This is a genomic window from bacterium, from assembly GCA_021372615.1.
Taxonomy (GTDB): Bacteria; Armatimonadota; Zipacnadia; order Zipacnadales; family UBA11051; genus JAJFUB01.
Genome location: JAJFUB010000121.1, coordinates 1 through 57,671 on the forward strand (window position 1 = coordinate 1; position 57,671 = coordinate 57,671).

A 57,671-nucleotide genomic window follows, 5' to 3' on the forward strand; every position below is an offset into this window, starting at 1 on the left:
GTTGGGACAACCTGTGCGGCTCTGGAGAGCCGCGCTCCAACGACCTACTTCACGGCGCCGGCCGTCAGGCCCTTGATGATGTGCTTTTGGAAGACGAAGTACAGCACCAGGATGGGCACGACGGCGATCATCACGCCCGCCAGCACCACCGACCAGTCGGTCGCGTGCTCGCCCTGGAAGTTCAGCAGCCCCACCGGCAGGATCTGCCACAGCTTGTCCTTCACGAGCACCAGCGCCAGCGGCAGCTCGTTCCACACCCACGAGGCCTGGAAGATGCACACCGTGGCCACCGCCGGCCGCGCTACGGGCAGCAGCACGTGCCACAGCGTCCGCAGGTGGCCGCAGCCATCCACCTCCGCCGCATCAATCAGCTCCTGCGGCAGCCCCGCAAAGTACGCCCGCAGCATCAGCACCATCAGCGGCAGCCCGAAGGCCACGTACGGGCCGATGAGGGCCGGCCAGTTGACCAGGTGCAGGCGGTTGCTCTGGATGAACAGCGGGATGAGCGAGGCATGGACGGGCAGCAGGATGCCGCCGACGATCAGGCCGAACAGGACCATCCCGCCGCGCACGCGCAGCCGGGCGAAGACGTACGCCGCCGGGGCGCTGCACGCCAGCGCCAGCCCGACCGACAGGATCGTCACCACCACGCTGTTGAGCAGGTAGCGGCCAATCCCCCCGTGCCACGCAGCCGCGTAGTTGGCCCACAGCCACTGCCTGGGCAGCGCCCAGGGCTGCAGCATCAGGTCGTTGAGGCTCTTGAACGACCCCAGCGCCGCCCAGACGACCGGCAGGAGGGTCAGCACGGCCAGCAGGGCGAAGCCGATGTCGCCGAGCGTCCGTCCGAGGCGGCGCGGCAGGCGCTCCCACAGGTGGCCGACCAGCAGCGCCAGCGCCACCAGCCCCGCGACGCCCAGCAACACCCCGAGGGCGCGCGGGAGTGGCAGCCGCCAGAAGAGCACGCCCACGGCCAATGCGCCCAGGACGCGCCAGAGCCACCGTGTCACCCGCTCCGGCAGCGACACTTCCTCCAGGGCCGTCAGCTTCAGGTACACGACCGTGAAGGCCAGCGTGATCAGCAGCATGATGACGGCGATGGCCGCGCTGTAGCCCATGCGGTCCTCGGTGAAGGCCGTGCGGTACATGAAGGTGGCGAGCACGTCACTGCTGGTCCCCGGCCCGCCGTTGGTCATCACCTTGACCAGGTCGAAGATCTTCACCGAGCCCACGGTGATGAGCAGGGCGTCCACGAGCAGCACCCGCCGCAGGTTCGGCAGCGTCACATGCCAGAAGGCCTGCCAGCCCGTCGCCCCGTCCAGCCGCGCCGCCTCGTACAGGTCGTCCCCGATGGCCTGCACCCCTGCCAGCACGATCATCATGTGGAAGCCCACATAGCGCCAGCACGAGACGGCGATGACCGCGAAGATGGCCGTCTCGCTCTCGCCCAGCCAGCCGTGAGCGAGGCTCTCCAGGTGCGCCGCGGTCAGCAGCGTGTTGAGCGGCCCGAGGCTGGGCTCGTAGATGAGCTGCCAGACCAGGCCGACAGCCACGATGGGCAGGACGAAGGGGGCGAAGAAGAGCGTGCGCAGGAGTTGATGGCGGCGCAGCGCCGACCCGACCCCGACCGCCAGCAGCAGCGCCAGCGGCAGCTGCACGGCCAGCGACAGGACGATGAACAGGCCGTTGTTGCGCAGGGCCATGGTGAAGTTGGGGTCGGCCAGCAGGTCGGCGTAGTTCCTCCACCCGACCGCCAGCCGCGTCTGGTCCACGGCGCTCCAGCTGGAGAACCCTAGCAGAAACGTATGGGCAATCGGATATAGTATGTAGCCGGCGAAGAACAGCAGGGCCGGCAGCAGCAACAGGTAGGCCAGGGCGGGGCTGCGACGCATGGCGCAGTATTCGCCGGCCCGCCCCTGCAAGCCTGCCGCCCTCCCGGAGGCCACCGACATGCGCACCGTCCCCACCCAGCTCCTCTGCGTCCTGCTCATCGCGCTCGCCGTGGGCTACGCCCTGTGGCTGTACCCGCACTTGCCCGAGCGCGTGCCGACCCACTGGAACGCGGCCGGCAAGGTGGACGGCTGGGGGCCGCGCGGGACGGCCGCCTTCATGACCCCGGCGATGATGGGCGGCTTCTGGCTACTGCTGCTCGTGCTCCCGCTCATCTCCCCCCGGCGCTTCAAGGTAGAGGGCTTCCGCGACACGTGGAACCTGGTCATCATGCTGGCCATGGCGATGTTCGCCTTCATCCAGGTGATCATGTTGCAGGCGGCGCTGCACCCGGGGGTGGACGTGGGGAGGCTGCTGATCGCGGGGCTCTGTCTCTTCCTGGCGGCCCTGGGCCTGTTGATGCCGCGCGTGGGGCCCAACTTCTGGATGGGGATCCGTACGCCGTGGACGCTCGCGAGCGAGACGGTGTGGACGGCGACGCACCGCGTGGCCGCGTGGACGATGGGCGTGGGCGGGGTACTGGGCGCCCTGCTGGCCCTGGTCGGCGTGCCGCCTCTGTTTGCCTTCACACTGGTCATCGTCTCGGCGATCTACCCGGCCTTCTACTCGCTGTGGCTGTACAAGTGGCTGGAGCGGGAGGGGAAGCTGGCGGAATGAGACGTGGAATTGGGGCTAAGGGGAGCCGCGCAACTTGCGCTATTTGGGGGCAAAAAGGGCGGAGAACGGCGCTACGGGCCCTTCTCGGTCCGTGGGGCGCGATCTGACTTGCGTTATTCGGGGGCCTGAGGTTGCGCTAACAGCGCCTTCAAGAGGCTCCCGTAGGACTCCGCCAGCTCCCAGGAACGGACGCGCACGGCGCCGGCGCAGGGACGGATGAAGCCCTCCTCGTGCCATTCGCGCAGCCACGTGCGCGCCGTCGTGGCCGAGACCATGAACCAGTCGGCGACCTCAGCGGGACTGAAGGGCCGTGCGCCGGTCTCATCGGCCGAATGCGCCAGTCGCACGAGGAGTTGCTGTTGTCGGCGGGAGAGGTGTTCCCACGGCGTATCCTCGGCCTGCTGTGCCTTGTGCAGCGACAGGGCCCGGGACCCGAGGCGGTTCGCAGCCAGTGCCAGCGTGTGCGTGAAGTACTCCAACCACGGCGTTAGGTCGGGGTCGTTCCGGCCCTCGTAGTAGTTCATCGGCAGCCCCATCTGCAGGTTGTCGTAGTACAGCTTCAAGTCCCTGAAGTACTCCTCTTCGACCGAAAGGAACCCTCGCATGCGGTAGCCGCCTAACCACAGATCAGCGGTGGCCAAGGCTCGGGCAGTGCGGCCGTTCCCGTCGTCAAAGGGATGGATGGTCACAAGCTGATACGCTAGTATTCCGGCACGGATGGGAACCGGGAGCAACTGCGTCAGCAGCGATATGCGCCACCCGCAGAGCGCCTCCATGAGTTCGGGAACGTCCTCTGGGGCGGGTGGCCCATACTCAATCGTGGCCGTCGCCCTGTCTACGACGGGGCACTCGGATGAGCGGTAGCTGCTCATCCGCGGGCGCCGCCCTCGACCGCGAGGGATGATCATGCTGTGAAGCATGCAGATGAATGGCTCGGAGATGAGGACACGTCCCGGCTCTCTCAGTTCGTACTCGGTCGGGTGCTGTGTCTCGGGGATGAGACGCTGGACAAGGGGATCGGGCAGCCTACGCTCCAGCCACTCCAGGGCATTCCAGTAGTTCCGAACCTCCTGCTGCTGGCGCGAGCCCGTACGGTCCGAGTGCGACAGCGCTTCCCTGATCTCCTCGAGTGAGAGGGTGTTCCCCTCGATCGCCGTGGAGTAGCGCGTGGATTGCCTCTGCGCCTCATACCTTAGCAGGAACGCCGCATCCGGCGGCAGTGGCAGCACCTCGATCAGCTGGCGTGCGCCCTCGATGGTCATCAGATCCCTGACCATCGAGTCTGTGTAGCAGAAGCGCGGCTCATAGGTCATCATCTTGTGCTCACTGCCCCTTCGCCTGCAGCTCCCGCTTCACGTCCCGCTGCCTCTGCCGCACCGCCGTCATCACATCCGACGGCGTCTTCTTGCCCTCCAGCAGGTTCTGGATCCCGCCCATGTACGCCTGGGCCACCGACTCCTCCATCAGCGTGTCCGTCCACGCCGATAGGCACGGGGCGGCCTTAACGATGTCGGCGTACTTGCGCAGGCGCGGGCCGGCGTTCTCGGCGGTCACGGCGCCCTGGACCTGCACCAGCTCCTGGCACTTGCTCACGAACTGCTGGGCCTGCTGCACCTCCGTCATGAACTGGAGGAACTTCACCGCCGCCGCGCGGTTGGGGGTCTTGGACGAGATCACGTAGCCATCTGCCGAGCCGGCCAGGCAGTTCTGCTCGCCCTTGCCGCCGGCCACCGGCGGGAAGTTGAAGAAGTCCCAGGAGTTCCAGAAGCTCTCGGGGGCCTCGCCGCCCTTGGACAGCCGGGCGAAGTCCCATGTGCCCGTGTAGAACATCGCGGCCTTGCCCGAGTAGAACCCCGTGCGGGCCATGGCCCGGTCCACGCCGTTGGGGGCCTTGCTGAAGCATCCCTTGTCCGCCATGTCCTTCAGGGTGTCGAGCGACTTGGTCCAGGCCGGGTCGTCGTAGCTGCCGGGCCCGAGCGGGTCATACTGCCGCTCGGCCGCCGCTTTGCCGATCAGCCGCTGGGTCAGCACGCACGGGAAGTGGCTGGCCGGCCACTTCTGCATGTTGCCCAGCGCCAGCGGCGTGAGGCCCTTGGCCTTGATGTTGTCGCACAGGGCCAGCAGCTCGTCCCAGCTCTGCGGCACCTTCCACCCGTTCTTGGCGAACAGGTCCTTGTTGTACAGGAAGAAGGTGCACTGCAGCAGGTAGGGGACACCATAGGTCTTGCCGTCGTAGGTGTAGCTATCCAGCGAGGAGGCGACCAGGCGGCTGCGCCAGGCCTTGTTGCTCGCGTCCAGGTCGGCGGTGAGGTCCGCGACGTTGCCCCCCCGCACGAAGTTGTGCAGCATCTTCTCGCCGCTCCAGACGAAGAAGATGTCCGGCGGCTGAGCACCGCCCAGAGCCACGCGGATGTTGGTCTTGTACGCATCGGGCTCCTGAGCGTTGGTCTGGATGGCGATGTCGGGGTTGGCCGCCTGGAAAGCCGTGATGATGTCGGCCAGAGCGTCCTGGCGCGGGCTGGTGTTCCAGATGGTCCAGAGCTGCAGCGTGACCTTGCCGCCGGCCTGCTGCGGCGTGGCCCCGGGCACGAGCGGCCCGGCGCCGGTCGTGGGAGCCTGGTTCTGCGCGCCGGGCTGACAGCCCACACACAGCGCGATGAAGAGCACAACGACAGCGAGTGCGATGGTGCGAGACACGTGTTCAACCTCCGGACCCACCCCCGCTGCTTCGCAGCGACCCCTCCCCAAGAGACGCCGCGCGTCTCAGGGGAGGGGTTACTCGTGATGAGGGTTGGCGGGTTCTCCTGAACGATACCGGCCAGCCGGTCCCTTCGTCAAGAACAACAAACCGGCCGAGCTGGTATCCTCCGGCATCTCGCCATGCGCCCGTGCGGCGCCCGGTGCGCCAGGGGGGCAGCGTTCGCCGCCCCCCTGGCGGTGCGGGCTCACGGGGTGTAGGTCCCCCAACGGGTCGCCCAGGGGTCCTCGAACTTGACGTGCCCGTCGGCGAACGTCTCCCAGTTCACATGCGCTCCATAGCCCGTGGTGTGTCGCCCTGGCACCGGTATCACGAGGCCATCCCCCGGGTTGTCGCACGCGTTGGGGCGCAGGCGGGCCGAGTCGTAGAGGGCGATCACCCTCGACGGCTCATGGATGTCCCGCAGGTACCGCCGGCTCAGGTTGCCGTTCATGGCGTACCCGAACTGGGCGTCCACCGCCGGACACTGGTAGAGCGCGCGCGACATATGGTAGGGCAACATTCCCGTGCACCAGCGGTTGGCCAGGGGCATGCGCTCGTCCCAGTCCTGGCAGTACTGCAGCAGCGCGGACCCCAACTGCCTCATGTTGCTGAAGCACTGGTCCCGCGCCTCAGGCGTGTCTCTGTTGCCGGCCCAGAGCGCCGGCCCCACCACCATGGCCAGTAGAACGGCCATCGCGGCCAACACCAGCATGTCCGGCACCCGGCCCATTCGTTCGCGCATGAAACCTCTCTCCTTGTTCGCTTCGCGATGCCGTCTCTGCTCCGTCCGGTCAACTCCCGTTTCGTGGCTGGGCTACCCGACGGCTGCTCCGTCGCCGCTTCCCAGGGCGACCCAGATCTCCGCCGGGTTGAGCGTCAGGTCCACCTTGACCACCTCGGCCTTGCGCGACGGCCCCTGCGACGCCAACCTGGCGGCCAGCTCAACCGCCGCCTCGTCAAGCGACGCAGCGGCTCACGAGGGCGCCACGCCTTGCGAGGGGGGCACGCCGGTTATGCTCTCGGTCGCATACGGTTTCCCTAGCTTGTTGTTCTGAGCCAACACCAGGGCGCACTGCAGCGACACTGCCAGATAGACGCCGACCATCACCTGCGAACGTATGACGAACGCACCTCCATGGGGATGCACGACAAGTGGAATGCCCGACACCCGCAAGGTCGCGGGCGTCGAGGGCAGACACTGGCATGAGACGCCGATGAGCGGGAGTTTGGGGCTGATGGCGGGACGATCGGGGCTTCCCCCAGACGACACGGGCATGGCGATACCGGAGAAGATACTACGCACTATAGTAATCACGTCTCAGACTGTCAAGCAGTTCCTGCTTGTTGTCTGCCATCGTCGCGAGACGCCCGTGACCGGCTCAGTAGAGCGGCAGACGGCCTGCCCCGGGAGGGCCCGGCGGCAGGCCGCCTGTCGTCTCGTCTGACGTTTGCTTGCAGCGACGACCGGTGTCCCGGATCGCCCGCTACTTTCCTTCCTTGCTCTCTTTGTCCTGCAGCGCCGCGGCGGTCTTCGGGCTGCCGATGTACAGGCCGTCGTAGGCCTCCTGTGAGGACTCGAAACCTCGGCCCAGACCCTTGCCGTGCCAGTTCAGGTTGGTCTTGATCGGCGCCGGGCGGCCGGTCTCGGCCTCGCGCCTGGCTACGTGGTCGTTGAGCTTCTGCTCCAGCGCCGCCAGGATGAGCGGCTCGCTGTCGGCCACATTGTGGTTCTCGCCCGGGTCGTCCAGCAGGTTGTACAGCTCCACCTCGGGCTTGAAGTGGAAGTCCGGCTCCAGTGCGTGCATGAGCTTCCACTCGCTCGTGCGCCAGCCGTGCTTGCGCATCCACGTGCACTCGGTGATGTAGAAGCCGTTGTAATTGTTCGCCACCTCGCCGGTGATCATCGGAATCTGGCTCTTGCCGTCGAGCTTCACGCCCGGCTCGATGTCCAGCAGGTCCATGAGGGTGGGCACGAGGTCCTGGTGCAGCGTGATCCCCGGCACCCGCAGGCCCTCGGGCAGCAGGCCCGGCAGGCGCAGGATGAGCGGCACATGCAGCGTGCAGTCGTACATGCCGTGGTGGTCGAAGTAGCACTCATGCTCGTCGAGCGTCTCGCCGTGGTCGGCGTTGAGGATGACGAGGGTGTTCTCGGACAGGTCGAGGTCGTCCAGCGCCTGCAGGATCGCCTGGATCGAGGCGTCCATGTAGGCGACGGCGCCGTCATACTGGGCGATGACGTAGTCGGCGTCGGTGATGCCCGGCGGCATCCAGGACAGCAGGTAGTCGCGGAAGGGCTTGAACTCCTTCATCGCGTCGAGCGAGTGGTTGCTCGGGTCGCACTCGTCGCCGGAGTAGAACATGCGGTCGAAGGGAGCGGGCGGGAGGTAGGGGCTGTGCGGGTCCATGTGGCGCAGGAACAGGCAGAAGGGCTTGTCCCCGGCCGCCAGCCGCTTGAGTTCGGGAATGGCGACCTCGTTGAGGTTGTCGGCCTTGGTCAGCGGGCGCTCGTCCCAGCCGCCCCAGCCCTTGAAGTCAATGTAGTTGTCGAAGCCCCGCGCCGCCGCGTTGCCCCGGAAGCCCACACAGGTGCTCTCGTAGCCGTGCTCGCGCAGGATCTCGGGCAGCGACTTCACGTCCTCGGGCATGGTGCCCTCATGCCGCAGCGCCACGAGCGTGTTGGAGAAGCAGTCCAGGCCGGTGAGCATCGTGCCATAGCCGGACGTGGTGGGGACGTGCGGGCAGAAGTTCTGCTCAAACAGCACGCCCTCCTCGGCCAGGCGGTCCAGGTGCGGCGTCGTGTGGAAGGGATAACCGTAGCAGCTCATGTGGCGCGCCGACAGGCTATCCACGGCGATGAACAGGATATTCAGCTTTTCAGACATGGGGTGGCTCCTGTGAGTGATGCGGGGGGATTCGCCGCCGGTCGGGCACGCACCTGCCCCCTGCTGACATGTAGGCAGGTTACCGGCGGAACGATCCGCCGCGCGGCGTGTTCTCACACAACAGGAAGACGCGGGAGAGTGAGGACGATGCGAACAGTGGTGCTGGCGATGCTGGCCATGCTGTCGGCCGTGACGGTGGCATCGGCGCAGGAGGTCAACCGGCGCGACCCGGCGGCCGTGGCGAAGGCGTATCTGGAAGCGTGCGACCGCTGGGACCTGGAGGCGGCGGCACAGCTCATGCGCCTGCCGGGTGAGGTGGAGTCCTTGCGCACGTTGCTCGAACGGCAGGGGCAGCCGATGGTGGAGCAGATCATCGGCGAAGCGCTGTGCGCGCCGCTGACCCGGCACGTGAGTCATGTGACCGGCCAGGCTGCCGTCACCGGGGATGAATGCCGGGTGCAGGCCATCGCGACCTACAGTCTGCCGACGACGCTGGTACTGCGCAGACAGGAGGATGGCACCTGGGATGTGCTCCTGGCCGAGAGCATGAGCGCGACCACCGGGGCGGAGGAGCCAATCGTGTTGCGCAACGTCGAGTTGGGGGGCAGCGTCCAGACCGACGACCAGACCGCCTGCCAGTCCAACCTCAAGCAGCTCATGCTGGCGATCCTGATGTACGCGCAGGACCATGACGAGGTGCTGCCGCCGGCGGAGACGTGGCGCGATGATCTCATGCCCTACTGCCGCAACGCGCGGATCTTCGTCTGCCCGGTGAACCCCTGGGGTTACACCTACAACACGACACTGTCGAAGAAGCCGCTGGCGCAGTTTGCCGACCCGGCGGAGACCATCGCGCTGTTTGAGGTGGGGCACGTTGAGCCCAGCATGGCGGCCGACCTGACGAAGGTCAAGTTGGCGCATCGGCACAACGGCGGGGACAACTTCGCCTACGTGGACGGGCACGTGAAGTGGTTGGCGGGGCAGTAGTCAGTGCTTCGCCAGGAACCCCCGCACCCACTCGGCCTGCTCGGGGGCCTGGTCTATGTAGAACGCCCCCAGGATATTGAAGCCCTCGATCGCACCCTGTTCCCATAGTCGCAGCATCGTCTCGTACTGCTGGGCCAGCAGGTCCAGCGGCATGTTGGTGCGGCTCGGGAAGTCGTGCAGGTAGCTGCCGACGATGACCCGCTGCCGGGGGAACTGGGCCCGGCAGTGGGCGACATGGTCGGCCAGGTGCGGGATCTCCTGGCAGTTCCACAGCCACAGGTTCACGACGTCCATGTGCGGCTTGAGCAGGGCCCATTCGGGCTGGTCGAGCTGGTTGGCATACACCACGACCCAGAGCGCCAGGTCGGTCCCGAGGGCCTCGCGCACCGCCGCCGCCCCACCGGCGCCGTAGGCGTCATGCGCGAACATGTTGCTGGCGTCGTCAATGATGCCCCCGGCGAGGTTGGGGAACTGCGCGGCCAGGCGGCGGAGGTTCGCCGCCTCGTCGCGGATGCGCTCGGGGCGCGGGTCGTGCACCCCCACGAAGCCGATCTCGTAGCCGCCCTCATTCCGGGCGTACTGGAAGTCCCACTTGGAGATGTCGGCCACCACGCGCGGGGCGTCCTGGAGCTTGCGGAACGCGATCTCGTTGTTGGGGTGGAACATGAAGTTGACGCCGGGCACGCCGAACCAGCGCCAGCCCTCGCCGACGCCGTAGAGGGTCGGCTTGACCCCGGCGTGTGTGGCAAAGCCCTCCCAGACCCAGCCGGCTTCGCGGAAAGAGGACATGGCAGCACCTCCGGTACGCCCGACACTCCTGTCGGGCACATGCCTTGGTACGCCTGACACTCTTGTCGGGCCCGTGCCCTGGTACGCCCGACACTCTTGTCGGGCACCTCCATCCGACGCCCGACAGGAGTGTCGGGCGTACCGCGCCACTATAGCCCGAACCCCACCATCCGCCCGTCCGCCATCGCCACCACCACTCGCTCGCCACACGCAGCCAGCAGCCGCGGCGCTGCCTCCGTCCGCCACTCCTTCGTCACCTTGCCCGCCCCGTTGGCGACCCGCACCAGGCCGCCCTCATCGGCGTAGACGACCCGGCCGCCGGGCAGCACCAGCACATCATTGACCCCCACACCGATGCGGTCCCGCCACAGCACCTTCCCCGCCCCGTCGAGGACATACAGATAGCCGGTGCCCGAGGCGAGTAGCACCTCTGGCTTGCCGTCGCCATTCACATCCGCGACCCTCACCCGGTTGGTCGGGTAGCCGAAGTTGTCGAAGCGCCATAGCTCCTGGCGGGTGGCGAAGTCGCTGGCGGCCGTGTCGCCGGTCGAGGAGGCGTTGATGACCTCCGTCTTGCCGTCGCCGTTGATGTCGCCGACGCCGTAGAACACATCGCCGATGGACGTATAGGACTGGAAGACGCGCTTGCCGTCGCCGTTGATGCCGACGACCGAGCCGTACTTGTCGCCCACGAAGATCGTGTCGGGCTTGGCGCCCGTGGCGGCCTCGAAGGAGAGCTGCATGGAGCCGTGCAGCGCCCAGTCGCTCTTGAACAGCAGCTTCCAGTCGCGGTCGAGCACCTGCAGGTCGAAGTTCTTCATGGTGACGACGATCTCGGGCTGCCCGTCGCCGTTCACGTCCCAGGCGCCCACGTTGTAGAGCGGGTAGGCGTTGTCGCCGAAGCTGCGGGCCCACGGGGTGCCGCGCATCTGGTGCTTGTCGAGCACCTGTCCGACGGCGGAGATGATGTAGGCATAGGTGTCGGCCGAGCCCACCAGCACCTCCAGGCCCGGCTCCGGCCGCAAGTCGGCAACGGCGAGGTCCTTGACCCTCCCGCCCACTTGCGCTTGCCAGAGCTGCTTGCCCTGCGCGTCCAGACAATGCACCAGCGGCCCGCGACCGACGAGCAGCCGGGGGCCGCCGCCATCCTGCAGATCCGCGGTCTTCACCACGCCGACCTCGGCATCGGTGCCAAAGGCGACCCAGGCGGGCTTGTCGGCGGCCGCAGCCTGCGCCGCTGTGGCGCCCGCCGCCGGCTTCGTCTGGAGCAGCGCCGCCAGCGCCTGCCGGGCCTGCGTCAGCGGCGGCAGCTTCACGGTGACGGTCTGCTTGCCCGCGGGGCAGTCGTAGCTCTGGCTACCGACCGTCAGCTTCGCGGCGCCCGCGCTCTCCACCACTGCGCTCCCGGTCTTCAGGTCAAGCTGCACGTTGAGGGCCGGCGCGGCCTGCAGGTGCAGCTCGCCCAGTTGCAGTTGCGTCATGCCGGACAGAGCGATGGCTTCGGCGGCGATCAGCCCGGCCTGGGCCTCGGCCTTCAGGCCTCCCGTGTCCACCGGCCCCAGCAGCGCCAGCGCCGGGCGTGTGCCCTGCAGGGCCACGAGGTTCGGCGCCGCCTCCACCGGCTGCAGGTCGCGACGGTGGGCGGGGAGGCTGGTGTACATCAGGGAGCAGAAACGGAGGCTCTGCCCGGCGGCAAGCTGCCCGGCCTGCCGCTGGTGGTAGAGGCTGACCGGCACCGAGATGCCCGCGCGCTCGTGGTTGGTCACGAAAGCACGCACCGGCGACGTGGTCTTGATGTGCAGGTAGCGGCTCAGGTCGGTGCTGGGCTGCGGAGCCGGCGGGAGCGCCTCGGCCTCGTAGGTCGTCTCCTTGCCGGCGGCATCCACGAGCACGAAGCGGTCCACGCGCACCGCCGGGTTCTCGCGCAAGGTCACGATCAGCAGGTGTGGTCCCTGGCCCTGGAGCGTCACGAGCGGTGACTCCGCCGTATTGGCGGCATCGCCGGTGGAGCTGCCATACTTGAGCTTAGGCATGTGGAAGGCGAGGTTCGGGCCAAGGTTCACCGATACCCACAGCGAGTCGCTGCTGCTGTCGGCGCCATAGCCGATGATCTTCAGCCGGTACTCGCCCTCCGGCAGGGCCGCGCCGAAGGCGATGCGGGATGCGCCCTGCTCCATCAGGAGAGCCTTGCCCCCGGAGGCCTCGGGGTCGTCCACGACCAGGCAGCTCTGCGTCCTGGCCGACCCCGCGCCGCGTTCGGCGACCAGGTTGCGGCCGCCCACGACCCGCTGCTCGCCGGCGCTGTCTATGGTCTTCCAGGTCAGTTCGAAGTCATAGTCCCCGGCCTCGCGCGCCGTGACCGTGTCGGCGACCAGGAAGCTCTCGCCCCGCTGCCAGAGGATCTGCCGGCGCCAGTCGCAGCCGTTGAAGTTGCGGACCTGGCTGTCGGTATAGCCCAGGCCGGGCAGGTCGGCGTGGGCCGCCAGCGCCGCCAGGCTGGGCACAAGCTGGTCCCCGCGCCCGTCGCGCAGCACCGTCAGCATGTTGTGCTCGGTGGTGTTGCGGATCAGGTAGTCATGGTCCAGCAGCCACCGCTCCCCGCCCTCGACGAACTCCACGATCTGGTTGGTGTCGAAGTGCAGGTGGTGGCCCCGGCCCACGCCATCGAGCAGCAGGTACTGGGCGTTGACGTCCCAGCTTTCGCGGAAGCTCACCTTGTCGAAGGCCTCTTCCGGGGCGACCTCAGAGCGCGTGAACGGCTCGTTGTACGTCGGCCGCGTCTGGATGCGCTGGTAGAGGGTCGGGTCGAGCATGAAGGCGTTGAGCCCGGTGAAGCGGTCGGGGCGCTCGGGCTGCAGGCCGCGGTCAAACGGGTTCTGCCAGCCGCCGCTGGTGTACTGCTGCAGCAGCCACTGGGTGCCGGGGTCCTGCGTCCACCACAGCGCCGGGGGCAAGGCGGTCAGGGCCTGGCCGGGGGTGCTCGAGAAGCCGGAGTCCCCGAAGCCACTGCCCAGCCCCCGATTGTCCAGCACGCCGACGACGTAGTCGGCATACCGTTTCAGGTTGCCGTTCTCCAGATAGGTGCGGTCGTTCTCGGCCAGCGCGTAGCTAAGCATGTGGTCGGGAACGAGTGGGAGGTAGGCATCGGAGTCCTCCGGCGCCTTCCACGAACGCGCCTGGGCCCGAAAGGCCGTGTGCGCCCGTTGCAGCTTGTCGGGCATGTCGGACAGTTGGTAGTAGCGCTGGAAGTACCGAGCGCCGCCGTAGACGCCGAGCAGGGGAAAGGTCGTGTGGTTGTACTCCGGGGCGACGCCCTCGACGCCGAGCGTGCCCCAGCCCGACACGTTGCGCACCAGATCGCGGGTGAACTGCAAGAAGGCGTTGGTCGCCGCCAGGCGCAGGTCCTCGCCGATCAGCGGGTTCTCCTCAAAGGCGTCCCACGCGCAGTTGATGGCGAAGGACTGAGTCTCCTCATTCCACGGCAGGACGGTATGGCGGTCGGTCTTCGGGCTGCGCCGCTGGCCGTCGTCGGCATACAGCCCGGCCACGGTCTGCAGAGCCTCCACTGCCTTGCGCGCATAGGCCTCGCAGCCGGTCTTCAGGTAGTCGGTGGAGTGCTTCAGGAACTCCTCGAAGGTCGGGTTGACCTTCTGCCCCGCGATCTTCGCGGCGGCCTCGGGCGACACCAACGGCTTGGGGCCGCCCTGCACCGCATAGGGCACCTTGCCGTCGTGGATGAGGCCCGCGAAAGCCTGCACGGCCGGCAGCGCCCCGGTGGGGTCGCTGCAGCCGATGATGAGCACGTTCTGGCCGCCGTTCCAGGGATAGGGGTCGTAGACGGTGTGCAGCAGGTAGTTGCCGCGCCCGGGCACGAGGCTGTCCACGAACGTGTAGCGGCTCCAGTACAGCCGCTCGATGAGCGGGTTGTTGAGCATGTTCCCCAGGCAGATGACGGTGCGCTGCGCCGGCGCGGCGGCGTCCACAGTCGCCACCACCTCCGGGTGGTAGGGTGCCAGGGCCTGCAGCAGCGCCTGCCGGGCCGCGTCATAGGCCTTGTCCTCGGGGGCCAGCACCGCCGGGGCCCGGCCAGCGACCAGCAGCGACGTCTCGCGCGCCAGAGGCCGCACCGCATCCACCGCGGCCACGGCCAGGCCCAACTCCGATGCCCTCTTCATGTCGCCCGCCTCCGCTTGACCGATGATCTGCAGCTCCGCGAGACAGGGGTGGGCCCGCAGGCCCTTGGACACGCCCGCCGTGGACCGGAAGCGCAGCGCCGCGAGCTTGACCGGATCGAAGCGGTGCTCGGCCCACTGCTTCTGCGCCGCGGCCTTCGTCTCGGCCAGAACGCGCTCGAACGTGCCGTCGCCGTCCGCGTCCGCCTCGAGGGCATAGGCCGTCGCATAGTACACATCGTTGTCCTGGTAGAGCCGCACCCCCGACACCAGGCGCGGGTGGTCGAAGGTGAAGGTGATGGTTCCCTCGCCCGAGGTCTTGACGGCGAAAGTGAGCTGGGTCTCCAGGCGGCCATCGAGCAGCGCCAGGACAGCGCCCGGCTCCGTCTCGGGAGTGACCGTGACCTTCGCCGCCACGGCGATGTTGCGGTCGGCGGCACAGGCGGGGGAGAGGCTCAGGAGTACGGCGACGACGAGCAGCAGGCGCATGGCAGGACCTCGCAATACGGGACTGCGAAGTCAGTTCGCAGTCGGTGGCGAAAAGCCCTGCTGTAGCCGCCAGAACATGAGACGGGCGACGACGCATCAAGCGCCGCCGCCCGTCCATGTCTCAGTGGGCTACACAGCCAGTCTACAGCAACTCGCCGGGGAACTGGTTCCAGCGGGCCGTCCGGTTGACCCACTTGGCGTGGCCGTCGCAGAAGGCCACGTTCGAGCCCTCATTGTGCCAGTGGGTGTAGTTCGACCACCAGGGCGGGAACATGTAGTCCCAGGCGGACACATTGTCGCACAGGAGCATGCACTCGGCTGGCTTGTCAATCTTGCCGAGAGCGGTCATCGGCCCACCGTAGCCTGAGTAGTAGATGTTGTGGTTGCATGTGTAGTCGTTGATGTAGTTGATGTCTGCTCCGGTGGGCACTGCGTTGACATGTGGGCTCTTGCTGGGGCACATGAAGATCTGGTCGTTCTTGATATACGGCCCGATCCGCGTATACCACCAGCCGCCCCCAGCAGCGGTGCGGGAGTTGTACGGCAACTGCTCGTCGTAGTCCTGCGCGTACTGCAGCATCGCCAGACTCATCTGTTTGGTGTTGGACAGACAGGCCGACTGTCGGGCCTTTTCGCGGGCCTTGGCGAAGACAGGGAACAAGATCGCGGCGAGAATGGCGATGATAGAGATGACGACCAGCAGCTCGATGAGGGTGAAGCCGCGGCGTGGCATGGTGACGGTCTCCTGCTATCGGGATAAGTACCTCCTATGATCCATTCGCCACGCGCCGCAGTCTGTCCTGCCTACGGGCCCAGAAATGCTGCCGTTGTGGAGGCTTCCGCCCGGACTGCGACGAACCCCCACCCAGCCAAGCCCGGGAGGCCACCATGAACGACCACGTACAGAAATGCTGGAATACCGCCCTGGCCCTGCTGCGGCCCACTGAGGCCCAACTGCAGCACGGCCTGGAGCTCCACCGCGACGCCCTCGTCTTCGAGACCTACGGCTTCGCACCGAATGCCTGCTTTGACGGCGCGGCCCTCGCCGCCGCGGCCGAGGAGGGGGCCTCGGCGGTCGAGCTGCAGGACCTGCGCGAGGACATGAGCATGACGCGCTGGGCCACCGTGCCCGCCGAGCGCGAGGAGTTCAAGCAGGCCTTCGACTTCGCCGGCGTCAACTGCATCTTCCAGAACGCCGGGGAAGAGGGGCAGACGGCCATGCGGCTGGCGCGGCGCCTGGCGCGTTTCACCTTCTCGACCGACGTGATGCGCGACTTCGTCTGCCGCGCGGCCTTCCCCGATGACATCAGCGCCGCCCACGCGCGCGGCGGGCACTGCCTGTACTTCACCGGCAACGGCGTGCCGCTGGTCGAGGACTGGATCACGCCCCACGATGAGTTGCGCTTCATCCGCATCTTCTTCCAGCTCGGCATCCGCATGATGCACCTGACCTACAACCGCCGGAACATGATCGGCGAGGGGTGCGCCGAGTCGTCCAACGCGGGCCTGAGCGACTTCGGGCGCATGGTGATCGCCGAGATGAACAAACAGGGCGTGATCGTGGACTGCGCGCACTCGGGCTGGCAGACGAGTCTGGAGGCCGCGCAGGCTTCGAGCAAGCCGATGGTCGCCAGCCACTCGGCCTGCGCCGCGCTGCAGCCCCACCACCGCTGCAAGCCCGATGAGGTCATCCGCGCCATCTGCGACACCGACGGCATGATCGGCATCTGCTGGGTGCCGGGCTTCCTGGGCGGCAGCGGCACCATCGTCGAGGTGCTCAACCACGTGGACTACGTGGTGCGCAACTACGGCGCCCAGTATGTCGGGCTGGGCAGCGACACCTCGTACACGCCGCAGCGGCAGGCGGAGGAGTGGTCGAAGTACCCGCGCGTCAAGGAGCGCAAGCGCTGGAACAACTTCTGGTGGCCGAACGACCCGCTGTATGACCCCAAGTTCCAGAAGCCCGAGCAGCGCGAGAGCCTGGCCTGGACGAACTGGCCGCTGATGACCGTGGGCATGGTGCAGCGCGGCTACAGCGACGACGACATTCGCCAGATCCTCGGCGGCAACATGATGCGCGTGGCGCAGGCGGCCGTCGCAGGACTGGGGCTGGAGGCCTGATATGTGGTCACCTATCGAGGCCATCCGCCTATGGCGGATACGCCGGACTGTGCGCGACCGCGACGCAGGCGTGAAGGAGGCCGAGGAGTTGCGATGCATCGGCGGAAGTGCCGCCGAGGGGCTGCGCCTTCAGGTGCTCATCGCGATGCTGTACAGGCAGCCGGACGAACAGCAATACGCCGAGACCGCCCTGCTCAAGCTTGGTCCGGCCGCGGTAGAGGCCCTGTTGGACGAACTCTCATCAAGCTGCTCGACTTGGGCCTCATTCCAGTTCACCAGGGGTCTGGGATTGAGCGTGGCGTCGGGCGCCAGAAGCCGCGCTGTAGCTGTCGCCCGCCTGCTGGGCGAGATCGGCGATGCCCGAGCAGCGGGGGCATTGCGCGGTGTGCTCAGTAGGTACGACGATGAGGGGATACGTGCCGGCTGCGTTCGAGCCCTGGCAGCACTGAGGGACGCCGATGCGGCAGACCTCTTCCTAGAGCACATCCGCCGACCCTTCCACAGCGAAGAGCTCTTTGTCGCCGCGTGCTATGCCGCCGCGGCTGTGGGCGATGTGCGAGCTGTGGACGAGATCCGCCGCAGCGTGAAGTCATACTGCAATGATGCCGCTCGGACGACGGCGGACCTACGCCCTCGCTACGCGCATCACGTGTGGAGTGCGGGCACTGGGGCGCTGCGAGTGCTGGGGGTTGATGAGGACACCATCGGAAAGCTCCGCGAGCCGACGACGAAGGCATGAGGTGGCTCAGTCCGTCGGCGGTGGCGCTGAACGTCGGACCGGGCACGCGGGGCCAGCTGGGCCGGAAGGCTCTGCGGACCGGGTGAGGCTCCCACATGGAAGCAGGCGCAACATGATCCCACGCTTTGACGATGGCCGCGATTGGTTCTTCGAGCGACGCTTCGGGCTGTTCGTCCACTGGGGGCTGTATGCTCTGGGGGAATGGCATGAGCAGGAGCAGTTCCGCCGGCCGGTGCCGCGCGCGGAGTACGCCCGCCAGATCGAGCGCTTCAACCCCGTCAAGTACGACCCCGACGAGTGGCTCGACCTGGCCCAGAGCGTGGGGATGCGCTATGTGACCTTCACCTCCAAGCACATAGACGGGTTCTGCATGTTCGACAGCGCCCACACGGACTACAAGGTCACGAACACCCCGTACGGGCGCGATGTACTGGCGATGCTGGCCGAGGCCTGCCACCGGCGCGACATGGCCCTGTGCATCTACTACTCCGTCGCCGACATGCACCACCCCAACTACCCCAACGCCGGGCGGAGCTACGAGCTGCCCGCCCCCGACCCCGGCGACGAGCCCGACCTGGACAGGTACCTGGCCTACGTCGAGGCGCAGGTGCGCGAGCTGTGCACCAACTACGGCCACCTGCACGGCTTCTGGTGGGACGCCAATGTGATCCAGCACTTCGATCCGCGCTTCCGGGCGCTGATCCGCTCCCTGCAGCCGGACGCGATCATCAACGGGCGCGGCTTCGATGCCCCCTGGCCTGCCGAGGAGGCCGGCGACTGCAGCACCCCCGAGCGCGACTATGACCCCACGGGCGAGCACTTACTCGCCTTCGAGCGCCCCACCGAGGCCTGCCAGGCCGTGGGCGTCGAGAGCTGGGGCTACCGCGCCGAGGAGGACTACTACACCGACGCCCACCTGATTCGCAGCATTGACCGGATGATGGCCCGCGGCGCCAACTATCTGCTCAACGTCGGGCCGAAGCCGGACGGCACCCTCCCCGAGCGGGCGGTGCGCATGTTGCGCACCATCGGCGACTGGTACCACCGCGTCGAGGAGGCGCTGGTGGCTGTCGAGCCCTGCTCGGACCTGATCGTCAACCGCGAGGTGCTGCTGACCCGGCGGGGCAACACGCTCTATGTCCACCTGGTGACTCCACCGCGCACCAACGCCGTCATCCTGGCGCCGCTGGCGAAGCTGCCTCGGACGGCCACGCTGCTGAACACCGGCGAGCCGGTGCAGACGCGCCTGGACCGCCTGCCGGAGCGCTTCCGCGATCCCGGCCCGTCGTTGCGGCTGTATGACCTGCCGGTCAACGAGCACGCGGGCACGGCGCTGGTGGTGAAGCTGGAGTTCGACGAGGATCCAGCGGGAGGCATTGGGTAACGTCTCCCACCCCGTCAGCACTGCGCGCCCGCACCTCAGACACTCTACCCAGGAGCCACGCATGTCCGCTCGACTCGCTGCCACCGTCTGCCTCGCCCTCTACCTCACGGCCTCCTTCGCCGCCCAGCCCACCCCCGTCTTCAAGGACCGCACTGCCGACCTGTGCCCCGGGCTGGGGAATGGCCAGGCGTGTTGGGCGGACCTGAACAACGACGGCTGGAGCGACCTCGTCGCCGGTGGCGTCGTGTGGCACAACAACGCCGGGCAGGGCTTCGCGAAGCTGACCGAAGGCGTGGGCGCGGCGGTGGCGGCTGACTATGACAACGACGGCTGGGTAGACCTGTTCTCGTGGTCGAACCTGAAGCTGTACCACAACGAGGCGGGGAAGGGGTTCAGCCCGGCGGCGCTGCCGGAGCTGCCCCCGTGCGTGTCGCGCGGCGCGTGCTGGGGCGACTTCAACGGCGATGGCTTCGTGGACCTGTACGTCGGCGGCTATGAAGACTGGAACAAGAACATCACCTACCCGAGCATGATCCTGATGAACGAGGGCGGGAAGGCGTTCCGGCTGGCCGGGACCGACGACCGCTACCGCGCGCGGGGCGTGACGGCCTGCGACTTCGACCAGGATGGCGACCTGGACACCTACGTGTCCGACTACCGCCTGCAGCCCAACCGGCTGTGGGTGAACGACGGGACGGGCCGCTTCACCGACCGGGCTGAGGCGCACAACGTGATCGCCACCTCGCCGGGCTTCGAGGGTGGGCACTCCATCGGGGCGGCGTGGGGCGACTTCGACGATGACGGCGACTTTGACCTGTTCGCCGGGAACTTCGCCCACGTGGACGACCGCGGCGACCAGCCCAAGTCGCGCTTCCTGCGCAACCGCGGGGCGGCCGGCAAGCATGTCTTCGACGACCTAGGGATCTGCGGCGTGTACTACCAGGAGTCCTATGCCAGCCCCGCCGCCGGCGACTACGACAACGACGGCGACCTCGACCTGCTGTTCACCACCGTCTACGCCACCGCGTCCTTCGGGCGCAAGAACTACCCCGTGCTGTACCGCAACGATGGCCGCTACCGCTTCGCCGACGCCACGGCGGCGGCCGGACTGGGCGAGCTGGCCGCGACCTACCAGGCGGCGTGGGGCGACTACGACAATGACGGCGACCTCGACCTCGTCAGCGCCGGGCGCCTGTTCGAGAACCAGGGGACGCCGGACATGCACTGGCTGGCCGTGCGGCTGCAGGGCGATGGCAAGGCCGTGAGCCGCTCGGCCATCGGGGCACAGGTGCGGGTGCTGCTGCGCAACCGGACCCTCACCCGACAGGTGGAAGCAGGAACGGGCGAAGGCAACCAGAATGACCTGACGCTACACTTCGGCCTCAACAACCTGACGGGACCGTTCACAGTGGAGATCACCTGGCCGGGCGGGAGGCAGCAGACAGTGGAGCGTGTGCCCGCCGACGGGATCACCACCATCCGCTACGGGGAGAAGGGATAGCGCATGACGGCTCTGCGACCTGTGATCCTGGCCCTGCTCGGCCTCACGATGGCTCTCGGTCTCGCCGCGGCCGATGATGACCCGGCGGTCTACATTACCGCCGCGGACACCGCGTGCTTCTCCCCGGCGTCGGCGCTCTCTGGTGCGGCGGCGGCCGGCCTGTGGTTCCAGCGTAAGGTCGGCTTCGCGGCGCGGGGCGACACGATCCTCACGGCGCAGGCCGGCGGCCTGTATCCTGACCTGACCGTGAAGCCGAACCTGCGCGGGCGCTACCACCTGTTCATCAACCTGCGCGAAGTCAACGCCGTCACAGGTCTGCAAGTGAAGCTCAGCGGGCGCGAGCTGGCCTACACGGTCAGCCCGGCGCTAGGCACGGCGACCGTCCACACCAACCGCGACATCCTGGTAGCGACGGATGTGGACATGACCGGCCAGACGGTGCTCCTGCGTCACATCGGGCGGTTGGTGTACTTCAGCTACCTCAAGTTCGTGCCGGTCGCCGCGGGGCCAGCGGATCTGAAGGTGGACCCCGAGCGCGTGCGCGAGGAGCCGCCGATCAGTCCGGCCACCGAGTGGGTCAAGACGCGCGATCTCGTGCACGAGGGGATGGTGGAGGTCAAGCACCAGCCCGGTGTTCCGGCCACCCCGGCGGCCATGGGCCCCGGCGGCTACGTCCTCTTCGCGCGCCCCACCCTCGACCTGATCTTCCCGGACACCGTGCCCGGGGCCGAGGACGTCGTCTCGGAGCTGCGCGTGTCCGCCGCGCGCGGGGAGGATGAGCCTGTCACCTTCGCCGTGCGCGCCGCGGCCGACCTGGGCGCGTGCCGGGTCAGCGTGGACGACTTGGTCAGCGGGACGAAGCGTATCCCCAAGGGCAGCATCCGCGTCGCGTCGGTGGCCTGCCGGAACCTGCGCGTCTCCTTCAGCGGCAAGACCTTCATGCACGCCCCGGTGATGCTGGACGCGACCTCGCCAGTCAGCCTTGCGGCGCAGCAGACGAAGCAGTTCTGGCTGACAGTGCAGGTGCCGGCAAGCGCCACGCCAGGTGACTATGCCGGGGCTGTCACCTTCATCCCGGCCCGGGGCACGCCGACGCGGCTGAAGCTGACCTTGCACGTGTATCCCTTCGTCCTGGCGGAGCCCAAGAACGTGTCGCTGGGGATGTATGACCAGCTCTGGGCGCTACGCGGAGGCGCTGACTGGCTACGCGACCACTGTGCCGACATGCGCGCCCACGGCATGACCTCGGTGGGCTATTGCGGGGGCCTCAACGGCCAAATCGTGCTCAAGAACGGCGTGGCGGGCGTGCAGTTCGACGGCAGTTGCGGCTTCGAGCAGTTCATGGAGGCCTATCGCGACGCCGGGTTCTCGCAGCCGGTGCTGTGGCTGATGAGCGGGGACATCTGGCAGTGGTGCGGCTCGCAGGCCAAGCCCGGCAGCGCGGAGTTCGCCGCCCTGCACAAACAAGTGATCCAGTCCATCCTGCGGCAGAGCCAGGCACGACGCTGGCCGGGGATCGTCTTCCAGCCCATAGACGAGCCGGGGTCGTATGAGCAGCGCCCGAACGCGGGGTACCTCGCGCAGTGGGCTGCCGAGAGCGAACTCATCAAAGCGGCCGGGGGCACCGTGGAGGTGGACCATATCCCCTTCTCGACCGACGATGAGCGCCTCAAGGGCGCCCTGGCGCGCGCTCTGCCCGTCACCGACATCTTCACTGAGCGGTTCTCGACGAAGCCCATCTGGTTCGAAAAGGATGGCTGGTGGTGGGGGAGCCTCAAAGAACAGGCGGAGCAGTGGGGCAAGCGGCTGTGGTCGTACAACATCAATGACGCCGCGTTCTTCCCCGAGTTGCCGACCATGCGCCTGGCGTACGGCTACTTCCTGTGGCTGCAGGGCGTCTCGGGGCAGTTCACATGGTCGTATCAGGGGGTGTCCGGCAGCCCCCTCAACGCCCTGGATGGGGCCTACACGGACATGATGTATACCTACCCGGCCATCCCGGAAGCCGGTGCGCCCGGCGGGCCGTCGCTCATGTGGGAGTGCATCCGCGAAGGCGTGGACGACCTGCGCTATGTGCAGATGCTCGGAGGCCTGATCGCCCGGGCAGAGGCGCGAGGTCAGGGCCAGCAGGCTGCGGCGGCGCGGGCGGTGCTGGAGCGGATGCGGGCCAGCTTCGACTGGGAGCGAGTGCGCTCGCGCAACCGGTACATCGAGTGTCAGTGGGAGCGAACGGCGACCGCGCCCAACGGGCAGCGGAGCGTCGGGGGGCGGTTCAACGTGCCGAACGGGTGGGGGCTGGAGGACTATGACCGGTGGCGCACGGCGGTGGCGCGGGAGATCGTGCGGCTGGGGGCGCTGTAGCCGTGGGAGCGCGGGCTTTCCAGCCCGCGTAGCCGTGCGGCGGGGTCGAAGTCCGCACTACGGATGAAGGGCGCGGGCTGGAAAGCCCGCGCTCCAGCTACTGACGCGTCAGCCAGACAGTGAAGGTCCACGACGGGTGGCGGCGGTCGCGGAGGAACTCCAGGGGTTGGCCGTCCTTGAGGTAGGCGGTGCGCTGGACCAGTAGCAGGGGGCTACCGGTGTAGACGTGGAGCAGGGCGGCGGTCTCCTCGTCGGCCGCCGCGGCTATGATGCGCTGCTGGGCGGCGGCGATCTCCAGGCCGTACTCCTGGGCCAGGACTTCCGTGAGCGACTCGCCCGGCTGCAGGCCGCGCTGGGCCAGGCCCGGCACACGCTGCTCCGCGAAGTACGAGGTCTGGATCGACATGGGCTCCTCGTCGCCCAGGCGCAGGCGCTTGAGGCACACGATGTTGTCGGCGCGGGACAACTGCAATTGCTGCTGGGCCTCGGGGTCCTCATCGGCGCGAAAGACGTAGAGCGCGAGGATCTGCGAGGAGGGCGTGATCTCGCGCTCCTTCATCTCGCGGGTGAACCAGGGGATGCGGGTGTAGAGGATGCGCTCTTCGCGCAAGGGGGTGGTGTCGCGGACGAAGGTGCCCAGGCCCTGGCGGCGCGTGATGATGCCGCGCTCCTCCAGCTCGCTGAGGGCCTGCTTGACCGGGGCGAGGCTGACGCCGAAGTGTCGGGTCAGTTCCTCCTGGGTGGGCAGACGGTCCTCAGGCTTGAGCTTCCCCTCGCGAATGGCTTCGAGCAGGACCTCAATGATCTGACTATAGAGCGGGACGCTATTGTCGCGCGACGGCTTGCGCAGGGCGCCAAGGTCCATAGAGGAGGGCGAGATTCCTTATATCAATATCTTGAATCTAACGGAGACATGGGGCCACTGTCAAGCGAACGGGAGGGCCTGGAGGCGGGCGGCCAGGTGCTCGATCCCGAGGCACTCCACCTCGAGTTGCCCTACCCGCAGCCGGTACGGCTCCCCCACGTCAGTGGCCACGACCCAGTTTTCCCCCTCAGGGTAGCGGCGTCTGAAGGCTACGAGGTTGCGGTCCTCGAAGGCTGACACGGAGCGCTTGGCCTCAATCGCGATCGGGGGCTGTGCCCGGAACTGGATGACGAAGTCCACCTCGTGCCCATGGGTGTCACGCCAGTAGTTGACTGGCCTGCCCGGCCGTCCCGCCTGCAACTCGTTGAGCACATAGTGTTCCCACAGGTTGCCCTCGTCATCCGGTCGCAGCGTTTCCCAGCCACGTTGGTGGCACACGAAACCGGTGTCGAAGCCGTAGACTTTGGGAGCCGCGGTGAGTTCCGTTGGCTTGTGGGTCGAGAACGGCCTGACCACCTGGGCTACTCGCGTCGCTTCCAGGACGCGGAGGTAGTTGTGCACGGTCGTACGGCTGATCTCACACGGCCCGGCGTACTTTGTCGCCTCGAAGATCCCGCCGCTCTGTACCAACAGGAGTTCGACGCAGCGCTGGAAGCCCCAGCGGCGCTCCAGGCGGAAGAGCTCCTGCACATCGCGGGCCCAGTAGGAGTCAAACCACTCCTGGTACTCAAGCTGCGGCAAGTCCGGCGCCATGAAGAACGGCGGGAGCCCGCCGCGAAGTAGGCGGTGGGTCACGTCGGTGTTGCCAAAAGTCGTCGCGTCGGCGTAGGTCATGGGCGTGAGCCACACCTCAAGCTTCCGCCCGGCCAGACTGTCCCTGAACTTCCCAGAGGCCTGCAGCGTCGAGGAGCCAGTGGCGACAACACGGACCGTCGGAAAGTGGTCAGCCGCGACCTTCAGCACCTCGGAGGGGTTGGGCAGACGCTGCACCTCGTCAAGCACCACCCGCTTGCCCTCCAGGCCTCGCCAGAAGACCTCGGGGTCCTCGAGCCGCCGACGCACTGTCGGGAGTTCGCAGTCCAGGTACTCCACGTCCGCCAGGCTCTGGCACAACATGGTCTTGCCCACACGCCGGACGCCTGACAGCCAGACGATCCGGCCACGCCGAAGCACGTCCTCAACCCGCTCGATCCAGGCCTCTCGGTAGAACATGCAGTTAGTATTGCATATTTCAGAAGAATCTGCAATACTGATCGCATATGTTACCGATCCGGGACGGGCAAGCAGACATTCAGGTCGGCGAATGTCGTCACAGGGGGTAACGGATGGGGTTACGGGGAGCCGGGGCGGTGGACGGCGGCGGGACGGCCTTCTGGAGCGGGTCCATGCCTGAGGCCTCCGTCGCCAGGACACCGATGCCCAGCAGGCGGTCGGCATCCTTGCCGATGGCGCGGCGGACCTCGTCGCCGCGCGACTGCTCGTAGGCAGTCAGGTTCGTCTGGATCCGCGTGAGCGTCTGGATGATCTCGGGGGTGGCCTGGGCCCGGCGCGCCGCGTCCAGGAAGTACGCGCAGTATCGGCTGTCCTTGTGGTTGTCAGGGTCGAGCACCCCCAGGCTGAGTTCGGTCAGCCAGGAGCCCAGATCGTAGTTGAGGCGCTCCCGTTCCGCGACCTCGCGGGTCCACTCGTCGCAGGCTTCCTCGAGCACCGCCGACTTCTCCCGGGCCGTGGCCGGCAGCGTCTGCGTCTCGGCCAACAGGCGCGACAGCTCTCGGGCGCGCTGCAGCAACTCAGCCGGGGCGCGCACGCGCTGCAGATTGGCCAGGGCCTGGTCGGCGTTGGTCTTGGAGGTCTGGCGGAGGTCCGGAGTGTACTCGGCCTTCTCCAGAACGAGGATGCCCGGGACCAGGGAGTTCAGGCGCAGGGCCGAGCCGATGGCGAAGAAGGCACGCGGGGCGTCCTCGTCGAGAGTGGCGAGCGGGCGGGGGGCCGGCTCCGTCGTCGGCGCCAGAGAGGCCACCGCGGTCTGCTGCTTCGGCTCCAGCGTCTTGCCGTCGGGCAGCGTCACCGTCAAGCCGTGGGTACTGCAGAAGTCCAGCAGCACCGGCGAGCTTACGGCGATGGCCGCGAAACCCTTGTTGAAGTCCGAGCCGGCCATCGCGCGCACGACGCCCCGCACGACGCCCTCACTGTCCACGAGCGGCCCGCCGCTGATGCCTTTGTCAATGTTGAGGTCGGCCTCGATGTTCTTGCCGTCGTTGATCAGACGGGAGACATAGCCGCGCCGCAGGCAGACGTTGGGCCCGTTGACGCTCTGGTCGAGCATTGTGCCCAGGGGGAAGCCGAAGGCGAACACCTCGGTCTGCTTGCCCATCAGGTCGGGACTGATGCGGACCGGCTCGAGGGGGGGGAGGTCTCCCTTGACGGTCAGCAGAGCGAGATCCGCCGCCCTGTCGGTCGCGACGATCTCGGCGGGAAGCTGGCGCGACTCACGGGTCCCGCTGAGGATGCGGACCGTGATCGCGGCCGAGGCGTTGCCCAGCGCGGCCGAGATGACGTGCTGGTTGGTCACGAGGTGAGTTGGGGTGACGAAGAAGCCGGTGCCTGACTCGACACTCCGGCGCGTGGAGTTGGGCTTGCTATACTCCACGGTGATGTACACGACGGCCTGCTCGAGGCTGCGCTCCCGCTCATCTGCAAGCTGCAGAGCGCGCCCCGCGGGCTGCGCCGTCGCGGCCACAGCCCCGGCCAGCAGCGCCGCCGCGACCAGCACGCACAGGATGGGGAATCTCGTCTGCACCAAAGCCTCCGGCGATCAGGGGGCGGAGACGGGATCTGCATGCCGTCTGCGCCGGTGGCATTATACGGCAAATCCGGGGGGCGGGGAAGGGCATGCAAGGGCCAACGACCCCTCGATACCGAGAGGCAAAGGTCGCGGCGAACGGGAAGGCGAACAGTCTGACCTCACTGTTGCATAGGAGTGTGCCTCGATGGCCTTGGTGAACATCAACTACTGGTCTCCGTCACTGGTCAAGGAGACCGCCTGCCATGTGCTGCTGCCGGACCGGCAGACGCAGAAGGGGCCCTACCCGGTCTTCTACCTGCTGCACGGGCTGTCGGATGACTACACGGCGTGGCAGCGCTGGACGAGCATCGAGCGCTACGCGCGCGAGCTGCCGCTCATCATCGTCATGCCCGACGGCCACCGCAGCTTCTACTGTGACGCCACCTCCGGCTACGCCCACGAGGCCGCCATCGTCAAGGACCTGATCGGCTTCATGGACACCCACTTCCGCACCATCAAGTCCGGTCGGGGCCGGGCCATCGGCGGGCTGTCCATGGGCGGGTACGGGGCGATGAAGCTGGGCCTCAAGCACTCGGACAAGTTCTGCTCGGTCTCGGCGCACTCGGGCGTGTACCTGCACGTCAAGGAGCGCTGGTGGGAGCGGCCGGACAACTGGGTGCCCGAGCTGGCGCGCATCTACGGCACCGAGAAGGCCTGTGCGGCCAACGACCCATTCGCGCTGGCCGCGAAGCTCGACCCGGCCAGGGCGCCGGCCATCTGGATGGACTGCGGCACGGAGGACGGGCTGCTGCGCGACAACCGCGAGCTGCACGCCCACCTGAAGAAGCTGAAGATCAAGCACGACTACCACGAGTTCCCCGGCACCCACAACTGGGCATACTGGGACGAACACGTCCAGCAAGCCCTGGCGTTCCACCGCAAGGCGCTCGGAATATGAGGCACATGATGAACGATGAGTGATGAATGCAGAGCGCTCGTGATGCGGCATCCCGTCGGCGCGGCCTCCAGCCTCAGTACACATTCATCGTTCATCATTCCGCATTCATCGTTCGGAGGCATCCATGCGTATCACCATCGCCCAGCTCAACCCCATCGTGGGCGATATCAACGGCAACCTGAAGCGGGCCCTCGAGACCCTCGCCGAGGCCGACCGGGCGGGCGCTGACCTGGTTGTGTTCACCGAGCTGTTCCTGATCGGCTACCCGCCGCGCGATCTGCTGGGCCGCTGCTGGATCATCGAGCGCCTGGAGGCGGCGGTGCAGGAGCTGGCCGAGGCCTCGCGGGCCTACCCGAACCTGGGGACCATCGTGGGCGTGCCGCGGGCGACCGGGCGCGACACCGGGCACGGGCTGTACAACAGCGCGGTGCTCATTCAGGGCGGGCAGGTCCTCGGCGCGGTGAACAAGTCCCTGCTGCCGACGTACGACGTGTTCGACGAGGATCGCTACTTCGACCGGCACAATGGCGTGGCGCCGCTGCCGTTCAAGGGCGAGCGACTCGGCATCCATATCTGTGAGGACGCCTGGAACGACCCGGAGCTGTGGCCCCGCCAGCGCATGTACGACCACGATCCGGTGGAGGAGCTGGCCGCCCAGGGCGCCACGATCCTCATCAACATCTCGGCCTCGCCGTATAGCCGGGGCAAGGAGCAGGTGCGCTACCGCCTCATCAGCCGCCATGCCCAGCGCCACGGACTGCCCTTTGTCTATGCCAACCAGGTCGGGGGCAATGATGAGCTGATCTTCGACGGCCGCAGCTTCATCTTCAACGGCCAGGGGGAGCCGCTGGCGGTGCTGCCGGCGTTCGAGGAGCACGTGGTGACGGTGGACCTGCAGACCGCGTCGCCAGTGCCGTACGCACCGCAGGAGGAGATCGCCAGCGTCCACGACGCGCTGGTGCTGGGCATCCGCGACTACCTGCGCAAGTGCGGCTTCTCGCGGGCGATCATCGGGCTGTCGGGCGGCATTGACTCGGCGGTCACGGCCTGCCTGGCGACGGCGGCGCTGGGGCGCGACAATGTCCGCTGCCTGGCGATGCCCTCGCAGTACTCCTCGACCGGCAGCGTCGAGGATGCGCAGGCGCTGGCGCGGAACCTGGGGATCCAACTGGACCTGGCGCCCATCCAGCCGATCTTCGAGGCCTACCTGGGGACGCTGCGCGAGCTGTTCGCCGGCACGGCGCCGGGGCTGGCCGAGGAGAACGTGCAGGCTCGCATCCGCGGCAACCTGCTGATGGCGATGAGCAACAAGTACAGCTCGCTGGTCATCACCACCGGCAACAAGAGCGAGCTGGCGGTAGGCTACTGCACGCTGTATGGTGACATGTCCGGCGGCCTGGCGGCCATCTCGGATGTGCCCAAGACGATGGTGTACGAACTGGCGCGGTACATCAACCGCAAGCGGGAGATCATCCCCCTGGCCTCGATCACCAAGCCGCCGTCGGCCGAGCTGAAGCCCGACCAGCGCGACCAGGACACGCTGCCGCCGTACGAGACCCTCGACCAGATCGTGCAGTTGTATGTCGAGGAGGACTTCTGTGCAGCGGACATCATCGCGCAGGGCTTCGAGGAAGAGGTCGTGCGCTGGACGCTGCGAACCATAGACCGCAATGAGTACAAGCGCCGCCAGGCGGCGCCGGGGCTGAAGGTCACGAGCAAGGCCTTCGGCGTCGGGCGCCGGATGCCGGTGGCGGCGAGGATTGAGAACTGAGGGAGGGACGAACGGCGTCCTCACCCCTACCCCTCTCCCTCGCGCGATGAGACTGCGCTCCGGAGAGGGAAGGGTCGCTTGTCGCTCTGTGGCCTCAAAGCTACAGAGCGGTCGCATGAAGCTCCCCTCTCCGGAGCGCTCGGCTGTATCGAGCGCGAGGGAGAGGGGTAGGGGTGAGGAGAGAGTCAGTGCCGTCGACCGTGCCCACCACACGCCCATGCGAATCGCCCTGTTCGTTCCCTGTTTCGTAGACCAGTTTGCCCCGCAGGTGGCCCTGGCGGCCGCGCGCATACTGCAGCACCTCGGGCATGAGGTGATCGTGCCGCCCGGCCAGACCTGCTGCGGGCAGCCGACCTTCAACACCGGGTACTGGCCCGAGACCCGTCAGGTGGCCCGGCACTTCCTGCGGGTGTTCGCCGACCACGGGACCATCGTGGCCCCCTCGGGCGGCTGCGTGGGCATGGTGGCCAAGAACTACCCCTGGCTCTTCGAGGGACAGCCAGAGGAGGCGCGGGCGGTCGAGATGGCCGGCCGCGTGCATGAGTTCACCAGCTTCCTCGTAGACAACCTCGGCGTGACCGACCTGGGGGCGAAGCTGCAGACGGCGGTCACGCTGCACGACTCGTGCCACCCGCTGCGCGAGCTGGGCATCCGCGAGCAGCCGCGCGCGCTGCTGCGGGCAGTGGAGGGGCTCACGCTCGCGGAGATGCCGCAGTCGGACACCTGCTGTGGGTTCGGCGGGGCGTTCTCGGTGAAGTACCCGGAGATCTCCACGGCGATGGCCGACGAGAAGCTGGCCAACGCGCTGTCCACGCAGGCGGAGATCATCACGGGTGTGGAGAGCAGTTGCCTGCTGCACCTGCAGGGGCGCATAGACCGGCAACGGCACCCGATCAAGACGATGCACCTCGCGGAGTTGCTGGCGCGAGGGATGGGACTGGACCTCTCCCCCTCCCTGTCGCGCTCGTGAGCGAGCGTAGGAGGGGGTAGGACGCCGTTCGTCTAGGCTGCACGGCGTCCTACCCCCGCCGCTACGCGGCGACCCCTCCCTGCAGGGAGGGGTGACGGCAACGACTAACGACATGAACCCACGACAACGATTCGCAGAGAAACTGGCCGACCCCAAGCTCCGCCGCAACATGGCCGTGTCCATGGGCACGTCCCTCGGCCATCGCCTCGAGCGCATGGCGGAGGTGCCCGAGTGGGAGGCGCTGCGCGACGCGGCCCATGACCTCCGCCAGTATGGGCTGGCGCACCTGGGCGACTTGCTGGCACAGGCGGAGAGCCACCTCACCGCGCGCGGAGTGCGCGTGTTCTGGGCCGAGGATGCCGCCGCCGCCAACCAGTATGTCATTGACACCGCCCGGCGCCTCGGCGTGCAGAAGGTCGTCAAGGGCAAGACGATGACCTCGGAGGAGACGTACCTCAACGACGCCCTCCGCGCCGCGGGGCTGCAGCCGGTGGAGACCGACCTGGGCGAATACCTCGTGCAGCTCTCTGGCGAGCGGCCCACGCACATCACCGCCCCGGCGGTGCACATGTCGCGCCAGGACTGCGGGAAGCTGATCTGCACCGAACTGGGCCAGCCCTACACGGACGACCCGCGCGCACTGACGCTCATGGTGCGCGAGGCGCTCCGGCCCGAGTTCATCCAGTCGCAGCTCGGCGTGTCGGGCGGCAACTTCCTCGTGGCCGAGACCGGCACGCTGGTCATCTGCGACAACGAGGGCAACCAGGGGCTCGTGACGGCGCTGTCGGATGTGCACGTGGCCCTGGTGGGCATAGACAAGATCGTGCCGCGCCTGCAGGACCTGGGGCCGCTGCTGCGGCTGCTGGCGCGCAACTCCACGGGGCAGACGCTGACCGGCTACACGACGCTCATCAGCGGCCCGCGCCAGGCGACCGATGTGGACGGCCCGCGCGAGCTGCACATCATTCTGCTGGACAACGGGCGGACGAAGATGCTGGCCGACCCGATGGCGCGCGATGGCCTGACATGCATCCGCTGCGGGGTATGCTGCGGCATCTGCCCGATCTACTTCAAGGTGGGCGGGCACCCGTACTGGACCTACCCGGGCGCCACGGGGGCCGTGTGGGCGCCCTTCATCAGCGACGAGGACTGGGTCGAGGAGCTGCCGCACATCTGCTCGCTGTGCGGCGTCTGCGCCGAGGCCTGCCCGGTGAAGAACAAGCTATCGCGCGTGTTGCTGCAGTTGCGCACGCGGCCGCAGGGGCGGCGACGCTTCCCCTTGACCCAGCGGGTGGGGATACCGGGGCTGGGGCGACTGCTGGGCAGCCCGGCCCTGTACCGGCTGGCGGGGCGGCTGATGCGGCTGGGATGGCCGTGCCGCAAGCTGGCCGAGCGGATCGGCCCGATCGGCGGCTGGACGCACAGTCGCGAGCTGCCCACGCCGGGGAAGCGGACGTTCCAGGAGAGTTGGAGAGGTGGCAGACGAGGTTAGTTGGCGGGAAGCGAAGCTGAGCTGGAGAGGATGCAGAGGATGACGGCAAGGATGCTGAGGATGAAGGACTCGGCATTGTCGTCGCCATCATCCTCGCCATCCTTGCCTCCATCCTCTCTATCCTCCCAAGCCTAGCGCCAACGGCCACCATGTGAACGATCATGTCAGCACGAGACCATATCCTGCAACGCATTGCCGCCGCGCACGTCCCCGCCGGGCCGGCCCTGCCGCCGACGGTGCCGGTCGAGCCGGTCGCCGACCGGCTGGCCGTGTTCGCGTGCGAGTTGGAGAAGCTGGGCGGCGAGTTGGTGCTGGCCGATGGCACCGCCGAGGCCGCGGCGCGGCTGCGCGAGTTGGTGCCGGAGGCCGAGGCGCTGTGGTTCATCGCCGATCGGCCGCTGGCCGCTGAGGTAGCGTCGCATCTCGACGTCCGGCGCGCTCCGCAGGAGCGGATGGCCGACTGTCTGGCCTCCGTGACGGAGGCACAGTATGTCATCGCCGACACGGCCACCGTGGGGCTGCGCCTGGATGGCGGGCAGCCGCGGTCGTGCTATCTGCTGCCCGAGGTGTGCATCGTGGTGGCGCGGCGCGAGGGCATGCTGCTGACACTCGGCGACGCGCTGGCCGATCTGGCGCAGCGGGGCGGCCTGCCCACCGGCTTCGTCTTCGTGACCGGCCCCAGCCGCACCGCCGATATCGAGAAGACGGTCGTCATTCCGGCCCACGGCCCCAAGCGGCTGGTCGTGGCGCTACTGCCCTGAACGAGGTTGACATGGAACCCATCAAGACGCTGCTGCTGTCCGGCGCCAACAACCATGACTGGGCGCGGTCCACACCGTTCGTCAAGGAGCTGCTCGAGCACTCCGGACGGTTCGTCGTGACCGTGACGGAGGACCCCTCACCCTTGCTCGAGGACGCGGCAGCCCTGGCGGCGTATGACCTGATCTTCAGCGACTACTACGGCCCCGACTGGAGCGACGCAGCCCGCGCGAACTTCGAGCGAGCCGTCGCCGGCGGCGCTGACCTGGTCATCCTGCACGCGGCCGACAACGCCTTCAAGGGCTGGGTCGAGTATGAGAAGATGGTGGGTCTGCTGTGGCGCGAGGGGACCGGCCATGGCGACTTCCATGAGTTCCTGGTGCGCATCGTGGACCACGAGCACCCGATCACCGCGGGGCTGCAGGACTTCATGCAGTGGGACGAGCTGTACCACCAGCTCGTGCACATGCACGACGTGCCCGTGCAGGTGCTGGCCACGGCATACTCCAGCCCGGACATGCGCGGCACCGGCAACGATGAGCCGATGATGGCGGTCACGCAGTACGGCGAGGGCCGGGTGTTCCACATGGTGCTCGGGCACGTCTGGCCGGGCGACCCCAACGGGGATTACAAGGGCGCCAGCATGATCGCGTTCGAGAACCCGGCGTTCCAGCAGGCGCTCCTGCGCGGGTGCGAGTGGGCGGCGACGGGGACAGTGACACTGCCCTGACGCATGCGGGGCTGTAGGGCGGGGGCTCGTACCCCGCCCATGCCGTTCGGGTCGCGCCAGTCGGGGCGGGGTACAAACCCCCTGAGACCGCAAGCGGTCTCTAGGCCCTACAGGAGGCAGGCATGCACAAGGTCGGTCTCATCGGCATCGGGTCCATCGCCGAAGGCTATGGCAAGCCCGAAGACGCCAATAGCTACTGCCATATCGCCGGGATCATCCACAACGCGCGGGTCGAGCTGGCGGCGGTCGCCGACCTCGACCAGGCCCGGCGCGACAACTTCCGGACCAAGTGGGGTGCGCTGCTGCCGCCGGAGTATCGCGAGTATGGCAGCGCCGCCGACATGCTGGCGGCTGAGGCCCTCGACATCGTGGCCGTGTGCGTGCGCGGGCCGCATCACTTCGCCGTGATGCAAGAGGTCCTGCAGGCCGGGCCGCGCGCGGTGTTCCTCGAGAAGCCGCCGACGTGCTCGCTGGCGGAGATGGACGCGATGACGGCCCTGGCCCAGAGCCGGGGCATTCCCGTGATGGTGTCATACTCGCGCCACTGGGCCCCGCATGTGCTGCGACTGCAGGAGCTCGTGGCAGGCGGGCTGATCGGCGAGGTACAGCAGGTCGTGGGCTACTGCGGCCACAGCTTCCTGTCCTTCGCCAGCCACACGACCGACCTGATCTGCCAGTTCGCGGGCTACTGCCCGACCGCCGTATACGCGCGCGGGCATCTGCCCGAAGGGGACGTCCCCGAGGGCTACGAGCGCGAGCCCGCGGTGGACACCATGACCATCGAGTTCGCCAACGGCGTGCTGGGCACGCAGATTGGCGTGGGCGGCGAGCACGGCACCTTCTATTGCGATGTCATCGGCACAGAGGGGTTGGTACGGGCGGGCATCTACATCCCGCCCTTCGCCCGCACCAAGGAGGGCCCCGTGGACCTGGCGGCCCTGGGCATGCCCGAGGACGCCAGCGTGTTCACGGTGGCCTACGGGCAGATCGCCGACAGCCTCGACGGTGGCCCCCGGGCGCACTGCACCGATGGGGACTGGGTGGCGGTCCACGAGATCGGCTTCGCCGGGATCGAGAGCGTGCTGACCCACCAGCGCGTCGCGCTGCCGAACGCCAACCGGGAGCGGCGGATCTTCGCCAACGGATAGGGCCGGGGAGACGCGATGGACCCCCATGATGCCAACCAGGCCTTCTGGGATGCCGCGACCCCCTGGTGGCGGCAGAAGGAAGACGCGCGCGGGCTGTGGCAGCAGGCGCACCGGGAGCCCTCGCTGGTGTTCAGCGAGGCCGAGATGCCCTTCGTGGCCGACGTGGCGGGGCAGCAGGTGTGCGTCCTGGGCAGCGGCGACAATGAAGTCGCCTTCGCACTGGTGGGGCTGGGAGCGCGGGTCACGTCCGTGGACATCTCCGCGCGCCGGCTGGCGGTGGCCGCTGAGCGGGCGCGCTCGCTGGGTCTCGACCTCACCTTCGTCCAGGCCGACGTAGCCGACCTGGCCCCCCTGGCCGACGCCACGTTTGACCTCGTCTACCTCGGCGGGCACGTCACCGTGTGGCTGGCGGATCTGCGCCGAGCCATCGCGGAGGCCGTGCGCGTGCTGCGGCCCGACGGGCGGCTCGTCGTCAACGAGTATCATCCCATCCGCCGCATGTGGCTGGACGCCGACAGTGCTGAGCCACGCCACCGCTACCTGCACCGTGGCCCCTATGAGTACACCTCCGACGAGGGCCTACCCAGCTTTGAGTACCACTGGACCGTGGCCGACCACATCCAGGCGATGGTGGACGTGGGCTGCCGGATTGTGAAGGTGGACGAACACGGGGAGACGATCGAGGACGAGTTCTGGCAGCGGGCGCAGCTCGACAAACTGCCGGCCTACCTGCTGGTCGTGGGGCAGAAGGACGCGGGCGGGGCTGGTTAGCGCTGCGGCAGGAGAAGATCCGTGACGAGCAGGCGGTGGTCCGAGGCGAGGCCATCGGCGGTCCGGCAGCGCACCGGCGTTGCCCCCCCGGCGCACCAGACGTAGTCTATGCGGATCAGGGGGAAGCCGCGTGCATAGGTGAAGCCCCAGCCCCGCCCGGCCTGCGCGAAAGCATCGGTCGCCTCGGCGCGGAGGGCACGGTAGATGTCTGCGCGCGGCGGGGTGTTGAAGTCCCCACAGACGATCCGCGGCCCCTCTGTGCGGCGCAGCCAGTCCAGTACCACCTCGGTGCTGCGGTGCCGCGCTTCCTCGATCGGGCTGGGCTCTCCGCGGCTGACCACGTGGATGTGGCGCCTGATTCCCACCTGGTAGTGCACGTTCAGGACCGAGACGCGGCCCTGCGGCAGCTCGATCTGTGTGCTCAGGCCCCAGCGGGCGATCCGCGGGTTGCTCAGCGGGAACGCGCTCTGGCTCACGATGCGCCCCCGGGTGAGCGTCCAGCCCTCGTGGGCGTGGGCCGCCTGCGCGCCCGGCAGCGCCTGCGCAAACGCCGCCGCCTTCGCCTCCTGCAGGCAGACGATGTCCGGCTGCAGCCGGGCGAGGGTCTCCTGGATCTGCGGCAGGTGCCACGCCTCGCAGTGGACGTTCCAGGTCACGACGCGGACAAGGCGCGCCGGGTCGTGTCGGGGCGTGCGGTGCAGCAGCACCGGGGGCATGAGCAGCAGGATCGCCGTCAGTGTCAGCAGCGCATTGAGCGCTGCCAGGCGCCACTGCCGGGCCAGCAGGCACAGCACGGCCAGCACTGGCAGCGGCGCCAGGAGCGGTGGCTGCGGGCCGTGGATGAGCACGTAGGCCAGCAGCACACGCTCCGGCACGGCACGCTCCATCACCACCAGGAACGCCACGTAGGCCAGGCCCAGGACCGTCAGCGTGAGGCACAGCAGACGGGCCAGACGCGGCTGTCGGCGGGGGGCATCACTGTCGCTCATGGCGTGGGTGCAGGCCCTGAAGTGGAGATGAAGTCGAGTATCTTGGCCCAGTCCACCCCGCGCACCGGCGCATCGTGGTCACCGCCGGGGATCTCCTCGTACTGGACTCTGCGCCCGAGGGCCTGCAGCTTGGCGGCCAGTTGCCGCGTCCAGTCCACCGGAATGAGCGCGTCGGCCGACCCGTGGCAGAGCTGCACGGGCATCGTCAGCCGCTCGGCATGGCGCAAGGCGGAGCGGGCCTGCAGCTCCTGGCGCAGGTCGCGGCCGTCCATGGTGTAGTGAATGCGAATGGCGTCGGCGATGTTCCTCAAGGTGGCGTTGGCCCCCCCGCGGGCCACGGCCCAGTCATAGTACGCCGCGATGTCGGCCGCCGGGCAGCGGGCGATGACGCCGGCGAGCAGGTGCGGCTGGCGCGTGGCGAACACGAGGGCGGAGCTGCCGCCCATCGAGCCCCCCTGCAGATACACCGGCACGCCCGGCCAGCGTTGCTTGAGCACCCCGATCAGGTCCACCATCCCCGCCTCGCCCAGCGGCCCCATCCACGAGTTGCCCCCGTACCAGGCGCAGACGTAGACCCAGTTGCGGCGCAGGCACTCGCGCCGGAGCTTGCCGAAGGCGTCCTCGTAGATGCCCTCGGTCATCATCTGGGTCTCGTCGGAGTAGTGGCCGTGCAGGTTGATGAGAATGGCCTGCGCCGGGCCGGGCGGGTCCTGGACGAGATAGGGCCATTTGGAACCATCCAGGGCACAGTTGAAGGTCTCCCGCCGCGGCGGCGGGAGGGGGTCCGCGACCGTCGCGGTCAGCGTGCCCAGCAGCAGGAGTAGCAGCAACATCGGTAGTGGCGTCATGGGCTCCCTCGTCGTCGCTCTATCGCGATCCCTGTCTCAGATCGTCTGCGTGCCGCTGCGGCCGGCCGGCTGCGCGCCGACGAGCCGCCCGAAGGGGTTGTGCTCGGCGTAGAGCTGGAGCTTCAGGCGCAGCACACGCGCCAGCCAGTGACCCACGGGCGTCACGGGTCCCAACTCCGGCAGCGCGTCCTCGTCGCCGTCGAGCCACGACGCGAGTGCTGCCATGAAGCGCTCATACCACTTCCGGAAGGCACCGAAGTCGGGGTAGGCGTCCTCGCACTGCAGGATGGGGCGGTCGTCGTCCGGCGCGCCCTCTGCTGCAACGCGCCCGATGGCCAGGATCGTCTTCTCCAGGTGCCGGAAGGCCTTCGGGGCACACAAGTGCGAGTGCTCGATGTGCGCCAGAAGCGGGCCATCCCCCGCCTCGCGGATCTGCGCCGTCAGCTCACGCACCTCCGCGCAGCGCAACTCGGCGAAGTACGGATCGCCGAAGGGCGGGTTGCCGTAGCAGCCGTACTCGTGCGCATCGCCGCGCACGTCGCCCAGATAGGCGTCCAGGGCGAACTGGTCGCGGCCGTCGCCCGGCCAGATCAGCGTCTTGAGCCACCAGCGCTGCCGGTGGATGAGCCGGCGCACAAGCCACGCCCGGCGCGGCGTGCGCTCCCCAAGCGTCGTGTAGACCGCCGCGATGATCTCGGACCAACGCTTGCCCAGGTCGTCACGCCGGGCCAGCTCCGCCTCGGCCTCGGCCGGCGGCGCCCCCTCCAGCCAGGCGTCCAGACAGTAGATGTAGGTCGCGAGCAGGCGCTTGCGCTCGGGCGAGGCCGTGTAGTGGCTGATGACGAACTCCGGGCAGCGTTGCTCGCGGACCGCCCGGCAGAGGTCCAGAACGGGTCCCGGGAAGCTGTAGTGCCCGCACATCGGCAGCTGCCCGATCATGCGGTCCACGACTTCCCGCGCCCACGCCGGCACGCCGCCCAGCGCCATCTCCTCCTCGAAGATGGCGCGCAGCTCCGCCGACGTGGGCACGTCGAACCCATGCTCGCGGCCCTCGTCCCAGCCCGCATCCGCTGGCGTGCAGGACCAGCAACGACTCGTGACGCTGCCCTCGTAGGCTTCCCGGCTCCATGCGGTGCCCATGGCTGGTCTCCCCGGTGCGGCGCCCGTCATGGACGCGCGCCCGAACCGTGCGGCCTCACAGCAGTTCCGCTCGTGCCCGCCCCAGCACATCCTCCAGCGCCCGCAGCACCTCCGGCGGATGCGGCGCCGGCTCGTACGCCGCCACGTAGCCCTCGACGTCCGCGTGCGCCTGGTCGAGCACCTGCTGCTCCGTCTTCGTGTCAATTGCCCGCTGGAAGTACCGCGGGTCCCAGGCCTCGTCGCGATAGCGGGTCAGCGTGTGGTCGTCGGCCAGGAAGTTGCCGCCCTGGTCGAGGATGCCCCGGCGCAGGCGCTCGACGACATCATCCCCGTCGGTCGCGACCGGCCTCTGCCAGAGATGCTCGAACCCCTCGAGGATCTCGAAGTCCAGCAGGAACTGCTCGGGGCAGTGGACCGAGCCGTTGTCCAGCGTGCCGTGGCCGGGGTAGCTCAGGGCGTGGTCGTCCACGAACTGGGCATAGCCGATGCCCTTGAGCAGCTTCTCGAAGACGGCCTGCAGGCCGGGGCGCTTGGCCGAGACGTACGTGCGCCCCCCCACGAACGCGCCGCCGCCGAAGTGGCGGTCCATGAGCTGCACGATGCCCGCGTCCACCTGGACCGTCTGGGGCGAGGAGGAGGTGATGTGGCAGGCGCGCATGTCCATGGCCGTGGAGGCGATCCAGCCCTTCAGCGGGGCCTCGGGGTCCAGGATCATCGAGAGGATCAGGCCGCCGACGGTTTCCGCCGTGCCCAGCACGATGCTGCCCCAGGTGTCCACGGGGCCGCTGCCGCCCAGGCAGGGCATGGGGGTGATCATGCTCGTGGCGTGGTACTGCGCGCGGCGGAGCATCGTCTCGCAGGTGCGGTGTTCCAGCCGCAGCGGCGGGTTGACGCAGTTGCACACGCCCAGGAAAGCGACTGGATCGTGACCGAGAATCGCGCCCGCCTCGTACAGGAACGGGATGGCCTCGGGATAGGTCGTGTCCACCCCGCCCAGGCGCTTGTCGGTGAGGCGGGCCATGAGCAGGACGCTGTCGAGCTGCTCGATGGCAGGCGGCACGTCCACGCGCGAGAGCGGGAGTGTGATGCCGCTGATGCAGGGCGCGGCGTGAGCGAACTTCATCAGCCACGCCAGGTTCCCCCGCGTCCCACCCTCGACGCGGTTCGCGGCATAGTTGAACAGCTTGGGCGTGATGTTGCCGAGACCGACGCGCAGCTCGTGCCGCGGGTGAATGAGAGCGGGCTGCGTGGCCGCCGGCGGGTACTGCTCCTGGAGGCGCTGCTTCAGGTCGTCTATCTGCTCGTCGGCGAACAGCACCCGCCCCTGCGCTGACTCACGGCAGCCGGCCGCCAGGGCCATCTCGTGCAGGCGCGGGTGGCCGACGTGGTAGCCGATCTCGCGCAGCGTTCGCCGCACCTGGTCGGCCAGGAGCGCGAACTGGTCATCGGTGAAGAGGGGCGTGGTCATGGCGCCACCGGCACGATCTTGGCGACCGCCACGCCGTCTCCGTCGGCGACTGCACTCACGCCCTGGTCGCGGAGGGCCTCGGCCGTCATGGTCGTGACGGCGCCCCCACACTTGATCTCATAGTGGTCGGCAGCGGCAAGGTCGAAGTCGGCGACATCCAGCCGGCAGGACAGCGTCCGGTTCTCGGCCGACAGGTTCCCCAGCACCAGCAAGGCCTCTTCGGGGCGATGATAGATCGCCGCCGCCGTGTCATCATCGCCCGGTTGCAGCTTCGCCCAGCGCGGGTCGGCGAACCTGAACTGGGTCAGGTCGCGGTGTGTCAGCGGGGCGAACATCTCCAGGCCCAGGTCGTCCACCGGCCACGGCGGCGACTGCGTCAGCACCGAGCGCATGGTCATCTGCCGGTGCGCGCGCTCGGGGCCGTCCTTCTCCAGGCAGCCGTAGCCGATGACGCCACGCGCGCGGTGGCCCATGAAGCTCCATTCCAGCGGCAGGTCCTCCAGGGCCGGCGCGCCGGTGCGCAGCTTCGCATAGCCCCACTCCATCGCCACGATGGAGTCGGCGTAGTTCTCGGTGGCGGCCATCGGGACCATGGTGTTGTGGATGATCATCAGGCCCTCGGGGCCGACGCGGCGGCGCGTCCAGGCGACGAGGTCCAGCAGCTCCTCCATGTCCCAGTGCCCCAGCGGGCCCTGCGCCCAGTCGCCGATCCCCGGCGTCAGCGGGTCGCTCTCATGCCCTGGCACGTGGCGGGTGTTGGCGCAGTACAGCGACACGTTCCAGTCGTAGTACGTGCCGTCGAGCGCGTGGTGTGACAGGACCTTGTCAATGTACGCCTTGTGGAAGTCGAGCCAGCCGGAGCGCAGGCACATCTGCGCTCCGTACTCGTCTCCCGAGTAGGCGTTGTGGAGCTGCTCGTAGGTGTCGTCGGGCAGGCGCGCCCAGTCGGCGCCGTGCTGCTGGTAGGCGTCCACCGTGGGGTGCAGCTCCTTGTTGGAGAAGTATGTGGCGACGCGGATGCCGCAGTCATGGCAGTCGGCGATGACGCGGTCGTACTCGGCCATGTCCTCAGGGCCGAAGGGCGGGTAGGAGCCGTCGCGCCAGAAGAGGCCGTCACGATGCGAGTCGCCATCATGGTGGAAGTGGATGCTGCCGATGCCGCTGTCGGCCCAGCCGTGGATCTGCTCGCGCGTCGGCCAGTGCTTGCGCTGGAAGGCGCGGTGCAGGAAGAGGCGGTTGGCGCGACCGGTGAGGATGGGGACGCCGATGAAGAAGCGGAAGTCGTACTCACCCGAGAGCATCACGCCACCGCGGCCGATGGCCAGCGGGCAGATGCTCAGGCCCACGCCCGGCGGGTTGGTCTGCGGGGCCAGGTGCATGGCGCCGTGGCCCGGCGAGCCGGCGAGCTGGTAGTCCCACTGCGACAGGTCCGAGCCGACGAACCACTCGATGCCCTCACGGCCGGGATCGGCGCAGCAGACATAGCGGGGCACGTGGCGGCTCTCCACGGGGCAGTCGAAGGCCGCGCCGGGGGTGAAGCGGCCCCACTGGCAGACGCCGAAGGCGCCGCTCCAGGTGGAGACCTCGGCGGCCGCGCCGGGGCGGAACCCATAGTGGCACAGCTCGGGCTGGAGCGTCCACGAGTGGGTGCAGACGCGGCTGACGCGCGTGGCTTGCGGGAAGCTCAGGCGCTTGTCTGCGCGGACATGGCCCCAGCGGTGCAGGTAGACATGTCGGTAGGCGATCCCGCAGTCGCGGCCGTCGGCATCGCGCAGGAGGCCCTCGAAGGTGAGTTGCAGGTCATCGCCCTGGCGCTCGGCGGTGAGCTTGGTCTGCGTGTCGTGGCGCTCGCTGTAGGCGCCGCCGCCATGCAGAGTCACGTCGCCGGCGCAATCGCCGAGCAGCAGGTTGCGGCTGCTGCCGTGATGGTAGACGACGGCGGTGATTGCCCCGCCGTGGTCGAGGCTGTGGGTGATCGCGTAGAAGCGGTTGCGCACCGTGACGCTGCGCTGCGCCGCGTCCTCAATCAGTTCGTGGGCTTCGGGGTAGACACCGGTGACAGTGGCCATGGTCAGTCTCTCTTTTCGTGCTTGAAGATCGGCTCGATGGTCGCGATGGCGGACAGCAACGCCTGGCGCTCCGCCGCCGTGAGCGGCTGGTAGCGTTGCGCGAGGCGGACACACAGCTTGAACAGGCGGGCATCGCCGGGCGGGACGGTGGCAGTGATCGGCAGGCCGAGGGCGTAGCGGAGCAGCAGCCCGGCCAGCGCAGTGTCGTCCTGCGGAAGGTACCAGCACTTGGGGTACTTGCGGTGCTCGCCCTTGACGACAGGGCTCCAGGCGATGGCCTTCAGGCCCAGGCGCGCGATATGGCGGCGCTTCGCTTCCTCCAGCACTTGCCGCCCGAAGTCCCCCTGTTCCATGCAGACCGCGTTGAAGGGGAAGAGCACACTGTCGAACTGGAACGTGTTCATCGCCAGCAGGGCGGCCTCGACATGGTGGGCCGAGAACCCCAGGTAGCGCACCTTGCCCTCAGCCCGCGCCCGGGTGAAGGTCTCCATGGCCCCGCCGGGGCCGAAGACCTGCTCCACTTCCGCGATCTTCGTGAGACCGTGGAGCTGGTAGAGATCGAAGTGGTCGGTCTGCAGGACGCGGAGGGAGTTCTCCAGCTCGGCCCGCGCGCCGGCGGCATCGCGCCTGGTGGTCTTGCAGGCCAGGAAGGAGCGGTCGCGGTAGGGCTTCAGGGCCGGGCCGAGGCGATCCTGGGCGTTGCCGTAGGTCGGGGCGACATCGAAGTAGTTCACGCCGCGGTCCACGCCCCAGGCGACGATGTCGTTGGCCTGCTCCTGCTCGGTGTTCATGACGACGATGCCGCCCAGGCCGATGACCGAGAGGTCAAGGCCCGTCCCGCCGTAGGGGCGGCGGGCCAGGGGCGGCAGGGGTGAGGCGCTCCAGACTTCCTTGCTGGCCATGGCTCCCGCTCCCGCGACGAAGAGGTCTTCGAGGAAGGCGCGCCGTCTCATGGCCGTGCCCCCTCGGTGGGCCAGGGGCCGTTGCTGAAGTAGACCGGCGCGAGCTTGAGGATATGGCACTTGCAGCGCGGCACGCGGGCCAGGTCGAGCTTCTGGAAGCCCAGCTTGAAGGCCGGGGAGTCGGGCTTCAGAGTGTAATCATCCTGCGCCGGGTTGACGAATAGGGGGTCGGCGACGACGGAGCCCTGGTCGAGACCCCGCTCCTGCCACCCCTGCAGCGCCTTGCGCCAGCCCGCGGCCGGGTCATCGCCGCCGGAACACCAGTACAGGTTCGAGCCCATGCGGATGACTTCCGGGGTGAGCTTGCCGGCCGAGAAGAGCAGGGCCTTGGGATTGGCGAGGCTGAAGACGTTGCGTTCCAGCACGCAGCCCCGCTGGTTGTCCGCGAAGTTGCTGATGTGCCCGTTGGCCACCTGGCCGTCCACCAGGATGTTGTTGGTGACGAGGTTGTCCTTGCCGCCCTGGAACATGATGCCGCCATACTGCGCGCGGTAGCACAGGTTGTTCGTGACGGTATAGCCCCCGGCGAAGCTGTCGAGGTAGATGCTCCACGACAGGAAAGTCGGCTTGTCGGCCGTGGTGGAGTAGCCGATCGTGTCGCCGACGATGTTGCCGATGATCTTGCTGCCGCTGCGCTCATCACGCTTCTGCTGCGTGACCTCGATGCCGCCGGTGTCGTAGGTCTCCAGGTTGGTATTCAGCACCCGGTTGTACTCGATCACGTTCTCGAAGCCGGCCACCTTCATCGTGATGCCGTAGCGGGTCAGATCATGGACCACGTTCTCGGCCACGTGGTTGCGGCTCGCGCCGTTCTGCAGTGTGATGGCGCCGTTGTGCTTGTAGACCTGGCCGAGATGGTGAATGTGGTTGCCCGAGACCTCGGTGCCATTCGTGCCGTTGAGGTTGATCCCGCCCTCGGCGCTGTCGGTGATGTCGTTGCCGGTGAGCGAGTTCTCCTCGCCGGCTTCGAGGCAGACGGCGTCCTTGCCAATGTTGAGGAAGGCGCAGTCGCGGACCTCGCACTTCATCGGCGCCTTGAGGTAGATGACGCCGTTGAGGCCCATCCCGTAGCCGCGGCAGCCGTCCTCGAAGCTCCAGTCACCCCCCCGGAAGGTCAGCCGCTTGAAGCTCAGCCCGTAGACCATCTTGTCGCCGGGGACGGGCTTGTCGCCGATCGCCTCAATGATCCGCTCACAGGTCGGGGCCATGACTTCGGACTTGGCGCTGAAACCCGCGGGGGGCTTGAGATACAGCACACCCGCCGCGCGGTCGAGGTACCACTCGCCCGGGGCGTCCAGCGCGTCGCGGACATTCTCGACGAAGTAGCGGTCGCCACGGTGCAGGTCGGAGGAGCATTCGGGCCCCTTGAGGTAGACGTAGCGCTCCTCGGGGACGATCTTGTCTAGCCAGCAGATCTCCTTGAACGCCCGGCAGTTGCCGGTCTGGAAGATATGCACCTCGGCCTCGGGGGCCTGGGCCCACTCGGGCTTGAGGTCGCCGAGGCTGTAGGCGAACTTGTCCTTGTAGCCACGGCCGGAGGTGCTGACCTGCAGCTGCGGGCCGTTGTAGGCGACGAAGTTCTCGGCCTGGATCAGGAGCATGTGCTTGCCATCCGCGACCGGCGGCAGGTTCTCGTCCACGGGCTTCCAGTTTGGGTCATCAGACAGGACGTAGGCCTCCAGGTCCAGCCCGCCGCCCTTGAGGTTCTCCCAGCGGAGCTTGTGCGCGCCTGCGGTCAGCGTAAGCGTGGCGCACTTGCCCCAGCGCGAGGCCGCCCAGGTCGGGGTGTCGGGCAGGTCCACCAGGGGGATCTTCTCCCCGCCATCCACGCTGATCGCCGTGCGCCCATCCATCTTCTCGTTGCCGAAGGGCTTGTTCAGGGCGCCGTAGTACATCCAGAACGTGTACTCGCCCGCGGCCGGGACGTTGACGTTGTAGTCCATCCAGTCCCCGACGTTGTGGATGCAGCCCACAGCCACGCCGAAGGCGCTGTCGTCCTTGCCCACGTACGCGAAGCCCTTACGGTACGGGTCGGAGGGGTCGAAGTTGGGGGTGCGCGCACGGATCATGCGCTTGCCGTCCACGAAGAGCGAGCGGAAGTTCCACGTCCCGGCCTTCACCTCCGGCAGCGCCACGGACCAGACGCCGTTCGGTCCCGGCTTCAGGCCGGTGAGGAGCCGACCGCCGATGATCTGGGGCTTCTCCTGCTGATAGGCGGCGAAGGTGAGGCGGCTGTCCCCGGGCCCGAAGGCGAGGGTCTCGGGCAGGCAGTACTTGCCGGCGCGGATGTAGACGGTCGTCCACTCGGCCTGTGGCCCGGCCGGGCGCGACTGGCGGATGGCGTCGCGGGCGCCGACGAGCGTCGCGAAGGGTCCATCGGTCTTGGCGGCATTGGGGGTCGGAAGCTTGCCCGACCAGGCGTCGTTACCCGTGGGGGAGACGTAGTAGGCGGGGGCCGGAGCGGCGAGGGCCGCGGCCACAGACAGCAGCAGGACACACGGGACGAGCAGCAGTCGCATGCGGATCACCTCGGGACGGCGGCAGTGGAGAACGTTTCCGTATCGCCGCGGGCCGGACCTGCGCCGCAGGCAGGACTGACACGGGGGGCGGGGGAACCTGAAGTCACTTCGCCGCGCACATGCTGTGAGGTCCACCATGAGAACCCCTCTGGCGCTGCTCGCGCTCCTGGCCTGCGGTCTGGCCGCCGCTCAGGACCTGGTCGTCATCCCCCTCAAGCCCGATCCGCCCATTGCCGTGGACGGCAACCTGGACGAATGGGCCGGGGTGCCTAACGCCCTCGAGGTGCGCGGTAAGGAACATGCCACGCACAATGCCACCACCTGGATCGGCCCCGACGACCTGGGTGCGACCCTCCACCTGGCCTGGCGCCAGGAGGGCCTGTATCTGGCCGCCGAGGTGACCGATGATGTCGTGCTGCAGCAGCAGCGCGACGAGAAGCTCTACCAGGGCGACCACATCGAGTGGTTCATAGACCTGGCGCCCGATGCGGAGCCGGGGCGCGGCACGTTCGGGAAGGGTCAGTTCCAGCTCGCCTTCAGCCCCGGCAACTTCAAGCGCACCGGCGACCTGCTGGTGGACATCAAGCCCGAGGTGTACTGCTACCAGCCCAAGGGCCTGGACGTCTCGAGCGTCAAGTTCGCGGCCGTGCAGACGCCGCGCGGCTGGACCATGGAGGCGCTGGCGCCGTTCGCGCTGCTGGGGCTCAGCGGTCCTGCCGCGAACGTGCCGCTGAGCGTGCAGGTGGCGATCTCGGACTGCGACTCGACTGAGCCGGCGCAGGAGACGTACATGACGGTCTCCACGACGCCGTGGGTCTACAGTCGGAAGTCGCTGATGGCGGCGGTGCTGGGCGATGTGGCCGGGAAGGGCGCGCCGCCTCCGCAAGCCATCGTCCTGCGCCCCGCGCTGCAGATCAAGGCCGGGGGCGCCGAGGAGCTGACATTCCCCGCGCCCATTGTGCCGGCAGGCAAAGAAGCCTTCCTGTTCCTGAAGGCGCGCGTCATCAGCCCCAAGGTCGCCGGGTACACCTTCGCCCTGCGCACCTCAGTGAATGGTACGGTCCTGGGGGCCGACCGCGTCACCAACAAGCCGATCACCGTGGCCCTGCGCAGCGGCCGGCAGCACAACTTCATCACCCCCGACGGCACGACGTATGTGCCCTATGCGCCGGACTTCGAGGCGTATGACAAGCACGAGCAGTACGGCCCGGTCGAGAGCATCAAGACCCAGGAGTGGGAATTCCGTATCGGCGACCTGCTCAAGCCAGGGGACAACACGCTGCTGCTCAAGAGCCTCACCGACCCGGCCAGCACGCGCGACCTGGAGATCGTGGACCTGCAACTGCGCCTCAAGACCCCGCCGCCGCCCGCGGTGGCCAAGCGACCGGCCCCGACCGGGCCGCTGCCGGTGTACGAGCCTCGGCCGCCGGCCTCCCACGACTGGCACACGGAGATGACCGAGTCCACCGTCGCCTGGACCCTCGGCCCCGAACGCTTCGTGTGCGAGAGCCGCTTCTCGACGCCCAACGGCCAGTGGGTCACAGGCTCGAACAAGTACTTCGACCACAGCCGCGAGGTCGAACCGCGCGGCGAGTGGATCCTGGTGAAGGACACCTTCCGCAACCGCACCAACGAGCCGCTGCCGCTCATGCAGCGGCACACGGTCAACCTGCAGGGGAAGGTGAAGCGGGCCTGGTGTGCGGGCATCAGCCCCGCCTCGGGCAACATCACCATGATGGAGCCGGCCAACCCCACGAGCTTCGCCGTCACCGGCAAGAGCGGGGTCGGCCTGCTGCCACTGAATGACGAGTTCCAGGTGCATGTGATGAACTCGGCGCTCGACGGCGTGCTCGGCCTGGCAGACAACACGTATGTGCTCAAGCCCGGCGGGACGTACACGGCCGAGTGGGCCATCGTGCCGACCGACCGGCCGGATTTCTGGGACTTCGTGAACGCCTGCCGCCGCCTGCGCAACGTGAACTTCCCGCTGACGCAGATGTTCGCGTTCCTGTCGGCCAAGCCCGACGTGGAGCAGTGGAGCGACGAGAAGCTGGTGCAGTTCATCCGCAACAAGAGCGCCAACGTCGTCTGCGCCAGCATTGACTACCCGCGGTACAAGGGCAACTACGCGCACGGCACCGTCTTCCAGGCGCTCGACCTGTCCAACTACGCCCGGCACAACGAGCGCGTGCGGCGGCTGTGCCCGGAGGTGAAGACCCAGGTCTACTTCCACTGCTACATTGACGTGGGTGACGAGTCGCCGACGAAGTACGCGGACGCACGGACGCTGCTGGCCAACGGCGAGCAGGCGAACTACGGCAAACCGGCCGACCGGATCTTCCTGCCGACGCTGGACAACCAGTTCGGCCGGGACATCGGCAAGAACATTGACGCGATCTTCGACGTGTGCAAGGCCGATGGGGTGTACTGGGACGAGCTGGCCTACAGCGCCTACAAGTACCACTATGGCGAGCCGTGGGACGGCTGCAGCGGCGACATTGACCCGCAGACTGGCAAGCTGGTCCGCAAGAAGACCTCGGTGACACTCGCCAGCCAGCCGTTCCTGGTCTACAACATGAAGCGGATCATGGCGCGCGGGCCGCTGATGGCCAATGGTGCACCGCACACGCGCACCATGGCTGACTTGCACTACCAGACCTTCGTGGAGACCGCCTCGATCAGCAACTGCCTGCGGGCGGTCCTGTACAGCCCGGTGGCCCTGGGCGACCACATCAGCGAGCGCAAGGAGATTGACGCCTACCGCTGGATGACCAGCGCGCTCGACTTCGGCTGCCTGTATAGCTGGTATGCCGCCAGCGTCTGGGCCGACACCCCGACCCTCACGCAGCACATGTTCCCGACGACGCCGGTGGAGCTGCACGAGGGGTTCATCATCGGCCAAGAACGCATCGTAACCAACCGCAGCGGGCTGTTCGGCTGGGGCGACCAGAGCGCCCATGAGGTCCACGTCTTCAATGACGAGGGCCGGGAAGTGCCCGACTTCAAAGCGCCGACAGTCACACAGGACGGGAAGACCTACACCGAGCTGCGGATCGCGGAGGGTTGGACCGCCGCGATTGTGAGGAAGTGAAGCCTGATGCTCCCGCGCCTCTTCATCTGCCTGTGCATGCTCACGGTGACTGCCATGGCCCCCGCCCAGACCCGGTCGCTCGTGCCTGTAGACCAGGAGATCAGCCAGGCGGAGGTGCTGCGGCTGGTGGACCCGCGGGCTCCCGGTCTTGAGGAATTCGCCGCCGCGCTGCAGGCCAATGATCTGGCGCGGGCGCAGGGGCTGCTGGTGCGGCACTTCGCCACCCGCACCCGGCCCGTCATCCCCCCGGCGCAGGCCCCCGGCATCAGCGAGGGCAACTCGATGTGCGTGCTGGGCAAGACCTCGCCCGAGCAGGCGGCCCAGTGGCTCAAGCATGTCTTCACCGAGAGCAACAACGACCTCGGCAAGCAGGAGACGTACGACCTGGGCGCCGACATCCAGTGGCTCAAGAACCCCAGCGGGGGGCTGAGCTGGATGCTGTATGTCAACCAGCTCAACCACCTCAACTCCCTCGCCGGGCTGTACCGCGAGAACAAGGACGAGAAGCTGGCAGTAGAGGTCGGGGAGTCCGTGCGGCGGTGGTCGCAGCAAGTCCCCGCCTGGTACGGCTACACCAACAAGGGCGAGATCACCCCTTCGGGGATGGAGATGCGCAACCGCCTGAGCAACCTGCTCGCGGCGTATGACGTGGTGCGGGCTTCGCCGTCGCTCACGCCCGAGATGCACCTGGCCTTCTGGAAGGTGTTCATCGCCTCCGCGCGCGAGCTGATGAAGTATGACGGCGTCTCCTACCCCGGGCTCATCTACGCCGCGGTGCTGCTCCCGGAGTTCACCGAGGCCAAGACGTGGCTGAAGTCGGGGGAGGCGAACCTGCGGTTCGCGCTCATCAATCGCACCTCCCCCGAGGGGGCGTGGGATACGCAGTCCATCTCCTACCAGACTGTGCCGGTGCCGTGGTCGCTGCGCTGCCTGGAGTTCCTGCAGGCCAACCCGGAGAGCGGGGACTTCACGGCCATGGCGGGGATGGTCAAGACGCAGGTGGGGAAGCTGCTGGAGCTGATGCTGCGGCTCGCCATGCCCAACGGAGCGCTGCCGAACGTGGGCGACACGTACGGGCGGCCGGACTGGAGCGACGGGCACACGCGGCAGCTCCTCATCTCCTTTATCCACAGCCAGATGACGCCCGAGCAGCAGGCGAAGCTGAACGCGGTCGCCGACCCGTACGCACGGCTGCAGGCGGCGCTGGCGATGAGCGAGGGGGCGACGGGACCCGCCCCGGCGCGGTGCTCCCAGACCTTCCCCGGCTCGGGCTACACGGTCATGCGCAGCGGCTGGGAGCCGGACGAGGCCCGCTACCTGTACTTCGACCTCACCCCCCAGGGCATGGGGCACGCCCACAACGACGCCGGGCACTTCGACCTGTATGGCTACGGCAAGCCGTTGCTGGCGGACACGGGCGACTACTTTCTGGGTTGGGGCTATCGCGGGGCGTTGCACAACACGATCGAGGCGGATGGGCGCGACCAGGCGCGCGGCGCGGCGAAGGCGCCGATGCTGCCGTGCGACTGGGCCAGCACCGAGGGCTTCGACCTGGTCGAGGGCGCGCAGGGCGCGTATGGTGACCTCGGCGTCACCCACCGCCGCAAGATGATCTTCGTCAAGCGCGTGGGCGAGGCGCCGGACTACTTCGTGCTCTGCGACCAGCTCACCGGTGAGGGCAGCCACGTGTCCGAGCAGTTCTTCCACTTCGCCGGACGGACTCAGACGCAGGCCGCGACGGTGCAGCTCGACCCCCAGAGTCTCGTCGCCCGCTCGACGGAGGCGAACGTCGCCAACGTGGAGGTCATTCCGGCCGCAACGGAGGGCCTGACCGCGCAGATGGTGGCGGCGCAGGACACCGACATGAAGCCGGACGGCAAGTTCGAGCGCGCGGCCATGCTGGGATGGATGGTGACGAGCGGCTGCTTCCAGCGGGTGAAGGCGCCGGTGGTGGCGTACCGGCGCGAGGGGCCGCTGCCGCAGAGCTATGCCGACGTGCTCTTCCCCGTGCCCGCCCATGCCACGGCCGAGGTGCAGGTGGCCTCCCTGCCCGTGACCGAGGACGGCAAGGCAGTGACGGCGCACGAGGCCCTCGGGCTGCAGGTGGACTGGAAGATCACGCGGCCGAAGCATGCTGCCGACGAACTGACACCGAAACTGGGCACGAACCTGGCGCTGGGGAAGCCGGGCTTGGCCGAGGTGAGCCAGGGGCAGGTCGCCCCGACGTCGGCGCTGCTGACCGATGGCGACCTCGCACCCGAGAAGATCGGGGGGGCGCTCAGCTCGGGCCCGTACGCCCCGGGGGTGCTGTTGACGGGGCGGTTCACCGTGGACCTGGGGCAGGAGACGGAGGTCAACACGGTCGTCCTGCACCATGGCACCTGGAACGGCTCGACGACCCTCTATGCGGCCGAGAAGCTGAGCATCCAGGCATGGGACGGACAGGCGTGGAAGGACGCGCTGAACCAGAGGACGGAGTGGCGGGCGGGGAGCGTCAGCCAGACCGTCTTCGACCCGGTCCGCAGCACGCGGCTGAGCGTGGCGGTCGAGCGCGCCAGCGGCGGGCGGATTGCACTGCGCGAGTTCGAGGCCTACCGCATACCGGAGGCCGAAGTGCAGCGCGTCGCGGCGATGGCGCGAGAGACCGTGTCGCAGTCCGGCTCCGACCTCATCCTGATCTCCCACACGGGTGCGGCCACGCGGACGTATGGGCCGGTCACGCTGGACGGCGAGATGGCCATCGTCCGCCGGGACGCCGCCGGCAAGACGCTGCGGGTGGCGGTGCGTGAGGCGACGAGCCTCACCGGCGCGGGGCCCGCCTACCGCTGGCCCGACCGAGCGCCGTGCTGGACCGGGCAGACCCCGCCACCGGCCGGCCCGCCGGCGCGGGCGCCGCTAGTGATGAGCGACCTGCGGGTGCAGATGCAGCCGGCCCAGGAGGGCTTCGCCGCGGCCCAGCCCTCGGCGATCATCACCTGGACCACCAGTCGGCCGTGCCGGTCGCAGGTGTGCTTCCGGGAGGAGGGCGTGGGCCTGCGCCGCACGCCGCTGTCCGACCGGCTCGACACCCGGCACAGCGTCACCGCGTGGTTCCTGCGACCCGACCAGCCGTACGAGTTCCAGGCCGTGGCCATCGGGGAGGATGGCGCGCGCGCGACAGCCGCCGTCAAGCCCTGAGCGAGGAGCAACATGCCCCCACCCAATGTCCTGTTCATTCTCAGCGACGACCAGCGCTTCGACACGATCCACGCGCTGGGGCAGCCGCACATCCACACGCCGAACCTGGATGACCTGGCGAGCCGGGGCGTGGCCTTCAGCCGCAACTTCTGCACCACGCCCATCTGCACGCCCGCCCGGGCGGAGATCTTGACCGGGTGCAACTCCTTCACCAACCAGGTCCCGTGGTTCGGGATGCCCATCAACCCCGAGCTGACGCTGCTGCCGCAGGCCTTCGGGGCCGCCGGGTACCACACCATCCATGTGGGCAAGTGGCACAACGACGGCCACCCGCGCGACCGGGGGTATGACGTGACGCGGCGTGTGGGCTACATGGACAACCTGAACGACTACAGCACCTTCGGGCACATCATGCGGTTCCGCGAAGGCGACACGGAGGTGGAGGGGCACACCACCGAGCTGTTCACCGACGCGGCGCTGGAGGAACTCGCAGCCGCCCCCGGAGACCGGCCGTGGCTGTGCTACCTGTCCTACACCGCGCCGCACGACCCGCATGACAGCCCCGAGCCATTCGCCTCGATGTATGATCCCGAAGCGATGCCGCTGCTGCCCAACTTCATGCCCGAGCACCCCTTCGACAACGGGGACATGCTGATCCGCGACGAGTTGCTGGAGAACTGGCCCCGCGAGCAAGCCGCCATGCGGCGCTACCGGGCGCGGTACTATGGCATCATCGGCCACATGGACTACCACATCGGACGGCTGCTGGGGCACTTGCGGCTCACGGGACAACTGGACAACACCGTCATCGTGTTTACCGGCGACCAGGGGCTCGCCATCGGCAGCCACGGCCTGCTGGGCAAGGAGAGCATGTACGACCACAGCCTCGGATCGCCGCTGATCATCGCCGCAGGAGCGCGGGCTTGCCAGCCCGCAGACGGCCGGGGACTGCCCGCTGGCGGGCGGTCCGAGGCGCTCGTGCATCATGTGGACCTGTTCCCAACGCTGTGCGAGCTCACCGGTGTGCCCCGTCCGGCCAGCGCCGCGGATGGCTTCAGCCTCGTCCCGCTGATGCGCGGGGAAGTCGCGCGCGTGCGCGAGGAGGTCTTCTGCGAGTTCTATAGCCCCGAGGTCCACGGCGGGCCGATGCGGCACACGCAGCGGGCCGTGCGCACCGAGCGCTGGAAGCTGACGTGGTTCCCGCAGATCGGGCGCTACCAGCTCTTCGACCTGCGGCACGACCCGCACGAGTTGGTGGACCTGCTCGTGCCATGGCGGACGCGGCAGCGGGGCTACCTGGCCGAGGGGCTGAAGCTGTGGCAGGGGGAGAAGTGGTCGCCGCGCGACCTGCGGCCGGTCTACACACAGGCCGAGATCGCCGAGGTGGCGGCCGACTTGCACCGTCGCCTCATCGCCCACATGGAACGCAACGCCGACCCGGCGCTGGCCGAGCAGCGGCCGCCGTCACCGGTGTGACGCCGTCACGAGGAGAAGCCCATGAATGCCGACGCAATGATCGCCGCCATGGCCGAGATGTCCACGGCCACCATCAGTGACGCGATGTTCCGCATGGGACACAAGAACCGGACCATGCGCCACACCATCAAGCCGCTGGACCCGAGCATGAAGACCTTCGGGCCGGCCTGCACCGCCCATGCCTACCCCGGCGGCACCTACGCCACCGGCCTGGCACTGAGCGCCGCCCAGCCCGGCGACGTGATAGTCATTGACGCCCAGAGCTTCCTGGAGGCCGTGATGTGGGGCGAGATCTGCAGCATGGAGGCGATGGCGAAGGGCATCGCAGGGGCAGTGATTGATGGGGCGGTGCGTGACATTGCCGAGGTCATCGAACTGGGCTTCCCGCTGTTCGCCGCGGGCATCACCCCCGGGGCTGGCACCGGCGACAGGCTGGGTGAAGTGAACCTCCCCATTCAGTGTGGCGGGGTCGTGGTGCGGCCGGGCGACCTGATCTACGGCGACCTGCTCGGGGTTGTGGTGGTGCCGCCCGAGCAGTTGGCCGAAGTGTATGACTGGTGCCAGAATGTGATCGAGAAGGAAGAGAAGATGAAGGCAGACCTGAGAGTGCGCTTGCGGGCGCGTCAGGCCGGAAGGGAGCCACAATGAGCAGTCTGCGCTTTGCCGATGTCGGTTGGGCGTGGGAGGGGCAGGGGACGGACCCGGGCGTGCCGCCGTCCATCTTCGGGGTCGGCGACGCGGCCGCGTTCCTGGGCCTGAGTCGCTCGATCTTCATCTTCCACCCCACCACGCCCCTGGCCCTACGCAAGCTGTCCGACAAGGCCGAGGTGGCCGTGGACATCTCCAAGTGGGTCCTGCAGGAGCAGCGACTGTCGGACGACTTCTATGATGTCGCCTGGAAGAGCCGGCGCGACAGCCGCCCCGAGGTCGCCATCGCCGAGGCCGAGCTGGTGAGCCGCCTGTCGCTGGACTTCCCCAACGTCACCGCCGGGTTCATTGATGACACCACCTGCATGTTCGAGTACGGCAGCTACGGCACGCAGGTGCCCGAGCAGATCAGCGCGGCCCTCCACAGCGCCAACCCCGACCTGAAGCTGTGGATCGTCGTGTATGTCACGCAACTGGACCAGGACTACTGGCAGCCCTTCCTGCCCTTCGTGGATGTGATCAGCCTGTGGATGGGCGTGGATGGTATCCCCAACCTGGAGCAGCACGTGGACCGCTGTCATGAGGTCTTCCCCGGCAAGCAGATCAGCGTGGGCAGCTACATCCGCGACTACCGGGCCATGCGCGCCAACCCGCTGGACAAGATCGAGCTGCAGTATGAGACGATGCTGCGACTGTGGCAGCAGGGGCGCATTGACGGCTACAACGTCCTGTCGGCCTGCGAGCTGGACATCGCGACGGCGGAGTGCGAATGGATCCGCGACTTCATCGCGGCCCATTGAGCTACCGCACCAGGGAGCCGGTGAGGACCAGCTTGCTCAGCCGGCTGGACACATTGGTCGCCTTGGCCGCACCGTTGACCATGGTGAGGTGCAGCCAGAAGCCCGTCACGCCCTGGGCTCCAGGCTGGGCGGCGAGGTCGAGGGACAGCTCCCCGGAGAACAGCCCGTCCGAGGCGCGGCCCTTGCTGGCCGACGTGGCGGAGGCGAGGGGCGTCTTGCCGTCCAGCGAGAACGCCAGCTCATGATGCCCCCCGAGCGCCCCGATGCTCATCCCCGTCAGCGCGGCGCGCGTGAGGTTGAGCGGTCGCTCCGAGGCGAAGTGCTGCCTGATCTCCACGCGCACCCCGCGCCCCGCCACCCCTTGGACGCTGAGAGCGCCCGGCTGCCACTGCAGGTCCTGGCCGCCGACCACCTCCCCGATGTGCAGGTAGCGCGGTGCCTGGAAGTCGTCGCGATAGATCACGTCCCCCTCCGGGCGCTCGCTGAAGACCTCGTCGTTCTTCACCACCGGCAGCAGCGACATGGCACGGGGCTCGGGGCCCTCGAAACCGCTGGTGACCTTGACGGCACGGACGGCGGGCGACGGCTGCCCGGGGGCGGCCTGGAGCGTGATCCGGGTCCAGAAGTTGCGGCCTGAGAGATTCGGCAAGCTGTCACTCTCGGTCCAGGTACGGCCGTCCGCGGACAGCGCGAGCTTCACCGATCCGCTGCCCTCAACCTTCACCCGCGGGGCTTTGAGCGCGAAGGGACTGGTGAAGTGGTACGTCAGGTCGGCGGTCGTGGGCTGGGTGGCGGCCTTCAGGGCGAGGGACTTGTCCTGGCCTGACCAGGCGAGGTCCATGAAGCCGTGGATCGTCGCCTGGCGCAGGAAGCGGTCGGTGGCGAAGTCCTCGGTGAAGTGCGCCAGGTTCTGCATGTCCCCGGCCAACTCCACCGGGTCGGCGTACGAGAACTGCGCCTCGGGCGCGGGCAGCGTGCCAGGCTGCAGGCTGTGGCAGTGGCGGATGACCTCCAGCACCCACGAACGCCACCGCGTCGTCTCGGGGTGGTCGGTGCTCAGCCAGTAGTTCACGCTGCCCAGCTTGCTGTGGACCCCGAAGTAGAAGACCGGGACGTTGAACTCCTCGCACACCCGCACCTGTTCTTGCGAGCACTGGAACGTGTTCACGCCCGGCGTGGCATTGACGCACACGACGACCGGCTTGCCCAGCACCAGGAAGCGCATGAGGTGGCGGCGGAAGGTCGCGTAGTCCATGCCGTAGGCGTCGAGCATCCAGCCGTCAGCCTTCTGGTCCCAGCGCGGCCCCATGGGCATGGAGTACCACTGGTACACCGGCCCGCCGTACTTGCTCTTCACGTGGTCGTAGATGGCGTTGAGGTAGTCAAAGCCGCCCTGCCAGTCCACTTCCTCCTCATTCAGGCAGAGCAGGTCCACCTCCCGCAGGTCGAGGGCATCGAGGATCTTGTCGGTATCGGCAAAGACCTGCGCCAGGGGCTTCTTGTGGCTGACGCGGTCCCACGTGTACAGACCCGCCGTGACGATCTGGCCGCGCTGCTTGGCCTCGTGTATCGCCTTCGCATAGCGTGGGGCGGCGTCGGGGCTGGCGAGCTTGTAGTTGGTGAAGTTCAGGAAGTCGTAGTCCACGCCGTAGATGCCGACCTTGGTGAAGTCAAGGGCGGGAGCGACCGGGGCACACCAGGCGGACAGAGGGAAGAGCGTCAGCAGGAGGAGGCTGCGGGCCAGCATGGTCTCACCTCGCTAGTGGCTACGCAACTTCGCCCGGCCGGCGCCGGCGACCTGCGCGACGGAGGGGAGGCGCGAGGCCATGGCGAACCGTGCGCCAATCCACACCCCCGAGGTCACCATGGAACCGCTGAACCGCTTCCCGACGATGATGCAGGACTACTTCATGGCGCGTGTGCGCCAGAGCGAGCGCATCAGTGAGGCGCTCAAGTTCGGCCTCCAGAGCAAGCGCGAGGTGCTCGCCTACCAAGAGCATGTGCGCGACCGCATCCGCTCGATCATCGGCCCGCGCCCCCCGCGCGTGCCGTTCCATGTGCGCCAGACCGGCGAGTTCGAGCGTGAGCACTACCGCGTCGAGAATCTGATCTTCGACACGCGCCCCAACTTCCCCGTCACGGCCAACCTGTATGTCCCCAAGGGCCGCTCGCTCCCCGCGCCGTGCGTGCTGGGCGTGTGCGGACACAGCCTCAACGGCAAGGCCGAGGCGAACTACCAAGCCTTCTGTCAGGGCCTGGCGATCAAGGGCTATGTCGTGCTGATCTTCGACCCCATCGGCCAGGGTGAGCGGCTGCAGTACCCCGTGGGGACTGTCCCCGCAGGGGGCTGTCCCCCTGCCGGACAGCCGCACAAGTCACGGTACAACGGTACCGTCGGGGATCACATCCAGTGCGCCAACCACATGGGCCTCCTGGGCGAGTGGTTCGGCAGTTGGCGCATCTGGGACGGCGTGCGGGCGCTGGACTACCTGCTGTCGCGGCCCGAGGCGGACCCGCACCATGTCGGCCTGACCGGCAACTCCGGCGGCGGGACGATGACGACGTGGCTCCTGGCCGCCGACGAGCGGTTCACGATGGGCGGGCCGGGCTGCTATGTCACGACCTGGCGGCGCAACCTGGAGAACGAGCTGCCCGCCGACAGCGAGCAGGACCCGCCGCGGGCGCTGGAGTTCGGGCTCGATGTGGACGACTTCCTGTTCCTGCACGCCCCCAAGCCGCTGATCTTGCTGACGCAAGAGTACGACGCCTTCGACAACCGCGGCTCCGAAGAGATCTACGCGCGGCTGCGCCATCTGTGGAAGCTGCTGGGGGCCGAGGCAGACGTACAGATGTTCACCGGCCCCGGGCCGCACGGCTACTACCCCGAGCTGCGGGAGGCCATGTACGGGTTCTTCAACAGGCACTGTGGCAGACAGCGCGAGGGCAGCAAAGAGCCCGACCGCGAGCCGGAGGCTGACGAGGCCCTGTGGGCCACCCAGAGCGGGCAGGTATGGGAACTGGGCGCCGACAACGTCCCGGCCTTCACCGCCCGCAAGGCCCAGGCCCTGGCGGCCAAGCGCCAGCCACTGTCCGGCGAGGCGCTGAAGAAGGAGCTGGCGAAGGCGCTCGGCCTCGGGAAGGGCGTGGGAGCGGTCACCGACCGCGACCCGTCGCGGTCGGCGAAAGCTCTCGCGGTCCCGCCCGACTACCGCATCCTCATCTACGGCCCCGGCAACCGCGAGTACGGCGCCACGCCCACCTGGTACAGCGTCGAGACGCAGCCGGGCATCCAGACGGTGCTAACCTGCCTGGACGAGCGCTCGTGGGTGTGCCGCATCGCCCCGGGCAAGGAGACGACCCTGTATGTCCCGCACCTGTCGGCCGATGAGGACCTGCGGGAGGAGCCTCTGGCGCAGAGCCTGGTCAAGCAGGGCCGCCTGTTCGCGATGGATGTGCGCGGCCGGGG

The 57,671-nt window shown here is 68.1% G+C and carries 40 protein-coding genes (1 of these 40 running past the window's edge); 21 read left to right on the forward strand and 19 right to left on the reverse strand.

The window, feature by feature from the left end:
* Nucleotides 1–44 precede the first annotated feature (44 nt).
* Entirely contained in the window at nucleotides 45–1,889 is a 1,845-nt protein-coding gene (locus LLH23_17735; GenBank protein ID MCE5240309.1) for an ABC transporter permease subunit, read from the reverse strand.
* A gap of 58 nt (nucleotides 1,890–1,947) precedes the next feature.
* Between LLH23_17735 and LLH23_17740 the strand changes: the two genes are divergently transcribed.
* On the forward strand, nucleotides 1,948–2,604 hold the full coding sequence (locus LLH23_17740; protein MCE5240310.1) for a DUF1648 domain-containing protein: 657 nt from the start codon (nucleotides 1,948–1,950) through the stop codon (nucleotides 2,602–2,604).
* A gap of 113 nt (nucleotides 2,605–2,717) precedes the next feature.
* On the opposite strand, the gene LLH23_17745 is transcribed toward LLH23_17740, so the two are convergent.
* From LLH23_17745 to LLH23_17760, 4 genes are all read right to left on the reverse strand, one after another.
* On the reverse strand, nucleotides 2,718–3,920 hold the full coding sequence (locus LLH23_17745) for a Fic family protein (GenBank protein MCE5240311.1): 1,203 nt from the start codon (nucleotides 3,918–3,920) through the stop codon (nucleotides 2,718–2,720).
* A 7-nt stretch (nucleotides 3,921–3,927) separates the two neighbouring features.
* Nucleotides 3,928–5,301: an extracellular solute-binding protein gene (locus LLH23_17750; protein ID MCE5240312.1), complete on the reverse strand. Its 1,374-nt coding sequence runs from the start codon at nucleotides 5,299–5,301 to the stop codon at nucleotides 3,928–3,930.
* Between the two features lie 248 nt (nucleotides 5,302–5,549).
* Nucleotides 5,550–6,086, reverse strand: a complete 537-nt coding sequence (locus tag LLH23_17755) for a hypothetical protein (protein MCE5240313.1) — start codon at nucleotides 6,084–6,086, stop codon at nucleotides 5,550–5,552.
* Nucleotides 6,087–6,828: 742 nt separating this feature from the next.
* The gene (locus LLH23_17760) at nucleotides 6,829–8,226 is read right to left on the reverse strand and encodes a sulfatase-like hydrolase/transferase (GenBank protein MCE5240314.1); all 1,398 of its coding nucleotides are present in this window, start codon (nucleotides 8,224–8,226) and stop codon (nucleotides 6,829–6,831) included.
* Between the two features lie 147 nt (nucleotides 8,227–8,373).
* Here LLH23_17760 and LLH23_17765 point away from each other — a divergent pair, with 147 nt between their 5' ends.
* Complete coding sequence (locus LLH23_17765; protein MCE5240315.1) at nucleotides 8,374–9,213, forward strand: hypothetical protein; 840 nt, start codon at nucleotides 8,374–8,376, stop codon at nucleotides 9,211–9,213.
* Here LLH23_17765 and LLH23_17770 read toward each other — a convergent pair whose 3' ends face one another.
* The 3 genes from LLH23_17770 to LLH23_17780 form a co-directional block, all read right to left on the reverse strand.
* Nucleotides 9,214–10,002 (reverse strand): hypothetical protein, encoded by a 789-nt coding sequence (locus tag LLH23_17770; GenBank protein ID MCE5240316.1) that lies wholly within the window; start codon nucleotides 10,000–10,002, stop codon nucleotides 9,214–9,216. It abuts the gene before it with no gap.
* A gap of 149 nt (nucleotides 10,003–10,151) precedes the next feature.
* Nucleotides 10,152–14,663, reverse strand: coding sequence for a hypothetical protein (locus tag LLH23_17775; protein ID MCE5240317.1), 4,512 nt, complete (start codon nucleotides 14,661–14,663; stop codon nucleotides 10,152–10,154).
* Between the two features lie 142 nt (nucleotides 14,664–14,805).
* Nucleotides 14,806–15,396: a DUF1559 domain-containing protein gene (locus tag LLH23_17780; GenBank protein ID MCE5240318.1), complete on the reverse strand. Its 591-nt coding sequence runs from the start codon at nucleotides 15,394–15,396 to the stop codon at nucleotides 14,806–14,808.
* Nucleotides 15,397–15,551: 155 nt separating this feature from the next.
* On the opposite strand from LLH23_17780, the gene LLH23_17785 reads away from it, so the two are divergent.
* The 5 genes from LLH23_17785 to LLH23_17805 all read left to right on the forward strand — a co-directional run bounded on the left by LLH23_17785 (nucleotide 15,552) and on the right by LLH23_17805 (nucleotide 22,769).
* Entirely contained in the window at nucleotides 15,552–16,784 is a 1,233-nt protein-coding gene (locus LLH23_17785; GenBank protein MCE5240319.1) for a dipeptidase, read from the forward strand.
* 49 nt (nucleotides 16,785–16,833) lie between these two features.
* Nucleotides 16,834–17,523, forward strand: coding sequence for a hypothetical protein (locus tag LLH23_17790; protein ID MCE5240320.1), 690 nt, complete (start codon nucleotides 16,834–16,836; stop codon nucleotides 17,521–17,523).
* A 112-nt stretch (nucleotides 17,524–17,635) separates the two neighbouring features.
* On the forward strand, nucleotides 17,636–18,907 hold the full coding sequence (locus LLH23_17795; GenBank protein MCE5240321.1) for an alpha-L-fucosidase: 1,272 nt from the start codon (nucleotides 17,636–17,638) through the stop codon (nucleotides 18,905–18,907).
* Between the two features lie 61 nt (nucleotides 18,908–18,968).
* Nucleotides 18,969–20,408 (forward strand): CRTAC1 family protein, encoded by a 1,440-nt coding sequence (locus LLH23_17800; GenBank protein ID MCE5240322.1) that lies wholly within the window; start codon nucleotides 18,969–18,971, stop codon nucleotides 20,406–20,408.
* Nucleotides 20,409–20,411: 3 nt separating this feature from the next.
* Complete coding sequence (locus LLH23_17805; protein ID MCE5240323.1) at nucleotides 20,412–22,769, forward strand: hypothetical protein; 2,358 nt, start codon at nucleotides 20,412–20,414, stop codon at nucleotides 22,767–22,769.
* A gap of 97 nt (nucleotides 22,770–22,866) precedes the next feature.
* Here the strand turns inward: LLH23_17805 and LLH23_17810 are convergent, their stop codons facing one another.
* The 3 genes from LLH23_17810 to LLH23_17820 all read right to left on the reverse strand — a co-directional run bounded on the left by LLH23_17810 (nucleotide 22,867) and on the right by LLH23_17820 (nucleotide 26,434).
* Nucleotides 22,867–23,634, reverse strand: coding sequence for a GntR family transcriptional regulator (locus tag LLH23_17810; protein ID MCE5240324.1), 768 nt, complete (start codon nucleotides 23,632–23,634; stop codon nucleotides 22,867–22,869).
* 60 nt (nucleotides 23,635–23,694) lie between these two features.
* Complete coding sequence (locus LLH23_17815) at nucleotides 23,695–24,846, reverse strand: ATP-binding protein (GenBank protein MCE5240325.1); 1,152 nt, start codon at nucleotides 24,844–24,846, stop codon at nucleotides 23,695–23,697.
* A 97-nt stretch (nucleotides 24,847–24,943) separates the two neighbouring features.
* Nucleotides 24,944–26,434 carry a serine protease gene (locus LLH23_17820; protein ID MCE5240326.1) on the reverse strand — a complete coding sequence of 497 codons (1,491 nt, stop codon included), beginning with the start codon at nucleotides 26,432–26,434 and terminating at the stop codon, nucleotides 24,944–24,946.
* Nucleotides 26,435–26,624: 190 nt separating this feature from the next.
* Here LLH23_17820 and LLH23_17825 point away from each other — a divergent pair, with 190 nt between their 5' ends.
* From LLH23_17825 to LLH23_17860, 8 genes are all read left to right on the forward strand, one after another.
* A complete protein-coding gene (locus LLH23_17825) occupies nucleotides 26,625–27,377 on the forward strand; it encodes an esterase family protein (protein MCE5240327.1) in 753 nt (250 codons plus the stop codon).
* A 124-nt stretch (nucleotides 27,378–27,501) separates the two neighbouring features.
* Nucleotides 27,502–29,148 (forward strand): NAD+ synthase, encoded by a 1,647-nt coding sequence (locus LLH23_17830; protein MCE5240328.1) that lies wholly within the window; start codon nucleotides 27,502–27,504, stop codon nucleotides 29,146–29,148.
* A 217-nt stretch (nucleotides 29,149–29,365) separates the two neighbouring features.
* Entirely contained in the window at nucleotides 29,366–30,118 is a 753-nt protein-coding gene (locus LLH23_17835) for a (Fe-S)-binding protein (GenBank protein MCE5240329.1), read from the forward strand.
* Between the two features lie 112 nt (nucleotides 30,119–30,230).
* Nucleotides 30,231–31,610, forward strand: coding sequence for a lactate utilization protein (locus LLH23_17840; protein MCE5240330.1), 1,380 nt, complete (start codon nucleotides 30,231–30,233; stop codon nucleotides 31,608–31,610).
* A 161-nt stretch (nucleotides 31,611–31,771) separates the two neighbouring features.
* Nucleotides 31,772–32,371 carry a lactate utilization protein gene (locus tag LLH23_17845; GenBank protein MCE5240331.1) on the forward strand — a complete coding sequence of 200 codons (600 nt, stop codon included), beginning with the start codon at nucleotides 31,772–31,774 and terminating at the stop codon, nucleotides 32,369–32,371.
* A gap of 11 nt (nucleotides 32,372–32,382) precedes the next feature.
* Nucleotides 32,383–33,099: a ThuA domain-containing protein gene (locus LLH23_17850; protein MCE5240332.1), complete on the forward strand. Its 717-nt coding sequence runs from the start codon at nucleotides 32,383–32,385 to the stop codon at nucleotides 33,097–33,099.
* Between the two features lie 122 nt (nucleotides 33,100–33,221).
* Entirely contained in the window at nucleotides 33,222–34,247 is a 1,026-nt protein-coding gene (locus LLH23_17855) for a Gfo/Idh/MocA family oxidoreductase (protein ID MCE5240333.1), read from the forward strand.
* 15 nt (nucleotides 34,248–34,262) lie between these two features.
* Nucleotides 34,263–35,018 (forward strand): class I SAM-dependent methyltransferase, encoded by a 756-nt coding sequence (locus LLH23_17860; GenBank protein ID MCE5240334.1) that lies wholly within the window; start codon nucleotides 34,263–34,265, stop codon nucleotides 35,016–35,018.
* Here LLH23_17860 and LLH23_17865 read toward each other — a convergent pair.
* The 7 genes from LLH23_17865 to LLH23_17895 are packed head-to-tail and all read right to left on the reverse strand — an operon-like array spanning nucleotide 35,015 to nucleotide 45,013.
* Complete coding sequence (locus tag LLH23_17865) at nucleotides 35,015–36,007, reverse strand: endonuclease/exonuclease/phosphatase family protein (protein ID MCE5240335.1); 993 nt, start codon at nucleotides 36,005–36,007, stop codon at nucleotides 35,015–35,017. The genes LLH23_17860 and LLH23_17865 overlap by 4 nt on opposite strands.
* On the reverse strand, nucleotides 36,004–36,855 hold the full coding sequence (locus LLH23_17870) for an alpha/beta hydrolase (protein MCE5240336.1): 852 nt from the start codon (nucleotides 36,853–36,855) through the stop codon (nucleotides 36,004–36,006). The genes LLH23_17865 and LLH23_17870 overlap by 4 nt, the downstream gene beginning before the upstream one ends.
* A 36-nt stretch (nucleotides 36,856–36,891) precedes the next feature.
* Nucleotides 36,892–37,995, reverse strand: coding sequence for a hypothetical protein (locus LLH23_17875; protein ID MCE5240337.1), 1,104 nt, complete (start codon nucleotides 37,993–37,995; stop codon nucleotides 36,892–36,894).
* A 55-nt stretch (nucleotides 37,996–38,050) separates the two neighbouring features.
* Entirely contained in the window at nucleotides 38,051–39,463 is a 1,413-nt protein-coding gene (locus tag LLH23_17880; GenBank protein MCE5240338.1) for a trimethylamine methyltransferase family protein, read from the reverse strand.
* Nucleotides 39,460–41,532 (reverse strand): hypothetical protein, encoded by a 2,073-nt coding sequence (locus tag LLH23_17885; GenBank protein MCE5240339.1) that lies wholly within the window; start codon nucleotides 41,530–41,532, stop codon nucleotides 39,460–39,462. Before LLH23_17885 ends, LLH23_17880 begins: the two co-directional genes overlap by 4 nt.
* A gap of 2 nt (nucleotides 41,533–41,534) precedes the next feature.
* A complete protein-coding gene (locus LLH23_17890; protein MCE5240340.1) occupies nucleotides 41,535–42,485 on the reverse strand; it encodes an aldo/keto reductase in 951 nt (316 codons plus the stop codon).
* On the reverse strand, nucleotides 42,482–45,013 hold the full coding sequence (locus tag LLH23_17895; GenBank protein ID MCE5240341.1) for a right-handed parallel beta-helix repeat-containing protein: 2,532 nt from the start codon (nucleotides 45,011–45,013) through the stop codon (nucleotides 42,482–42,484). Before LLH23_17895 ends, LLH23_17890 begins: the two co-directional genes overlap by 4 nt.
* Nucleotides 45,014–45,149: 136 nt before the next feature.
* Here LLH23_17895 and LLH23_17900 point away from each other — a divergent pair, with 136 nt between their 5' ends.
* Genes LLH23_17900 through LLH23_17920 form a run of 5 tightly spaced genes read left to right on the forward strand, consistent with a single transcriptional unit; the run spans nucleotide 45,150 to nucleotide 54,205 of the window.
* Entirely contained in the window at nucleotides 45,150–48,104 is a 2,955-nt protein-coding gene (locus tag LLH23_17900) for a hypothetical protein (protein ID MCE5240342.1), read from the forward strand.
* A gap of 6 nt (nucleotides 48,105–48,110) precedes the next feature.
* Complete coding sequence (locus tag LLH23_17905; GenBank protein MCE5240343.1) at nucleotides 48,111–51,281, forward strand: heparinase II/III family protein; 3,171 nt, start codon at nucleotides 48,111–48,113, stop codon at nucleotides 51,279–51,281.
* Between the two features lie 12 nt (nucleotides 51,282–51,293).
* Nucleotides 51,294–52,757, forward strand: coding sequence for a sulfatase-like hydrolase/transferase (locus LLH23_17910; GenBank protein ID MCE5240344.1), 1,464 nt, complete (start codon nucleotides 51,294–51,296; stop codon nucleotides 52,755–52,757).
* A 21-nt stretch (nucleotides 52,758–52,778) separates the two neighbouring features.
* Nucleotides 52,779–53,405: an RraA family protein gene (locus LLH23_17915; protein ID MCE5240345.1), complete on the forward strand. Its 627-nt coding sequence runs from the start codon at nucleotides 52,779–52,781 to the stop codon at nucleotides 53,403–53,405.
* The gene (locus tag LLH23_17920) at nucleotides 53,402–54,205 is read left to right on the forward strand and encodes a hypothetical protein (GenBank protein MCE5240346.1); all 804 of its coding nucleotides are present in this window, start codon (nucleotides 53,402–53,404) and stop codon (nucleotides 54,203–54,205) included. Before LLH23_17915 ends, LLH23_17920 begins: the two co-directional genes overlap by 4 nt.
* 1 nt (nucleotide 54,206) lies before the next feature.
* Here LLH23_17920 and LLH23_17925 read toward each other — a convergent pair whose 3' ends face one another.
* Nucleotides 54,207–55,952, reverse strand: a complete 1,746-nt coding sequence (locus tag LLH23_17925) for a hypothetical protein (GenBank protein ID MCE5240347.1) — start codon at nucleotides 55,950–55,952, stop codon at nucleotides 54,207–54,209.
* 79 nt (nucleotides 55,953–56,031) lie between these two features.
* On the opposite strand from LLH23_17925, the gene LLH23_17930 reads away from it, so the two are divergent.
* Nucleotides 56,032–57,671, forward strand: the 5' portion of a protein-coding gene (locus LLH23_17930; protein MCE5240348.1) for a prolyl oligopeptidase family serine peptidase. Its footprint extends 466 nt past the window's final position; the window shows 1,640 of its 2,106 coding nt (coding positions 1–1,640); it begins with the start codon at nucleotides 56,032–56,034; its stop codon lies beyond the right edge, outside the window.

What these genes read in the sequence shown, in the direction of transcription:
- LLH23_17735 (MCE5240309.1), bottom strand. Translation starts at nt 1,889, where the DNA reads ATGCGTCGCAGCCCCGCCCTGGCCTACCTGTTGCTGCTGCCGGCCCTG.
- LLH23_17740 (MCE5240310.1), top strand. Translation starts at nt 1,948, where the DNA reads ATGCGCACCGTCCCCACCCAGCTCCTCTGCGTCCTGCTCATCGCGCTC.
- LLH23_17745 (MCE5240311.1), bottom strand. Translation starts at nt 3,920, where the DNA reads ATGATGACCTATGAGCCGCGCTTCTGCTACACAGACTCGATGGTCAGG.
- LLH23_17755 (MCE5240313.1), bottom strand. Translation starts at nt 6,086, where the DNA reads ATGCGCGAACGAATGGGCCGGGTGCCGGACATGCTGGTGTTGGCCGCG.
- LLH23_17760 (MCE5240314.1), bottom strand. Translation starts at nt 8,226, where the DNA reads ATGTCTGAAAAGCTGAATATCCTGTTCATCGCCGTGGATAGCCTGTCG.
- LLH23_17765 (MCE5240315.1), top strand. Translation starts at nt 8,374, where the DNA reads ATGCGAACAGTGGTGCTGGCGATGCTGGCCATGCTGTCGGCCGTGACG.
- LLH23_17770 (MCE5240316.1), bottom strand. Translation starts at nt 10,002, where the DNA reads ATGTCCTCTTTCCGCGAAGCCGGCTGGGTCTGGGAGGGCTTTGCCACA.
- LLH23_17775 (MCE5240317.1), bottom strand. Translation starts at nt 14,663, where the DNA reads ATGCGCCTGCTGCTCGTCGTCGCCGTACTCCTGAGCCTCTCCCCCGCC.
- LLH23_17780 (MCE5240318.1), bottom strand. Translation starts at nt 15,396, where the DNA reads ATGCCACGCCGCGGCTTCACCCTCATCGAGCTGCTGGTCGTCATCTCT.
- LLH23_17785 (MCE5240319.1), top strand. Translation starts at nt 15,552, where the DNA reads ATGAACGACCACGTACAGAAATGCTGGAATACCGCCCTGGCCCTGCTG.
- LLH23_17795 (MCE5240321.1), top strand. Translation starts at nt 17,636, where the DNA reads ATGATCCCACGCTTTGACGATGGCCGCGATTGGTTCTTCGAGCGACGC.
- LLH23_17800 (MCE5240322.1), top strand. Translation starts at nt 18,969, where the DNA reads ATGTCCGCTCGACTCGCTGCCACCGTCTGCCTCGCCCTCTACCTCACG.
- LLH23_17805 (MCE5240323.1), top strand. Translation starts at nt 20,412, where the DNA reads ATGACGGCTCTGCGACCTGTGATCCTGGCCCTGCTCGGCCTCACGATG.
- LLH23_17810 (MCE5240324.1), bottom strand. Translation starts at nt 23,634, where the DNA reads ATGGACCTTGGCGCCCTGCGCAAGCCGTCGCGCGACAATAGCGTCCCG.
- LLH23_17815 (MCE5240325.1), bottom strand. Translation starts at nt 24,846, where the DNA reads ATGTTCTACCGAGAGGCCTGGATCGAGCGGGTTGAGGACGTGCTTCGG.
- LLH23_17825 (MCE5240327.1), top strand. Translation starts at nt 26,625, where the DNA reads ATGGCCTTGGTGAACATCAACTACTGGTCTCCGTCACTGGTCAAGGAG.
- LLH23_17830 (MCE5240328.1), top strand. Translation starts at nt 27,502, where the DNA reads ATGCGTATCACCATCGCCCAGCTCAACCCCATCGTGGGCGATATCAAC.
- LLH23_17835 (MCE5240329.1), top strand. Translation starts at nt 29,366, where the DNA reads ATGCGAATCGCCCTGTTCGTTCCCTGTTTCGTAGACCAGTTTGCCCCG.
- LLH23_17840 (MCE5240330.1), top strand. Translation starts at nt 30,231, where the DNA reads ATGAACCCACGACAACGATTCGCAGAGAAACTGGCCGACCCCAAGCTC.
- LLH23_17845 (MCE5240331.1), top strand. Translation starts at nt 31,772, where the DNA reads ATGTCAGCACGAGACCATATCCTGCAACGCATTGCCGCCGCGCACGTC.
- LLH23_17850 (MCE5240332.1), top strand. Translation starts at nt 32,383, where the DNA reads ATGGAACCCATCAAGACGCTGCTGCTGTCCGGCGCCAACAACCATGAC.
- LLH23_17855 (MCE5240333.1), top strand. Translation starts at nt 33,222, where the DNA reads ATGCACAAGGTCGGTCTCATCGGCATCGGGTCCATCGCCGAAGGCTAT.
- LLH23_17860 (MCE5240334.1), top strand. Translation starts at nt 34,263, where the DNA reads ATGGACCCCCATGATGCCAACCAGGCCTTCTGGGATGCCGCGACCCCC.
- LLH23_17865 (MCE5240335.1), bottom strand. Translation starts at nt 36,007, where the DNA reads ATGAGCGACAGTGATGCCCCCCGCCGACAGCCGCGTCTGGCCCGTCTG.
- LLH23_17870 (MCE5240336.1), bottom strand. Translation starts at nt 36,855, where the DNA reads ATGACGCCACTACCGATGTTGCTGCTACTCCTGCTGCTGGGCACGCTG.
- LLH23_17875 (MCE5240337.1), bottom strand. Translation starts at nt 37,995, where the DNA reads ATGGGCACCGCATGGAGCCGGGAAGCCTACGAGGGCAGCGTCACGAGT.
- LLH23_17880 (MCE5240338.1), bottom strand. Translation starts at nt 39,463, where the DNA reads ATGACCACGCCCCTCTTCACCGATGACCAGTTCGCGCTCCTGGCCGAC.
- LLH23_17885 (MCE5240339.1), bottom strand. Translation starts at nt 41,532, where the DNA reads ATGGCCACTGTCACCGGTGTCTACCCCGAAGCCCACGAACTGATTGAG.
- LLH23_17890 (MCE5240340.1), bottom strand. Translation starts at nt 42,485, where the DNA reads ATGAGACGGCGCGCCTTCCTCGAAGACCTCTTCGTCGCGGGAGCGGGA.
- LLH23_17895 (MCE5240341.1), bottom strand. Translation starts at nt 45,013, where the DNA reads ATGCGACTGCTGCTCGTCCCGTGTGTCCTGCTGCTGTCTGTGGCCGCG.
- LLH23_17900 (MCE5240342.1), top strand. Translation starts at nt 45,150, where the DNA reads ATGAGAACCCCTCTGGCGCTGCTCGCGCTCCTGGCCTGCGGTCTGGCC.
- LLH23_17905 (MCE5240343.1), top strand. Translation starts at nt 48,111, where the DNA reads ATGCTCCCGCGCCTCTTCATCTGCCTGTGCATGCTCACGGTGACTGCC.
- LLH23_17910 (MCE5240344.1), top strand. Translation starts at nt 51,294, where the DNA reads ATGCCCCCACCCAATGTCCTGTTCATTCTCAGCGACGACCAGCGCTTC.
- LLH23_17915 (MCE5240345.1), top strand. Translation starts at nt 52,779, where the DNA reads ATGAATGCCGACGCAATGATCGCCGCCATGGCCGAGATGTCCACGGCC.
- LLH23_17920 (MCE5240346.1), top strand. Translation starts at nt 53,402, where the DNA reads ATGAGCAGTCTGCGCTTTGCCGATGTCGGTTGGGCGTGGGAGGGGCAG.
- LLH23_17925 (MCE5240347.1), bottom strand. Translation starts at nt 55,952, where the DNA reads ATGCTGGCCCGCAGCCTCCTCCTGCTGACGCTCTTCCCTCTGTCCGCC.